At 71.7% G+C, this 55,188-nt stretch carries 51 protein-coding genes (1 of these 51 only partly in view); 29 read left to right on the top strand and 22 right to left on the bottom strand.

Annotated elements, in window-relative coordinates; genetic code table 11:
* From NJ376_RS12920 to NJ376_RS12900, 5 genes are all read left to right on the top strand, one after another.
* Nucleotides 1-551, top strand: partial view of an amidohydrolase family protein gene (locus tag NJ376_RS12920; protein WP_252953681.1) — the final stretch only. Its footprint begins 553 nt before the window's first position; 551 of the gene's 1,104 nt are visible here — the last part of the coding sequence; its start codon lies beyond the left edge, outside the window; it ends in the stop codon at nucleotides 549-551.
* Nucleotides 551-1,534: an ABC transporter ATP-binding protein gene (locus NJ376_RS12915; protein WP_252953680.1), complete on the top strand. Its 984-nt coding sequence runs from the start codon at nucleotides 551-553 to the stop codon at nucleotides 1,532-1,534. Before NJ376_RS12920 ends, NJ376_RS12915 begins: the two co-directional genes overlap by 1 nt.
* Entirely contained in the window at nucleotides 1,531-2,679 is a 1,149-nt protein-coding gene (locus NJ376_RS12910) for an ABC transporter ATP-binding protein (RefSeq protein ID WP_252953679.1), read from the top strand. Before NJ376_RS12915 ends, NJ376_RS12910 begins: the two co-directional genes overlap by 4 nt.
* Nucleotides 2,680-2,879: 200 nt before the next feature.
* Nucleotides 2,880-3,722 (top strand): calcium-binding protein, encoded by an 843-nt coding sequence (locus NJ376_RS12905; protein ID WP_252953678.1) that lies wholly within the window; start codon nucleotides 2,880-2,882, stop codon nucleotides 3,720-3,722.
* A gap of 242 nt (nucleotides 3,723-3,964) precedes the next feature.
* Nucleotides 3,965-5,131, top strand: coding sequence for an iron-containing alcohol dehydrogenase (locus tag NJ376_RS12900; protein ID WP_252953677.1), 1,167 nt, complete (start codon nucleotides 3,965-3,967; stop codon nucleotides 5,129-5,131).
* A gap of 132 nt (nucleotides 5,132-5,263) precedes the next feature.
* Here the strand turns inward: NJ376_RS12900 and NJ376_RS12895 are convergent, their stop codons facing one another.
* From NJ376_RS12895 to NJ376_RS12885, 3 genes are all read right to left on the bottom strand, one after another.
* On the bottom strand, nucleotides 5,264-5,917 hold the full coding sequence (locus NJ376_RS12895) for a glutathione S-transferase family protein (RefSeq protein ID WP_252953676.1): 654 nt from the start codon (nucleotides 5,915-5,917) through the stop codon (nucleotides 5,264-5,266).
* Between the two features lie 123 nt (nucleotides 5,918-6,040).
* The gene (locus NJ376_RS12890) at nucleotides 6,041-7,084 is read right to left on the bottom strand and encodes an EAL domain-containing protein (RefSeq protein ID WP_252953675.1); all 1,044 of its coding nucleotides are present in this window, start codon (nucleotides 7,082-7,084) and stop codon (nucleotides 6,041-6,043) included.
* Nucleotides 7,085-7,579: 495 nt separating this feature from the next.
* On the bottom strand, nucleotides 7,580-8,299 hold the full coding sequence (locus tag NJ376_RS12885; protein WP_252953674.1) for a DUF1028 domain-containing protein: 720 nt from the start codon (nucleotides 8,297-8,299) through the stop codon (nucleotides 7,580-7,582).
* A gap of 117 nt (nucleotides 8,300-8,416) precedes the next feature.
* Here NJ376_RS12885 and NJ376_RS12880 point away from each other — a divergent pair, with 117 nt between their 5' ends.
* Both NJ376_RS12880 and NJ376_RS12875 read left to right on the top strand, forming a co-directional pair.
* Nucleotides 8,417-9,433: a Bug family tripartite tricarboxylate transporter substrate binding protein gene (locus NJ376_RS12880; RefSeq protein ID WP_252953673.1), complete on the top strand. Its 1,017-nt coding sequence runs from the start codon at nucleotides 8,417-8,419 to the stop codon at nucleotides 9,431-9,433.
* A gap of 5 nt (nucleotides 9,434-9,438) precedes the next feature.
* Nucleotides 9,439-10,215: an NUDIX hydrolase gene (locus tag NJ376_RS12875; protein ID WP_252953672.1), complete on the top strand. Its 777-nt coding sequence runs from the start codon at nucleotides 9,439-9,441 to the stop codon at nucleotides 10,213-10,215.
* Nucleotides 10,216-10,269: 54 nt separating this feature from the next.
* Here NJ376_RS12875 and NJ376_RS12870 read toward each other — a convergent pair whose 3' ends face one another.
* The 3 genes from NJ376_RS12870 to NJ376_RS12860 all read right to left on the bottom strand — a co-directional run bounded on the left by NJ376_RS12870 (nucleotide 10,270) and on the right by NJ376_RS12860 (nucleotide 13,114).
* A complete protein-coding gene (locus NJ376_RS12870; protein ID WP_252953671.1) occupies nucleotides 10,270-10,998 on the bottom strand; it encodes a haloacid dehalogenase type II in 729 nt (242 codons plus the stop codon).
* A gap of 279 nt (nucleotides 10,999-11,277) precedes the next feature.
* The gene (locus tag NJ376_RS12865) at nucleotides 11,278-12,138 is read right to left on the bottom strand and encodes an isocitrate lyase/PEP mutase family protein (protein ID WP_252953670.1); all 861 of its coding nucleotides are present in this window, start codon (nucleotides 12,136-12,138) and stop codon (nucleotides 11,278-11,280) included.
* Nucleotides 12,139-12,151: 13 nt separating this feature from the next.
* On the bottom strand, nucleotides 12,152-13,114 hold the full coding sequence (locus NJ376_RS12860) for a Bug family tripartite tricarboxylate transporter substrate binding protein (protein ID WP_252953669.1): 963 nt from the start codon (nucleotides 13,112-13,114) through the stop codon (nucleotides 12,152-12,154).
* Nucleotides 13,115-13,218: 104 nt separating this feature from the next.
* Between NJ376_RS12860 and NJ376_RS12855 the strand changes: the two genes are divergently transcribed.
* The gene (locus tag NJ376_RS12855) at nucleotides 13,219-13,620 is read left to right on the top strand and encodes a nuclear transport factor 2 family protein (RefSeq protein ID WP_252953668.1); all 402 of its coding nucleotides are present in this window, start codon (nucleotides 13,219-13,221) and stop codon (nucleotides 13,618-13,620) included.
* 178 nt (nucleotides 13,621-13,798) lie between these two features.
* Here the strand turns inward: NJ376_RS12855 and NJ376_RS12850 are convergent, their stop codons facing one another.
* From NJ376_RS12850 to NJ376_RS12835, 4 genes are all read right to left on the bottom strand, one after another.
* A complete protein-coding gene (locus NJ376_RS12850; RefSeq protein ID WP_252953667.1) occupies nucleotides 13,799-14,914 on the bottom strand; it encodes an Ldh family oxidoreductase in 1,116 nt (371 codons plus the stop codon).
* Nucleotides 14,915-15,117: 203 nt separating this feature from the next.
* A complete protein-coding gene (locus NJ376_RS12845) occupies nucleotides 15,118-16,098 on the bottom strand; it encodes a Bug family tripartite tricarboxylate transporter substrate binding protein (protein ID WP_252953666.1) in 981 nt (326 codons plus the stop codon).
* Nucleotides 16,095-17,006 carry a fumarylacetoacetate hydrolase family protein gene (locus tag NJ376_RS12840; protein ID WP_252953665.1) on the bottom strand — a complete coding sequence of 304 codons (912 nt, stop codon included), beginning with the start codon at nucleotides 17,004-17,006 and terminating at the stop codon, nucleotides 16,095-16,097. Before NJ376_RS12840 ends, NJ376_RS12845 begins: the two co-directional genes overlap by 4 nt.
* 3 nt (nucleotides 17,007-17,009) lie before the next feature.
* Complete coding sequence (locus NJ376_RS12835; RefSeq protein ID WP_252953664.1) at nucleotides 17,010-17,891, bottom strand: TauD/TfdA dioxygenase family protein; 882 nt, start codon at nucleotides 17,889-17,891, stop codon at nucleotides 17,010-17,012.
* Between the two features lie 131 nt (nucleotides 17,892-18,022).
* On the opposite strand from NJ376_RS12835, the gene NJ376_RS12830 reads away from it, so the two are divergent.
* The 3 genes from NJ376_RS12830 to NJ376_RS12820 are packed head-to-tail and all read left to right on the top strand — an operon-like array spanning nucleotide 18,023 to nucleotide 20,989.
* Nucleotides 18,023-18,994, top strand: coding sequence for a Bug family tripartite tricarboxylate transporter substrate binding protein (locus NJ376_RS12830; RefSeq protein ID WP_252953663.1), 972 nt, complete (start codon nucleotides 18,023-18,025; stop codon nucleotides 18,992-18,994).
* Nucleotides 18,995-18,997: 3 nt separating this feature from the next.
* Nucleotides 18,998-20,287, top strand: a complete 1,290-nt coding sequence (locus NJ376_RS12825) for an NAD(P)/FAD-dependent oxidoreductase (RefSeq protein ID WP_252953662.1) — start codon at nucleotides 18,998-19,000, stop codon at nucleotides 20,285-20,287.
* Between the two features lie 33 nt (nucleotides 20,288-20,320).
* Nucleotides 20,321-20,989 carry a DsbA family oxidoreductase gene (locus NJ376_RS12820; RefSeq protein ID WP_252953661.1) on the top strand — a complete coding sequence of 223 codons (669 nt, stop codon included), beginning with the start codon at nucleotides 20,321-20,323 and terminating at the stop codon, nucleotides 20,987-20,989.
* A 655-nt stretch (nucleotides 20,990-21,644) separates the two neighbouring features.
* Here the strand turns inward: NJ376_RS12820 and NJ376_RS12815 are convergent.
* The 3 genes from NJ376_RS12815 to NJ376_RS12805 all read right to left on the bottom strand — a co-directional run bounded on the left by NJ376_RS12815 (nucleotide 21,645) and on the right by NJ376_RS12805 (nucleotide 26,760).
* Entirely contained in the window at nucleotides 21,645-22,820 is a 1,176-nt protein-coding gene (locus NJ376_RS12815) for an acyltransferase family protein (RefSeq protein ID WP_252953660.1), read from the bottom strand.
* A 161-nt stretch (nucleotides 22,821-22,981) separates the two neighbouring features.
* Nucleotides 22,982-24,697 (bottom strand): glycosyltransferase family 4 protein, encoded by a 1,716-nt coding sequence (locus NJ376_RS12810; RefSeq protein WP_252953659.1) that lies wholly within the window; start codon nucleotides 24,695-24,697, stop codon nucleotides 22,982-22,984.
* Nucleotides 24,694-26,760 (bottom strand): hypothetical protein, encoded by a 2,067-nt coding sequence (locus tag NJ376_RS12805; protein WP_252953658.1) that lies wholly within the window; start codon nucleotides 26,758-26,760, stop codon nucleotides 24,694-24,696. Before NJ376_RS12805 ends, NJ376_RS12810 begins: the two co-directional genes overlap by 4 nt.
* Nucleotides 26,761-27,093: 333 nt before the next feature.
* Between NJ376_RS12805 and NJ376_RS12800 the strand changes: the two genes are divergently transcribed.
* Together NJ376_RS12800 and NJ376_RS12795 are read left to right on the top strand one after the other, a co-directional pair.
* Nucleotides 27,094-27,774, top strand: coding sequence for an NIPSNAP family protein (locus tag NJ376_RS12800; RefSeq protein ID WP_252953657.1), 681 nt, complete (start codon nucleotides 27,094-27,096; stop codon nucleotides 27,772-27,774).
* Between the two features lie 7 nt (nucleotides 27,775-27,781).
* Nucleotides 27,782-28,795: an amino acid ABC transporter substrate-binding protein gene (locus NJ376_RS12795; RefSeq protein WP_252953656.1), complete on the top strand. Its 1,014-nt coding sequence runs from the start codon at nucleotides 27,782-27,784 to the stop codon at nucleotides 28,793-28,795.
* Nucleotides 28,796-28,906: 111 nt separating this feature from the next.
* On the opposite strand, the gene NJ376_RS12790 is transcribed toward NJ376_RS12795, so the two are convergent.
* The 5 genes from NJ376_RS12790 to NJ376_RS12770 form a co-directional block, all read right to left on the bottom strand.
* Nucleotides 28,907-29,665, bottom strand: a complete 759-nt coding sequence (locus NJ376_RS12790; protein ID WP_252953655.1) for a transglycosylase SLT domain-containing protein — start codon at nucleotides 29,663-29,665, stop codon at nucleotides 28,907-28,909.
* A gap of 213 nt (nucleotides 29,666-29,878) precedes the next feature.
* A complete protein-coding gene (locus NJ376_RS12785) occupies nucleotides 29,879-30,340 on the bottom strand; it encodes a nitroreductase family deazaflavin-dependent oxidoreductase (protein ID WP_252953654.1) in 462 nt (153 codons plus the stop codon).
* Nucleotides 30,341-30,576: 236 nt separating this feature from the next.
* Nucleotides 30,577-31,497 carry a 2-hydroxyacid dehydrogenase gene (locus NJ376_RS12780; protein WP_252953653.1) on the bottom strand — a complete coding sequence of 307 codons (921 nt, stop codon included), beginning with the start codon at nucleotides 31,495-31,497 and terminating at the stop codon, nucleotides 30,577-30,579.
* Nucleotides 31,497-31,946, bottom strand: a complete 450-nt coding sequence (locus NJ376_RS12775) for a type II 3-dehydroquinate dehydratase (protein WP_256476315.1) — start codon at nucleotides 31,944-31,946, stop codon at nucleotides 31,497-31,499. Before NJ376_RS12775 ends, NJ376_RS12780 begins: the two co-directional genes overlap by 1 nt.
* 25 nt (nucleotides 31,947-31,971) lie before the next feature.
* Nucleotides 31,972-33,729 carry an ABC transporter transmembrane domain-containing protein gene (locus NJ376_RS12770; RefSeq protein ID WP_252953652.1) on the bottom strand — a complete coding sequence of 586 codons (1,758 nt, stop codon included), beginning with the start codon at nucleotides 33,727-33,729 and terminating at the stop codon, nucleotides 31,972-31,974.
* 152 nt (nucleotides 33,730-33,881) lie between these two features.
* On the opposite strand from NJ376_RS12770, the gene NJ376_RS12765 reads away from it, so the two are divergent.
* Complete coding sequence (locus NJ376_RS12765) at nucleotides 33,882-35,150, top strand: MmgE/PrpD family protein (RefSeq protein ID WP_252953651.1); 1,269 nt, start codon at nucleotides 33,882-33,884, stop codon at nucleotides 35,148-35,150.
* Between the two features lie 113 nt (nucleotides 35,151-35,263).
* On the opposite strand, the gene NJ376_RS12760 is transcribed toward NJ376_RS12765, so the two are convergent.
* Nucleotides 35,264-36,271, bottom strand: a complete 1,008-nt coding sequence (locus NJ376_RS12760; RefSeq protein WP_252953650.1) for a Bug family tripartite tricarboxylate transporter substrate binding protein — start codon at nucleotides 36,269-36,271, stop codon at nucleotides 35,264-35,266.
* A gap of 73 nt (nucleotides 36,272-36,344) precedes the next feature.
* A complete protein-coding gene (locus NJ376_RS12755; protein WP_252953649.1) occupies nucleotides 36,345-37,343 on the bottom strand; it encodes an isopenicillin N synthase family dioxygenase in 999 nt (332 codons plus the stop codon).
* Between the two features lie 180 nt (nucleotides 37,344-37,523).
* On the opposite strand from NJ376_RS12755, the gene NJ376_RS12750 reads away from it, so the two are divergent.
* From NJ376_RS12750 to NJ376_RS12680, 15 genes are all read left to right on the top strand, one after another.
* Nucleotides 37,524-39,092: an ABC transporter substrate-binding protein gene (locus NJ376_RS12750; RefSeq protein ID WP_252953648.1), complete on the top strand. Its 1,569-nt coding sequence runs from the start codon at nucleotides 37,524-37,526 to the stop codon at nucleotides 39,090-39,092.
* A 6-nt stretch (nucleotides 39,093-39,098) separates the two neighbouring features.
* Nucleotides 39,099-40,112, top strand: a complete 1,014-nt coding sequence (locus tag NJ376_RS12745) for an ABC transporter permease (protein ID WP_252953647.1) — start codon at nucleotides 39,099-39,101, stop codon at nucleotides 40,110-40,112.
* Nucleotides 40,109-40,951, top strand: coding sequence for an ABC transporter permease (locus NJ376_RS12740; RefSeq protein WP_252953646.1), 843 nt, complete (start codon nucleotides 40,109-40,111; stop codon nucleotides 40,949-40,951). Before NJ376_RS12745 ends, NJ376_RS12740 begins: the two co-directional genes overlap by 4 nt.
* Nucleotides 40,952-41,069: 118 nt before the next feature.
* A complete protein-coding gene (locus tag NJ376_RS12735; protein ID WP_252953645.1) occupies nucleotides 41,070-42,041 on the top strand; it encodes an ABC transporter ATP-binding protein in 972 nt (323 codons plus the stop codon).
* Nucleotides 42,034-42,975 (top strand): oligopeptide/dipeptide ABC transporter ATP-binding protein, encoded by a 942-nt coding sequence (locus NJ376_RS12730; protein ID WP_252953644.1) that lies wholly within the window; start codon nucleotides 42,034-42,036, stop codon nucleotides 42,973-42,975. The genes NJ376_RS12735 and NJ376_RS12730 overlap by 8 nt, the downstream gene beginning before the upstream one ends.
* A gap of 79 nt (nucleotides 42,976-43,054) precedes the next feature.
* The gene (locus NJ376_RS12725) at nucleotides 43,055-44,812 is read left to right on the top strand and encodes a hydantoinase B/oxoprolinase family protein (protein ID WP_252953643.1); all 1,758 of its coding nucleotides are present in this window, start codon (nucleotides 43,055-43,057) and stop codon (nucleotides 44,810-44,812) included.
* The gene (locus NJ376_RS12720; protein ID WP_252953642.1) at nucleotides 44,799-46,847 is read left to right on the top strand and encodes a hydantoinase/oxoprolinase family protein; all 2,049 of its coding nucleotides are present in this window, start codon (nucleotides 44,799-44,801) and stop codon (nucleotides 46,845-46,847) included. The genes NJ376_RS12725 and NJ376_RS12720 overlap by 14 nt, the downstream gene beginning before the upstream one ends.
* A 132-nt stretch (nucleotides 46,848-46,979) precedes the next feature.
* The gene (gene ribD / locus NJ376_RS12715) at nucleotides 46,980-48,113 is read left to right on the top strand and encodes a bifunctional diaminohydroxyphosphoribosylaminopyrimidine deaminase/5-amino-6-(5-phosphoribosylamino)uracil reductase RibD (protein WP_252953641.1); all 1,134 of its coding nucleotides are present in this window, start codon (nucleotides 46,980-46,982) and stop codon (nucleotides 48,111-48,113) included.
* A complete protein-coding gene (locus NJ376_RS12710; protein WP_252953640.1) occupies nucleotides 48,095-48,733 on the top strand; it encodes a riboflavin synthase in 639 nt (212 codons plus the stop codon). Before ribD ends, NJ376_RS12710 begins: the two co-directional genes overlap by 19 nt.
* 11 nt (nucleotides 48,734-48,744) lie before the next feature.
* Nucleotides 48,745-49,878 (top strand): 3,4-dihydroxy-2-butanone-4-phosphate synthase, encoded by a 1,134-nt coding sequence (gene ribB / locus NJ376_RS12705; protein ID WP_252953639.1) that lies wholly within the window; start codon nucleotides 48,745-48,747, stop codon nucleotides 49,876-49,878.
* Nucleotides 49,875-50,357 carry a 6,7-dimethyl-8-ribityllumazine synthase gene (gene ribH / locus NJ376_RS12700; RefSeq protein ID WP_252953638.1) on the top strand — a complete coding sequence of 161 codons (483 nt, stop codon included), beginning with the start codon at nucleotides 49,875-49,877 and terminating at the stop codon, nucleotides 50,355-50,357. Before ribB ends, ribH begins: the two co-directional genes overlap by 4 nt.
* Nucleotides 50,357-50,986: a transcription antitermination factor NusB gene (nusB, locus tag NJ376_RS12695; protein ID WP_256476314.1), complete on the top strand. Its 630-nt coding sequence runs from the start codon at nucleotides 50,357-50,359 to the stop codon at nucleotides 50,984-50,986. Before ribH ends, nusB begins: the two co-directional genes overlap by 1 nt.
* Nucleotides 50,987-50,999: 13 nt before the next feature.
* The gene (gene thiL, locus NJ376_RS12690) at nucleotides 51,000-51,968 is read left to right on the top strand and encodes a thiamine-phosphate kinase (RefSeq protein WP_252953637.1); all 969 of its coding nucleotides are present in this window, start codon (nucleotides 51,000-51,002) and stop codon (nucleotides 51,966-51,968) included.
* 271 nt (nucleotides 51,969-52,239) lie between these two features.
* The gene (locus NJ376_RS12685; protein WP_252953636.1) at nucleotides 52,240-53,103 is read left to right on the top strand and encodes an isocitrate lyase/PEP mutase family protein; all 864 of its coding nucleotides are present in this window, start codon (nucleotides 52,240-52,242) and stop codon (nucleotides 53,101-53,103) included.
* A 1-nt stretch (nucleotide 53,104) separates the two neighbouring features.
* Complete coding sequence (locus NJ376_RS12680) at nucleotides 53,105-53,857, top strand: SDR family NAD(P)-dependent oxidoreductase (RefSeq protein ID WP_252953635.1); 753 nt, start codon at nucleotides 53,105-53,107, stop codon at nucleotides 53,855-53,857.
* 183 nt (nucleotides 53,858-54,040) lie between these two features.
* On the opposite strand, the gene NJ376_RS12675 is transcribed toward NJ376_RS12680, so the two are convergent.
* A complete protein-coding gene (locus NJ376_RS12675) occupies nucleotides 54,041-54,364 on the bottom strand; it encodes a YnfA family protein (RefSeq protein ID WP_252953634.1) in 324 nt (107 codons plus the stop codon).
* A 103-nt stretch (nucleotides 54,365-54,467) separates the two neighbouring features.
* Nucleotides 54,468-55,188 (bottom strand): pirin family protein (locus tag NJ376_RS12670; protein WP_252953633.1); only part of this gene is annotated, 721 nt, incomplete at its 5' end.

Below are 55,188 nucleotides of genomic sequence, written 5' to 3'. Positions count from 1 at the left end.
CCGTGGCGCATTGCCCCACTGTCTTCGCCCGGCGCGGCATCACCCTGAAGCATCTCGGCCGCTACAAGCGGCATGGGGTCAATATGGGCCTCGGCACGGACACCTATCCGCACAACATGCTGGATGAGATGCGGCTCGCCGCCTATCTCGCCCGCACCCAGGCGACCGACCCGCGCAGCCTGACGACGACGGAGCTGTTCGAGGCAGCGACCATCGGCGGCGCGAAGGCGCTGGGCCGCGACGATATCGGCCGGCTTGCCGCCGGCTGCCGGGCCGATTTCGTGCTGGTGGACATCACCCACCCGATGATGCGCCCGGCCCGCGACCCGCTGCGCAGCCTGATCTACGCCGCGGGCGACCGGGCGCTGAAGGCCGTCTATGTGGATGGCACCAAGGTGGTCGAGCATGGCGAGGTGCTGACCATGGATTACCGCGCCGCCGCCGCGCATCTGCATGAAGCGCAGCAGCGCGTCGCAGACCGCGTGCCGGAGCGGGACTGGAACCACCGCACGGCGGAGCAGATCTCCCCCTCCACCTTCCGCTGGGCCTGATGCAAGCGCCACTCCTCGCCATCGACGGCCTTCGCACCGTCTTCCGCACCCCCTCGGGCGAGGTGGCGGCGGTGGATGGCGTCTCCCTCGCCGTGCCGCGCGGCCGCACCCTCGGCATCGTAGGGGAGAGCGGCTGCGGCAAATCCATGCTCTCACTCTCCGTCATGCGGCTGGTGCCGCGGCCGGGGCGCATCGCGGCCGGCAGCGTGAAGCTGGAGGGACGGAACCTGCTCACCCTCTCGCCGGCCGAGATGCGCGACGTGCGCGGCGGCCAGGTGGCGATGATCTTCCAGGAACCGATGACGAGCCTCAACCCGGTGCACGCCATCGGCGACCAGATCATCGAGGCGATGCAGGCGCATGAGCCGGGCGCGCGCGACCTGCGCGACCGCGCCATCGAGGCGCTGCGCCGCGTCCGCATCCCGGCGCCGGAGCGGCGGCTGGACGAGTATCCGCACCAGCTCTCCGGCGGCATGCGACAGCGGGTGATGATCGCCATGGCGCTGGCCTGCCGGCCGAAGCTGCTGATCGCGGACGAGCCCACCACCGCGCTGGACGTGACGGTGCAGGCGCAGATCCTGGACCTGCTGCGGGAGCTGCAGGCGGAGACGGGGATGAGCATCATCCTCATCACCCATGATCTCGGCGTGGTGGCCGAGATGGCCGATGAGGTGGCGGTGATGTATGCCGGCCGCGTGGTGGAACAGGCGCCGGCGCGGGCGATCTTCGAGGACCCGCAGCACCCCTATACCCTTGGCCTGCTCGGCTCCATCCCGCGGCTGGATGAGGAGCGGGAGAAGCTGCTGGCCATCGAGGGTACGGTGCCGCCGCCCTTCGCCCTGCCGCCAGGCTGCCGCTTCGCGCCGCGCTGTCCTTTCGCGGTGAAGGCCTGCGAGGCGGCGATGCCGCCGCTGCATGAACTGGCGGAAGGTCACTACGCGGCCTGCATCCGGGCGCCGGTAGAGCAGGCGGTGGCGGCATGAGCAATGCTGGAACCTCCATCCCAGAGCTTTCCCGCCAGGCAGGGGAGGGCGGAGCCCAGGCGGCAGCACCCAAGCCTGTAGGCGAGGCCCCGCTCCTGGCCGTGCAGGACCTCGCCAAGCACTACCCCGTCCGCCGCGGCCTGATCCTCGCCCGGCAGGTCGGCACGGTGCGCGCCGTCGATGGCGTCTCCTTCACTCTCAACCGTGGCGAGACCCTGGCGCTGGTCGGCGAATCCGGCTGCGGCAAATCCACCACGGCGCGCCTCGTCCTGCGCCTCATCGAGCCCAGCGCGGGCCATATCGCGATCGAGGGCGAGGACATCACTCGCCTCTCCGGCGCCGCGCTGCGCCGCCTGCGCCGCCGAGCCCAGATCATCTTCCAGGACCCCTATGCCTCGCTGAACCCGCGCCTCTCGGTGGGCGACGCCATTGCCGAGCCGATGGTGGTGCACGGCATCGGCAATGCCGCCACCCGTGCCGCGCGCGTGCGCGAATTGCTCGGCCTGGTCGGCCTCGCCGCCTATCACGCCGACCGCTACCCGCATGAGTTCAGTGGCGGCCAGCGCCAGCGCATCGGCATCGCCCGGGCGCTGGCGGTGCAGCCGGAGCTGGTGGTGTGCGACGAGCCGGTCTCCGCCCTCGACGTCTCCATCCAGGCCCAGGTGGTGAACCTGCTGAAGGAGCTGCAGGCGCGCTTCGGCCTCGCCTATCTCTTCATCGCGCATGACCTCGCCGTGGTGAAGCACATGGCGGATCGCGTCGCCGTCATGTATCTCGGCCGGATCGTGGAGATCGCGGAGAAGCGCGCCCTCTTCGCCGCGCCGCGCCACCCCTATACGCGGGCGCTGCTCGCCGCCATTCCGCACCCCGATCCCGGCCGGCGCGGCAAGGTGACGCCGCTCGGCGGCGACGTGCCCAGCCCCATGGCCATCCCGCCCGGCTGCCGCTTCCACACCCGCTGCCCGCATGCGGCGGAGATCTGCCGGCAGCAGGAGCCGCCGGCGCTGGAGGTGGCGCCCGGCCATCTGGCCGCCTGCCACTTCGCCGCCACCCTGCCGCCGGCGGATATGGCGGTGGGCGGGGGGCTCAGCCCGCGTGCGGCGCAACGCCTGGCGCTCTTTGCCGCTGGCCGGCGCGGCGGCTGACCCCAGGCGGCAGCCGGTTCCGTCAGAGGTGCCGTAGCTGCTGCCCTTCCGAGGGGGCGTCGTGGCAGTCGGTGCGGAGTTCCAGCGATCCGGGGCCTGCACGAAGCCGCGCAGCGCTCTTGCGGGAATGCCTTTAGCCGCGCCTTCATCCGGCCGGGTCCATCCTGGCGCCGTCCAAGGCCCTCCAGAATGGTGAAGAGATGGTGTCCAGCGTCTCCGGCAGTGGCGCCGCCGCCTATGTCGGCGTCCTGCTCTCCTCGCTGCGCGGCAATGGCAGCAGCGGCGGCTCGGGCGGCGGCACCGGCACCGACAGCAGCGCTGGGCAGGACACGCTCTACCTCTCCTCCCAGGCCCAGCTCCTGCTCTCCCTGACCGCCGCGCTGGATGCCGCCAAGGGCACCGCCACCTCCGCCGACCAGATCATGAGCCTCGCCGCTCAGCTCGGCCCGGTGGTGGTCAGCGGCGATGGCTCCGGCCCGACCATCGAGGTCACCCGGCGTGGGCCGGATATGGCGGACGCCACCCTCAACCGTCTCGCCGCGATCCTGCAGGGCGGGGCCGATCCCGGCCCAGGCGTTTCCTCCGGCTACTTCGGCTCGGTCCGCACGGGGGAGGGGAATGATGCGGTGCTGGCCGGGGACCCGACCGCCCCGGCCGATCCCGCGGGCGGCCTTGCCGCCCTGGTCAGCACCGGGGAGGGGGATGACACCATCACCGTCAACGGCAATGCCCTGGTCCGCGGCGGCACCGGGAATGACAGCATCACCTCCACCGGCGGCAGCCTGCTGGTCAATTTCGGCTTTGACGACGGCAATGACACGGTGGAGACCGCCGACGGCCCGCTCGGCCTGCTGATGGCCGGGGTGGAGGAATCGCGGCTGCTGGTCGCGCAGGAGGGCAACGACCTCGTGCTGCGGATCCATGACACGAATGACAGCCTGACCATCCGCAACTACCGCGCGGCACAGGAGGGCTATATCCGCCTCGCCGACGGCACCAAGACCCTTGCCGAGCTCACTGCCGGGCTGAACTTCACCGCCTGATCCCGGCGTCCGGCGCATCGCGCCTGCCGGCAATTCGCATTGCACGATGCGGGCGCGGGATGGCTCCCGCGCCGCGGGTACCCTGGCGGAACCGACGCGGCCCGCCTATCCTCCGGCGAAACGCCTGCCGGACGCCGAGCCTGCCTGGCGCCGATGCGGAACTGCCGGGCGGGATGCCGGGCCTGCAAGGCCCGCAAGGCGGCGCAGCCTTTCGGCAGGACGCGCACGGGGAAGGAGCAGCCATGATCGCCACCATCGTCTCGCCGCGGCTGATGCGCATCGGCGGCGGCAGCACCGCCCAGATCGCGGAGGTGCTCGGCCTCTTCGGTCTTTCCCGTCCGCTGCTCGTCACCGATCCCTGGATGGTCTCCTCCGGCACCGTGAACCGGGTGCTGGAGCCGCTGGCCAAGGCCGGGATCACGCCCACGGTGTTCAGCGACACCGTGCCGGACCCGACCGACACGGTCATCGAGGCCGGCGTCGCCGCCTTCCGCGCCGGCGACTATGATTGCCTGATCGGCTTCGGCGGCGGCAGCCCGATGGACACGGCGAAGGCCATGGCCATCCTCGCCGCGGCGGAGCCGGGCGCCAAGATGCGCGCCTTCAAGGTGCCGGCGAGCGCGGACAAGGCGGCGGTGCCGGTCATCTGCATCCCCACCACCGCCGGCACGGGCAGCGAGGCGACGCGCTTCACCGTCATCACCGACACCGAGACGGATGAGAAGATGCTGATCGCCGGCCTCGGCGCCCTGCCGCTGGCGGCGATCGTCGATTACGAGCTGACCTACAGCGTACCGGCGCGCACCACGGCGGATACCGGCATCGACAGCCTGACCCATGCCCTGGAGGCCTTCGTCTCCAAGCGCGCCAACCCGCATGCGGACAGCCTGGCGCTTTCCGCCATGCGCCTCATCGGCCGCCATCTCCGCATCGCCTATCGCCAGCCGCACAATGCCGCGGCGCGGGAGGCGATGATGCTCGGCGCCATGCAGGCGGGGCTCGCCTTCTCCAACTCCTCCGTCGCCCTGGTGCATGGGATGAGCCGGCCGATCGGCGCGCATTTCCATGTGCCGCACGGCCTTTCCAACGCCATGCTGCTGCCCGCCGTCACCGAATACGGGCTGAACCATGCGCTGCCGCGCTATGCGGAGGCGGCGCGCGCCATGGGCGTCGCCACAAGGGACGATGCGGACCAGGTCGCCGGCAGCAAGCTGCTGGAGGAGCTGCGCGAGCTGAATCAGGAGCTCGGCGTGCCGACCCCGGCGCAATACGGCATCGGCGCGGCGAAGTGGGAGGGGCTGCTGCCGCTGATGGCGCAGCAGGCGCTCGCCTCCGGCAGCCCGGCCAACAATCCGCGGGTGCCGGAAGCCAGCGAGATCATCGCCCTCTACCGCCGGGTCTATGGCTGACGGGGCCTTTGCCTCGGACTTTGTGTGTGGTCCAGCCCCAGCGGTTGAACCCGCTGACTCAGGGCGGGGTCCGGGGCCAAGCCTTGGCCCCGGCGGGGGCATGGGGGCAGAGCCCCCATATCGCCCCCACCCTCAGCCGCGACCCGCGACCTCCGTATCCTTCTTCGGGATCAGCTCATAGGGCGGCGCATAGCCCGGCAGGGCCTGGATCCGCCCGGCCCAGGCCGCCAGCCGCGGCCAGCGGGCGATCTCGAAGCCGCCCTCCGCCATGAACACCATGCGCCCCCAGCAGCCGAGATCGGCGATGCTCGGCGCCTCGCCCATCAGCCAGTCGCGGCCTTCCAGCGCCTGGTCCACCGTGGTCAGCGCCGCCTCTGCCAAGGGGCGGAAATACGCCATCACCGCCGGGTCCACCGCGCGGAAGCGGCTGTAATGCCGCACCTTGGCGACATTGGTGATGGCGTCCGATTCCCAGGAGAGCCATTCCCGCGCCTGCCAGCGATCCTGCTCGCGCGCCGGCTCGAAATGCCCGGTCGTCCGGGCGAGGTAGTCCAGGATGACATTGGACTGGACGATGGTGAGGCCGCGGTGCCGCAGCGCCGGGACCTGCCCGTAGCGGTTCACCGCCAGGTAGTCCGGCAGCTTCTGCGCCCCGGTCTTCAGGTTCACCGTGCGGAAGCTGAAGGGCAGCCCGGCGAGCGTCAGGAACAGCATGGGCTTGAAGCTGGAACTGGAGGTGAAGCTGCCGAACAGCGTCAGCCTCTCCCGGTCCGGCGGGTCCTGCATGGCATCGTCCTCCCGGGCCGGCACCCTGCACCCGGCCACCGCCGAAGATGACGGCACACGGGCTGATTTGGGCAGGCGCTTCGGTCCGGGCCGGAGCATCGCCCCGGCCCGGCGGCCTGTCCATCAGCCGCGGCGATAGCCCCGCCAGCCGGCCAGCCAGGTGGGAAGCGCGCTGGCCGGCAGCGGCCGGCCGATGCCGAAGCCCTGGGCGCTGTCGAGGCCCAGGCCGCGCAGCAGGGACCAGTGGCCGAGTTCGCCGACGCCTTCCGCGATCACCATCTGGCCCCGCCGCCGGGCGAGCCCGATCAGGCGGCGCACGGCGTGCCGCACCGCGGCCTCCCTCGGCAGGCGCTCCACCAGGCTGCGGTCCAGCTTGAAGCCGGCGAAGGGCAGGGCGAGCAGCCCCTCCCGCCCATCGCCCAGCGCCAGATCATCAAGCAGCACGCGGTAGCCGGCCGCGTTCAGCCGCTGCAGGGCCCGCAGCAGCAGGCGGCGGTCGCGCACCTCGGTGGTCTCGGTCAGCTCCAGGAAGAGCCGCCCCGGGCCGAAGCCGGTGCCGGCCATGGCGCGGCCAAGCCAAGCGACGAGGTCCGGCTGCAGCAGCAGGGCCAGCGGCAGGTTCAGCGAGAGGCCGAGGGCGGGAAAGCCCGGCGCCAGCCTGGCCAGCTCGGCCCCGGCGCGGGAGGCGACAGCGATGGAGAGCTTGCGCGCCAGCCCGGCACGCTCGGCCAGGGCGACGAAGGCATCCGGCCGCACCGGCGCGTCCGGCAGGTGCCAGCGCGCCAGCGCCTCCACCAGGATCGGCCGGCGGTCGCGCAGGCTGACCACGGGCTGGAAGCGCACCGCGATCTCGCCGCGGGCCAGGCTGGCTTCCAGCGCCGCGGCGGCGGCATCCGGCAGGGCGCTGGCGGAGGCGGGCCGGGCCAGCAGGGCGGCGGCGAGGCGCAGCGGGTCGGCTGGCAGGACCACGACATCCCCCGGCAGGTTGCCGCGATCGGGGCTGGAGGAAACGACGACGAGGCCGGTGGGGGCGCCGGGATCGCGCAGCAGGGCCAGCAGATTGGGCCAATCCGCGCCCGCCGCCAGGGGGTCGCAGACCAGGTGGCGTGGCGCCACACCCGGGGCGGCGATCCTCGCCAACGCCTCCCGCCCGCTTTCGACCACCATGGCAGGCGGCCGCCCCAGGCTGTGGGTCGCGGCATGTGCCGCAGCGATCACGGCCGGGTCGCGCGCGAGCACGACCAGACGGTCACGGCCAGGATCAGAGCGGACCGAGCAGGACAATCCTAGTCCCCGAAAAACGTGTCAGGGAGCTTAGCGCCCTGCCTGTGCCAAGTCATGCATGGAGTGCAGGGAATCGTCTTTTTTCTGCGCATCATCTACATGGGAGGAGGCGATGGCCAAAGCTTGAGCCTTGTGGTGCCGCCGATTGCCCCTGGACGTGCGCCATGGAGCACAAATCCAGCTCATTTCCCTGGATTGACCTATACGACGTGGAGCGTATGCAACTCATGCGTGTTATTTCGTCGCGATGTTGCGATTTTCTGCGCCGGCATGCACGTCCGGATTGATGCTGCGGCGCTGGTCTCCCTCCTGGGTGCAGCCCCGGCCATAAGACTCATGCGATAATTGCGGCACTACGCGCCGCGATGCTCGGTTGATTCAGCGCCGGAACCGGAGATCGAGCCCGCGGGCGCGCCAGCCTGCCTCGATGCGGTCCAGGTCGATCCGCCCTGCCGGGTTGGCCTTGCGGGGCGAATCGGGCAGCCCTGGCTTGCGGTCCCGCGTCCAGATGCCGAGCAGCCGGCGCAGCTCCGCCAGCGGGTCGGGGTGGTCGTCCACCCTGATGTCGAGATCCGGGAAATCCTCCGTCGTCACCATCACCATGGCGGCGGATTGTCGGCCCCGGCGGTCGCCCCCCGCCCGCTCCCCGGCCTCCATCGCCGCCATCAGCCGCTCCGGCAGCTCGAGCGTCGCGCCGGTGGCGAAGCTGGCGAAGCATTCCGCCACCACCGCCTCCCCGGCCAGCATGTTGCCGGCGACGGAGAAGCCCTCCGCGGTCATGTGGCCACACCATTCCACGCAATTCTCCCCGGTCCAGGCGGCGCTGCTTCCATGCCGGTCCACCGCATGCACCTGGCGGATGCCACGGCCGGGGTCGCTCGCCAGCGCGCCCTCGATCGCCGCAGCCGGTGTCAGCCCGCGCGCCATGCCGTCCAGGATGGCGGGGCCGAGATAGCGGTTGGTCATGGACTGGGTCGAGACGGCGCCCACCCCGGCACGGACGAAGGGGCAGCTTGCCCCCACCGCGAAATTGCAGGTGGCGACCGCCACGGCGAAGGCGCCGGTCTCAGGGTCATGGGCGGTGATGGACCAGGTCATGAGCGAACTCCCCAGCGACGGGCGGCAGCACGGGCGGGGCACGGCCCAGGCCGGCCCGCACCCGCTTGCGCAACGGCCGCCATGGCGGCAGCCTGCCGGCAACCGGGAGGAACGCCAATGCCCCATGCCATGAGCCGCCGCGCCGCCCTGGCCCTGCCGGGCCTTGCCCTGCCCACCCTGGCCCAGGCCCAGGCCCAGGCCCAGGCCCAGGCCCAGGCCCAGGCCCAGGCCCAGGCCGCCTGGCCGGAACGGCCGGTGCGGCTTGTCGTCCCCTTCGGGGCGGGTGGTGCCATCGACACCCTGTCCCGCACCGTCGCTACCGCCTTCCCGCCACTCGCCAATGGCCAGGGGCTGGTGGTGGAGAATCGCGGCGGGGCCGGCGGCACCATCGCCGGCGCTGCCGTCGCCCAGTCCCGCCCCGATGGCTACACGCTGATGATGGGGGACCTCGGCGCCAACGCCATCGGCAAGGAGCTGCAGCCGAGCCTCGGCTATGACCCGATGTCCGCCTTCACCGCGGTCTGCCACCTGGTGAACCTGCCGCTCGCCCTCGTCGTCCCCGCGGCCTCGCCCCATCGCAGCCTCGCGGAGTTCATCGCCGGGGCGAAGGCCCCGGATCAGGTCTATGCCCATCCCGGCATCGGCTATGTCGGCCATCTGGCGCAGGAGCTGCTGCTGCGCCGCATCGGGGCGCGGATGACGCCGGTGCCCTATCGCAGCGGCGCCGAGGTGCTGCGCAGCCTGCTGTCGAACGAGACGGGCAGCGCCATCATCACCGTCTCCACCTCCCTGCCGCAGATCCGCGAGGGCAAGCTGCGCGCCCTCGCCGTCGCCTCCGCGAAGCGCGTCGCGCTGCTGCCGGAGGTGCCGGCCATTGCGGAGACGGTGCCGGGCTTCGAGGCGACGGTCTGGCATGGCATCCTGGCCCCCGCCGGCCTGCCGCCGGAACTGGCCGAGGCGATCAACCGTGTCTTCAACGCGGCCATCCGCCAGCCGGAGGTGCGGCAGGTGGTGGAACAGACCCAGGCGGGCGAGGTGGTGGGCGGCACGCCCGCCGAATTCGCCGCCTTCATCGCCGCCGAGCACGCCCGCTGGGCGCCGCTGATCCGCTCGGCCGGCATTCGCACGGAGTGAGTTGCATGGCCGAACCCGCCCCCGCCCGACCCGCCGCGACGGTGCTGCTGCTACGCGACGGGCCGGCCGGGCCCGAGGTGTTCATGGTGGTGCGCCACCGGCAGATCGAGTTCGCCGCCGGCGCGCTGGTCTTCCCCGGCGGGCGGGTGGAGCCGGCGGATGCCGAGATCGCCGCCGGCCTCGGCACCGACGACCCCTTCGCCGCGCTGCGCGTCGCCGCAATCCGCGAGGCTTTCGAGGAGAGCGGGCTGCTGCTCGCCCGCACCGCGGGCGGCGTGGCGCTGACGCCGGAGCAGGGCGCGGCCGTCGCTGCCGCGCACCGGGATGCGCTGAATGCCGGCAGCCGGGGCTTCGCCGCGCTGCTGCAGGCGGAAGGGCTGGTGCCGGATATCGGCGCGCTGGTGCGCTTCGCCCATTGGGTGACGCCGGACGACCTGCCCAAGCGCTTCGACACGCATTTCTTCCTTGCCCCCGCCCCGGGTGGCCACGCCGCGGCGCATGACGGGCGCGAGGCGGTGGACAGCGTCTGGATCACCCCCGAGGCGGCGCTGGCCGCGGCGGAGGCGGGGACCCGCACCGTGCTCTTCCCGACGCGGCTCAATCTCGGCCGCCTCGCCGGCGCCGCCTCCCTGGAAGCGGCCATGGCGGCGGCGCGGGCGCGGGAGGTGGTGCGGGTGCAGCCGGTGCTGGAGACGGATGCAAGCGGCGCCCGCTTCCTCCGCATCCCGGTGGAGGCGGGCTATGGCGGCCCGCTGTTTCCGGCCGGCGCGCGGGCGATGTAGCCGGCCGGCTGCACCGAGGAGGGGCGCGGCCGGCGGCCGCGCCCACCCCGCGATTCAGCAGCCCAGCTTATGGGCCAGGTCCTGGAAGTCCTTCGCCACTACGTTCCAGCTCCCCGTGGGCTCCAGATCCGTGGTCTGGTTCGGGCCATGCTCCGTCGGGCGGGGGACGAAGGCGGTGGCCAGGCCGCATTGCTTCGCCGCGGCCAGGTCGTTGTTGTGGGCCGCGACCAGGCAGAGCTCGGCCGGCTGGATGCCGAGCACCTCGGCAGTGCGCAGATAGGCTTCCGGCTGCGGCTTGAAGGCCTGCGCCACTTCCGAGCCGAGGATGCCGTCCCAGGGGATGCCGGCGCGCTTCGCCATGTTCAGCATCAGCGCGATATTGCCGTTGGAGAGCGGCGCGATGATGAATTTCCGCTTCAGCCGGGTGAGGCCGGCGACGGCTTCCGGCCAGGGGTCGAGGCGGTGCCAGGCGCGGTTGAACTCGTCCAGCTCCTCCCCGCTCATGCTGCCGGGGCTCAGGCCGTAATCCATCAGCACGGCTTCCAGGTTCTCCCGGTGCAGCACGTCCAGCCGGGTGAAGGGGCGGCGGCCGCTGCGGACCTGCTCCATCGCCGGCTGGTAGCGGCGGCGCCAGGCATCGGCGAAGCCGCGCGGGTCGATATCGCCGCGGCCGTGCCGGGCGAGGAACACCGCGGCGTCCCGCGCGATGCCCTCGCGCCAGTCCACCACCGTGCCGAAGACGTCGAAGACCAGCGCCTTCACACTGTCGAACCGCGATGCCATGGCTCTCTTCCTCCTGTGTCGGCCCGCGGCATGTCCTCGGCCGAAGGCGCCTCTGTGCGCCTTCGACACCGTCGAAGGCGGCCACTCACGAGCGCCATGGGCCGGTTTCCAGGTCAAGGCCGTAGCCGTGCCACACCGGAGGCGCGCTATTCGCGCGGCGCGCGGTGCCGCTACGCGGCATCCATGCCTTGGAAGCCGCCCCATGGCAGGGGCTTGAGGTGCGCCCGACGCCGTCGAGCGCGCATGAGCGCGCCCGGACGCGGCGGCGCCTGTGCTCCGCTACTCCCGCGCCCAGCGCTTCTCGAATTCCCACACCTCCGGAAAGCCCATCAGCTCCGTCATGCGCTTGAAGCCGTAGCTCTCGCCGATCGCGTTGCTGTCGCCCGCCGCCTTCAGATGGGCATAGGCCTTTTCCAGCGCCGCCGCCGCGGCAAGGAAGCCGATCGCCGGATAGATCGCCATGGCATAGCCGAGCTCCGCCAGCTTCGCCGCCGGCAGGATGGGGGTGCGCCCGCCTTCCACCATGTTCGCCAGCAGCGGCTTGTCGATGGCCTGGCCGATCGCCCGCATCTCCGCCTCGCTCTCCGGGCTTTCGATGAAGATGATGTCGGCGCCCGCCTCGGCATAGAGCTTCCCGCGGCGGATCGCCTCCTCCAGCCCCAGCGTGGTCCGCGCATCGGTCCGCGCGACGATCAGGAAGTTCGGATCCTGCCGCGCCTCCACCGCCACCTGGATCTTCAGCGCCATCTCCTCGGCCGGGATGACGCGGCGGCCGGGCGTATGGCCGCATTTCTTCGGCATCTCCTGGTCCTCGAGCTGGATGCCCGAGACGCCGGCCGCCTCATAGCCCATGACGGTGTGGCGGACATTCAGCAGCCCGCCATAGCCGGTATCCGCATCTGCGATCACCGGCGTCGCCACCCCCCGCGCCATCTGGCCGACCCGGGAGACCATGTCCGAATAGGTGGCGATGCCGGCATCGGCGACCCCCAGATGGGAGGCCACGGTGCCGAAGCCGGTGACGTAGAGGCATTCGAATCCGAGGCCGTCCGCCACCTTGGCGCTGATCATGTCGAAGATGCCGGGTGCCACGACGAATTGCTTCGCGGCGAAGGCGGCCTTCAGCGCGGGGTTGGCCATGGGTCTCTCCTAGTTATTGCTGCTTCTGGATATGGCCGGCGGCGGCGGCCGCGGCCCAGAGCTTGTCCTCCCGCTCCGCCGCCGCGGCGAGCGCAGTGCCGGGGCCGAGGGCGGGCTCGATGCCCATGGTAGCGAAGCGCTGCCGCAGCGTCGCATCCTCGAAGGCGCGGGTAAGGGCCTGGTACAGCCGCTCCACCACCGGCGCCGCCAGGCCTGAGGGGCCGTAGAGCCCGACCCAGCCGGGGAGGTCGAAATCCGGAATGCCCTGCTCCTGCACCGTTGGCGTCTCCGGGAAGAAGGGGGTGCGCGTCGCGGTGGAGACGGCCAGCAGGTGGACCCGGCCGGTCTGCATATGCGGCATGGCGCTGGCCGTGCTGGTCCAGCCCACCGGCAGATGGCCGGCGACGATGTCGTTCATCAACTGCCCGCCGGAGCGGTATTGCACATCCGGCATCTCCACCTTGGCGCGCCGCGCCAGCTCCTGCCCGATGAAGGACGACAGGCTCTCCGTGCTGCCGGTGCCGATGCGCCCCGGCTGCGCCTTGGCGCGCTCCAGCAGCGCGGGCAGGTCGGCGAAAGGCTGGCCGGTACCGGCGGCGAGCACCATGGTGTTCCGCGTCAGCAGCGCGACCGGGGTGAAGTCGCGGAGCGGGTCATAGGGCAGGGCAGGCAGGAAGTAGCGGTTGGCCACATGCGTCGAGACCACCGCCATCAGCGTATGGCCATCCGGCTCCGCCCGTGCCACCAGCTCGGTCCCGATCACGCCGGCGCCGCCGGCGCGGTTCTCCACCACCACCGGCTGGGGCAGGGCGGGGCGGAGCGCCTCGGCCAGGGCGCGGGCCAGCAGATCCGTGCCGCCGCCCGTGGCATAGGGCACCAGCAGGCGGATGGGCCGGGTAGGCCAGCCCTGGGCGAAAGCGGGATGCGCCAGGGCGGGCAAGGTCAGGGCCAGCAGGGCACGGCGGCCGAAATTCATGCTCGTTCTCCCCCTTCGCGCCCGAGTATCCGGCGCCTCGCCGGGGATGCAAGGGGCGCGGTTTCCGTGCCAGGATGGCGGGAGGCAAGGAGAGGAGAGGTCCAATGCCCGATGCCAGCGGCAAGCCGATGGCGGCGAGCACCGTCGCCGAGATCGAGCAGGTGATCCAGACCTATTTCGACGGGCTGTACGAGGGCGATGCGGAGAAGCTGGCCGCTGCCTTCCACCCCTGCAGCCACCTCTACTGGGCCAAGGATGGCGGCGTCGGCGACCTGCCGCGGGAGGAATGGCTGGCCGCCGTCCGCAGCCGCCCCTCCGCCAAATCCAAGGGGTTGGCGCGGGACGACCGGATCCTGCTGATGGATATCAGCGGGCCGGAGACCGCCTTCGTGAAGGTCGCCTGCCAGCTGCCGCCCCGCTACTTCACCGACTATCTGGTGCTGAACCGCACCGAGGCGGGGTGGAAGATCGTCAGCAAGGTCTATCGCTTCGAGACGCGGGATTGAGGAAGGGCTCTGGTTGCGGCAGTGCCGCAACTCCTCAAACCCCATCCCGCCAAGGGCCGAAGGCCCTTGGAGCCCTTGACTCTCGCGCTTCGACCGATGGGTCCGAGACTCATGGTTTCCAGAGGCCTTTCGGCCTTTGGCAGGGGGTGGTCGAGGGGGACAGCGTCCCCCTCGAATGTCAGGTATTGGGCCGCAGCAGGTAAGGCGCCCCGCTCCGCTCGCAGATGCCGCGGATCAGCGTATCCAGGCTGTCCGGCACCGGCACGCCGAGGCGGAGCCGTTCCTCCCGCATCCGGTCCTCCGGCTCCCCCGCCACCAGCACCGGCTCCGCCGGGTCGGCGGGCGGGGTGGCGTGCAGGATGTCGATGACGTCGTCCAGGTCGTTCTCGAACTCGCCCTCGGCACGGAAGGCGCGCGGGTCCAGCGCCAGGCAGAAATGCCCGATATTGTGCGGCAGGCTGGGGTCCGGGTTGCGGTTGCGGATGGGCGAGAAGCTGGCGCCGACCAGCGCGCCGCCCAGGATGTGCACCATCATCGCCAACCCGTAGCCCTTGGCGCTGCCGCGCTCCTCCACCCCGCCAAGGGGCGTGATGCCGCCTTCCTTGCGCTGGAAGACGAAGGCATTGCCCTCATGCGGGTCGGTCACGCTCTTGCCCTTGCCGTCCAGCACCCAGCCTTCCGGCAGTGGGGCGTCGTTCAGGTGGTGCACCTTCACCTTACCGGCGGCGACGGTGGTGGTGGCCATGTCCAGCACGAAGGGCTTGTTGCGCTTGGCCGGCGCGGCGAAGGCCAGCGGGTTGGTGCCCAGCACCGGCATGGCGCCGCGGGTCGGCACCATGGTGACGCCGCGGGTCGAGGAGGTGACCAGGCCGATGACGCCGCGCGCGGCGGCGATGCGGGCATAGGCGCCGGCGGCGCCGAAATGATGGCTGTTCACCACCCCGACCACGCCGATACCTTGCGCCAGCGCCTTGTCCACCGCCATGTTCATCGCCATGGCGGCGACCGGGTGGCCGAGCCCGTCCCCGGCATCGAGCAGGGCGGTGGGGCCGGTGTCCCGCACGACGCGGGGCAGGGCGCCCACCTTGATGCGGCCCTGCTGCACGCCTTCCTCATAGGTCATCAGCATCGACAGGCCATGGCTGTCCACGCCGAGCAGGTCGGTTTCCACCATGATCTGCGCGGTGGTCCGGGCCTGCTCCTCCGGCATGCCCCAGCGCGTCAGGATGGCATGGATCTGGGCACGGATGGCCTCCGCCGGCACGCGGCGCCCGGTGGTGACGTTCTTTGCCATGGGTCTGGACTTCCCTTCCTGCATGCGCCCCGGGCGCATGGCTGCAACCTGCCCCCCACCGTTGCCCCGGCACGGCTTGGCCGCGACGGGGTATGCGAGGAATGTTTCACTCGGGCCGAATGGACCCCAGGCGGCGCGCAGCGCCCCGCCTGGGCCGTCGGACGGGGCCCCACGCGAAGGCACGAAGCGACGTCGTGGAGGACTCAGTCCACGCTCGCGCCGGAGGCGCGGACGATCGGCACCCAGCGTTCGATCTCGCTGGCGATGAAGGCGCGGGTGCGCTCCGGCGTCATTCCCTCCGGGATGGTGTTGCCGAGCTGCACCAGCCGGTCCCGCACCGAAGGCACGCGCAGCGCCTCGCTGATCTGCTCATAGAGGAACTGCCGGATCACCATCGGCGTCCCCAGCGTCGCGCTCCAGGGCGTCCAGGTGGTCGCCTGGTATTGCGGCAGCCCGGCCTCCGCGCTGGTCGGGACATCGGGGGCCATGGGCGAGCGCTCCGGCGTCGCGATGACGATGCCGCGGACCGCGCCGCTGCGGAAATGCTCCGAGAGGAAGGAGATGGTGTCGGCCTGGAAATCCGTCCGCCCCGCGGCGAGATCGGTGAAGGCCGCAGCCGAGCCGCGATAGGGAATGTGCTGCGCCTCCACCCCCAGCATCTGCACCAGCATGGCGCCGGCGATATGCCCGGTGGTGCCGTTGCCGGAGGAGCCGTAGGTGTACTTGCCGGGATTGGCCCGCAGCAGGTCCCGGAACTCCGTCAGCGTCTGCACGCCGAGCGAGGGGCGCACCGCCACCGCGATGGCGGAATGGCTGCTGATGGTGATGTGATCCACGCCAGTCAGCGGATGGACCTTCAGCCGGTCCCCGTATAGCCCGACATTCAGGGTGTGGGAGCCGAGCGCGCCGACCAGCAGGGTGTAGCCATCGGGCGGCGTCGCCGCCACCGTCTCAAAGGCCACGGTTCCGCCGCCGGAGGGGCGGTTCTCCACCAGGAATTGCTGGCCGGTCTGCTGCGAGAGCTGCTGCGCCACCAGCCGGGCGTTGAGGTCCGCATTGCCGCCGGGGGCGAGCGCCACGACGATGCGCACCGGCCTGTTCGGATAATCCGTCCCCGGCGCCCGCGGCTGCGCCGCCGCGGTGCCGGCCAGCAGCGCCAGCGCCGCGGCAAGAATGGCCTTCATGCTTCTCCCCCGATCCCGTGCTCCAGCACGCCGACGCGATCCACTTCCAGCCGCAGCTTGTCGCCCGGCTTCAGGTAGCGCGGCGGGCTGCGGAAATGCCCGACCCCGGCCGGCGTGCCGGTGGCGATCACGTCGCCCGGCTGCAGGGTGACGAAGCGGCTGAGCCAGGCGACCAGCGCGGCCACGCTGAAGATCAGGTCGTGGGTGTTCCCCTCCTGCACCTTCTCCCCGTTCAGGAAGCAGCGCAGGCCGAGCTGCCAGGGCTCGCCCACCTCGTCGGCGGTCGTCAGGTAGGGCCCCATCGGGCAGAACCCGTCCAGCCCCTTGCCGAAGCTGGTCATGCCGATCGGATGGTCGAATTGCAGGGCGCGGTCGGTCAGGTCGTTCAGCACGGTGTAGCCGGCGACGTAGTCGAGCGCCGTCCCCTCCGGCACGTGGCGCGCCGGGCGGCCGATGACGACGCCGAGCTCCACCTCCCAATCCGGCTTCAGCGCCGCCTTCGGGATGGTGACGATGCTGCCCGGCCCGCAGACGGAGGAGGTGGGCTTCAGGAAGATGCGCGGCGCCTCCAGCTTCGGCCCGCCCACCTCCTTCGCATGGTCGGCATAGTTGCGTCCCACGCCGAGGATTTTTCCGGGTTGCAGCGGCGCCAGTAGCGTCACGGCGCTCAGCGGCCGCCGCAGCGTCACGCTTTCCGGTCGCGCCGCGAAGGCCAGCGCCCGGGCGGCCGCCACCAGCCCGGCTTCGCCCGCTTCCAGCAGCCCGCGCATGTCATCCGGCAGGCGCTGCGGCGCTTCGCCTGCGGCGGCGCAGGCCGCCTCCAGCGCCGGCTGCAGCGCCACCACCGCCTCGCCCAGCACGGCGCCGATGCGCGTCGTGCCATCGGCCTCGAACGTGATCAGCTTCATCGTTCAGGCCGCCATGGCTGCGTAGTCGAGCGTCGCCATGACCTGCACCCGCAGGATGTAGCGGTGCTCCGTCGGCCCGTAATCCGCGACGGCGTTGTGCACCGTGCCGATATTGTCCCACATCAGCAGGTCGCCCGGCGCCCAGTCATGGCTGTAGAGGTATTTCTCCTGCGCTTGGTGGCGGAACAGGAATTCCAGCACCGCGTCGCTTTCCGTGCGGTCCATGCCGGGGATGTACATGGCATAGCCGGGGTTGCAGTAGAGCACGCGGCGGCCGGTGATCGGGTGGACGCGAAAGATCGGCTGCTCCACCGGCGGCTTCTTCGCCCGCTGCTCCGGCGTCAACGCCTTGCGGATGCTGCCGGGGCGCTGGCGCATCACGTCCCAGAATTTCTCGAAATCGTGCACCGCCACGCGGCCTTCCAGCCGCGCCACCAGCTCCGCCGGCAGGTCGTCATAGGCGGCGTGCATGTTGCGGAACTGCGTGGCGCCCAGCGGACGGCCGTCGCGCAGCGGCACCAGCTTGGCGTGCAGCGCATTGGCCAGGGCGATGTCCTTCGAATAGGACATGTCGGTGTGCCAGCCCTGGCCGGCATCGTTCAGCCCCAGCGGCTTCCCCGCCGCGTCCCGCATGTTGGACAGGATCATCACCTCGGGATGCCCCGGGGCGTGGAACATGTTCGCCACATTCACTTCCAGCTCGCCGAAGCGGCTGCCGAAATCAGAGAGGTGCGGCGCTTCCAGATCCTGTCCCGGAAAGCACAGCACGCCGTACTGGCCGAGCGCCCGCAGCACGGTGCGGTGATCGGCGGGCGAGAGCGGGCGGGCGAGGTCGATATCCTCGACCCGGGCCCCGAGCCCGGCATTGTTCGGTATGATACGCATCGGCGAACCTCCGGCGGCAAAATCGGTCGGGCGACCGATGAGGTCAAGCTTGCGCCCAACGTTGGGGCGACCGAGCATGGCACCGGATGGCGGCCGGACTCCAAGGCCCGCCCGGAACGGGAGGAACCCCCATGCGAATCACCCGCCGGGCGCTGGCCGCCCTGGCGCTCGCCACCCCTGGCGTCCTCCCGGCTTGGGCCCAGGGCGAATATCCCAACCGCAGCGTCCGCCTCGTCGTCGGCTATCCGCCCGGTGGCAGCACGGATCTGGTGGCAAGGCTGCTGGCGGAACGCCTGGCGAAGCGCTGGGGCCAGCCGGTGGTGGTGGAGAACCGCGCGGGCGCCAGCGGCGCCCTCGGCGCCGACCAGGTGGCGAAGGCGCCGCCGGACGGCCACACCCTGCTGCTCGGCGCCTCGGCCGAGATGGCCATCCTCCAGGCCACCATGCGCAACATGCCGGTGGATGTGGCGAAGGACCTCGCCGGCATCACTTGGCTGACCCTGCAGCCCTTCCTGGTGCTGGCACATGCCGGGCTGCCGGTGGACAGCCTGGCGGATGTCGCCGCCTATGCCCGCACCCGGCCCGGCGCGCTGAATTACGGCAGCTTCGGCAACGGCACCTCCACCCATCTGGTGGGGGAGATGCTGCGCCTCGGCGCCGGCATCGACCTGACGCATGTGCCCTATCGCGGCAGCGGGCCGCTGATGGTCGATCTCATCGCCGGCCAGGTGCAGCTCTCCTTCGACACCATCCCCTCCGCCCTGCCGCATCTGCGGGAGAAGCGGCTGAAGGCGCTGGCGCTGTGCCATGACCAGCGTCTGCCCAGCGTGGCGGCGGTGCCGACGGTGGCGGAGGCGGGCTTCCCCTACCTCACCGGCGCCACCTGGGCGGTGCTGGCCGGCCCGGCGCGTCTGCCGGAGCCGATCCAGGCGAAGCTCTCGGCCGATGCAAGGGCGGTGATGGCGGAAGGGCTGGGCGCCCTGCTGCAGGAGCGGGGGCTGGAGCCGATGGGTGCAACGCGGGAGGAAACCGCCGCCTTCCTTGCCACCGAGCGGGAGAAATGGGCGGCCATCGCCGCCCGGGCGGAGGTGCGCATAGAATAGGGCATGGACTCGCCCGTTTCTCCCGCCGGCCCCCGCGTCATCGTCATCGGCGCCGGCATCGTCGGCCTCTGCACCGCCTGGCACCTGGCGCATGGCGGCGCCCGGGTGCTGGTGCTGGACGGCGAGGCGCCGGGCAGCGGCGCCTCCTCCGGCAATGCCGGGGCGATCAGCGCCGGCTCCGTCGCGCCGCTGGCCATGCCCGGCGTGCTGAAGCAGGTGCCGCAGATGCTGCTGGACCCCGCCGGGGCGCTGCACATCCCGCCGCGCTACTGGCCGCGCGCCGCGCCCTGGCTGTGGCGCTTCGTCGCCAGCGCCCGCCCGGCCCGCGTTGCCAGCATTGCCGAGGCGCTGGCCGCCCTCCTCTACGGCGCCATGGAGCAGCACCGTCTGATCCTTGCCGAGGAAGGCGCGCTGGATCTGATCAGCGAGACCGGCCAGCTCTACCTCTACCGCGACCGGGCGCATTTCCAGAAGGATGCCGGTGGCTGGGCGCTCAGGCAGCAGCACGGCATGCGGGTGGAATTCCTCGAGGGCAAAGCCGCGATCCAGGCGCTGGAGCCCGACATGCAGGGCGATTACCAGCTCGGCCTCTTCATCCCGGACCAGGGCAGCAGCGTGAACCCGCTGCGCCAGGCCCAGGTGGTGGCGCGGGGGGTGGAGCGGCTGGGGGGCGAGATCCGGCGCGCCCGTGTCACCGCCATCGCCACGGAGGGCGGCCGGGTGATTGGCGCCATGACCGAGGCGGGGCTGGAACGGGCCGATCAGGTGGTGCTGGCCGCCGGTGCCTGGTCCGCAAGGCTGCTGGCGCCGCTCGGGATCAAGGTGCCGCTCGAGACCCAGCGCGGCTACCACGTGATGCTGCCGGAGGCCGGTATCGCGCTGCGGCGCCCGGTGGTGCCGGCCGATCGCAAGGCCTTCATCTCCCCCATGGAGCATGGCTTGCGCATCGCCGGCACGGTGGAGTTCGGCGGGCTGGAGCACCCGCCGACGCCGCGCCGGGCGGCGCTGCTGCTGGAGGATCTGCGCAACGCCTTCCCCCAGGCCCGCACCGAGGGGGCGGAGGGCTTCTGGATGGGCCACCGCCCCTGCCTGCCGGACAGCCTGCCGGTGCTGGGCCCGGTCCAGGCCTGGCCGGGCCTCTGGTGCGCCTTCGGTCACGGTCATTTGGGGCTGACCGGCTCCGCCCCCACCGGGGCGGCGCTGGCCCGGGCCATGCTGGGCCCCGCGCCCAACCTGGACTTCGCGCCCTTCGCGGTGGAACGTTTCGGCTCGCGGGCCCGTCATGCGAGTTGATGCAGTTTCCGCCAGCCCTGCTACGGTTGTGCCGTGAACCTGCTCGCCCCGCCACGCGCGCGTCTGCCGATCGAGGTCGTCTTCGACCTCGTCTGCCCCTGGTGTTTCCTCGGCATCAGGCGGCTGCGGCGTACCCTGCGGGCGCGGCCGGACATCGCGGCGGAGCTGGTCTGGCGGCCCTTCCTGCTGAACCCGGACCTCTCCCCCCAGGGCGTGCCGCGGCAGGAATATCTGGTGCGGAAATTCGGCGGCGAGGAACGCGCCCGCCGCCTGCACGGCACCATCGCGGAGCTGGGCCGGGCGGAGGGGGTGGATTTCCATTTCGAGCGCATCCGCCGCGTGCCGCATTCCCTGGACGCCCACCGCCTGGTCCGCTGGGCCGCCCGCTACGGCGCGGCGGACCCGATCGTGGAGGCGATCTTCGAGGCCTATTTCCTGCACGGGCTGGATATCGGCGAGACCAGCGTGCTGGCCGGCATCGCCCAGCGCCAGGGGCTGGACGGCCAGGCGGCGCGCCGCTTCCTCGGCACGGTGGCGGAGGTGGAAGCGGTGCATGCGGACAATCTCCGCGCGCATCGCCTGGGCATCAACGGCGTGCCCTGCTTCGTCATCGCCGGCCGCCACGCCATCGCCGGCGCGCAGGAGCCGGAGGTGCTGGAGCGCCTGCTGGACGTGGCGCTGGTGGAGGGGATGGGCGCCTGAGCGCCGCACCGCCTTGCATCCCCGGGCGCCTGCCTTGGCCGCGACCGCTCGCTGTCCTGTCGCAGGCCAGGTCGCGCCCGCCCTTCCATGGCGCCCACGGCCTTCCCGCAGGCGCTGGCCGCCGCGGCTGGAGCAGATCGCCGTAGGGCGGCGTCGCCTGAAGGCATGAATCTGCTCTGCAAACAAGGGCGTGGAGCGTTTTTGGTGAACGCATGTGCTCCGGAAATGCTCTAGTGTCTTTCTTTCGAAGTCCTGCGGACTTCGTTCTCGGGCCGCCAGCCATTGTTTTCCGTGGCCTGCCGATCCGCTGCGTTCGTGGGAACTCCCACGAACTTCACGGACAGGCCACTCGCGGCTGGCGCGGTTCCAGGCGGGCAGACCCGCGCCATCCCGATGGTTCGGCAGGTGTCATGCCGGCGGCCGTTGATCCTGGAGCATGCTGCGTTCGCTTGCGCTCACGCAGCATGCTCTAGGCCGTTGTTTCGCGAGCAGCTTCACGCGTTCAGATGATTCCAGCTGAACGCGATCTGCTCTAGCCGATCGACCGCCCCTCCATCGCCGGGCGGGCCGCCTCCGCGGCCCATGGCCACGGGGCACGGGCCGCATGCGCGGCCTCGGCATTGGTCAAGGATCAATGCCGCTGCCATCAGGCTCGTCAGGCGACTCCGTCCGGCCTGAAAATGCCTCCGCCCAGGCCGGGGGCGGTCTTCGGGGGCTGCGGCGCCGGGCCCATCCCCACCAGCCGCCGCGGCCAGGCGAAGGGCTGCACCAGCAGCCGGTAGGCGGCCAGGGAGAGCAGCGTGGCCAGCGGCCAGGCGAAGAGCACGGTCGCCATCGGCCCCCAGCCCCAGCCCAGGGCCAGCACGCCGAGCGCCAGCACCGGCACATGGTGCAGCACATAGACCGGCATGGTCGCCTCCCCCAGCCAGGCCAGCAGGGGGGAGGGGGAAGGGGGGTGCCGCCCGGCATAGCCCAGCGCCGCGCCGATGGAGCCCCAGGCGCAGAGCCCGACCCCGATCCGCCCCACCACGCCTTCGCCGGCCAGCAGCACGATGGCGAGCCCCGCCAGCGCCATGGCCAGCAGCCAGGGTGCCTCGGCGCGCAGCCGCGCCTCCCAGCCCGGCCAGGCGGCAAAGACCCCGCCCGCCAGGAAGCAGGCGGTGAAGTAGAGCAGGTTGCCCCAATCCTGGGTCAGGTTGGGCAGAAAGGGCCAGTAGGCGCCCGTCGTCAGGATCAGCAAGGCAAAGCCCGCGGCCGGCAGGAAGGCCAGCACCCGCCCCGGCATCCATTCCCTCCGCGGCACCCGGGCGAGGCGCAGCAGCACCGGCAGCAGGGCCAGGGAGATGACGAAGAGATAGGCCAGGAACCAGAGATGCGACCAGGTGAGCAACTGCACCCGGCCGAAATAGCGCGAGAGGAACTCCACGAAGCCGTAATCCGGCGGCGTCACCAGGCGGAAGCCGTTGATGCGCAGATCCCGCCCCTGGCCCAGCTCGATCCATTTGATGACGGGGCCGAGCAGCACCACCCCGGCGACAAGCGGCAGCAGCACCCGCTCCGCCCGGTCCCGCAGGTAGCGCTGCCAGGGGCGCCGGCGCAGGGAGGCGACGGCGGACCAGCCCGCCAGGACGAAGAAGATCGCCAGGGTGGAGATGCGGAAGGCCTCGTAGAAGATCGTGGCCGGCAGCCAGGGGGCGGCGCTCTTCACATGGTAGCGCGGCTCCGCCGCGAAGATCAGCAGCGCATGCGCCAGGATGACGCCGCCGCAGACGATGATGCGCAGCAGGTCGAGATCGGTGCGGCGGGTGGCCGCGGGCCGGTATGTTGCCATGGCGGCGTGATGCGGCAGGCGGGGCCGTTGCGCAAGCGGTGCGGTGGAGGCCGTGCCGCGGCCCGTCGGCGGCGTGGCAGCCGCCCCGCGGCGGAAGCCCCCGCGGGGCGGCGGTTGGGGGAGGGGCGCCGACGACGCCCCCGGCGGCAGGACCACCTGGCTCAGGCCGAGGCGAGCTGCCGCTGCCCCCATTCCACATGCCGTCGCGCTTCGGCATTGGTGTGGTCCAGCGCCAAGGCCATCTCGTAATGGGCCAGGGCCTGTGCCGCCTGGTTCGCCAGCTTGAACAGGTGGCCAAGCTGGAGATGCAGGTCCGCATCCCGCGGCATCAGGCTCAGCGCCTGGTTATAGGCCTCATGGGCGGCCTTGAGGTTGCCTGCCTCCTTCAGCATGTGGCCGTACTGCACCCAGATCCCGGCCTCGCCCGGCTGCTGATGGAGCGCCTGGCGATAGGCCCGCGCGGCCGCGATCCAGTCCTTCCGGCCGCGGGCCGCGTCCCCGGCCGCGACGGCCTGGGAGAAGTCGTCCAGCTCCGGGTCCGGGTCTTCCGCGATCGCCACGCTGCCGGCCGGCAGCTCCGCCAGCTTCCGCCCGGCCAAGGGCGGCACGGTGCCGGCGCCGCGCATGGCGTCGTGCAGCGCGTCGCGCACCCCGGTCAGGTGGGTGTCCCAGGCCGGCGGGGTGAAGCGGGCCAGCGCGGCGCGGCGCGCCGCCCGGGCCTCAGCCGATTCGGCCGCATAGGTCAGGATCCGCTCGCGCCAGCTCCGCGCATCAAGCGGGTCGACCGGGTCGGCCAGGCCCTGGCTCGCCTCCCGCAGCACCGGGATGTCGGAGCAGATGACCGGCACCCGGAGGGCCAGCGCCTCGACCACCGGAATGCCCCAGCCCTCCGTGAAGGTGGGGAACAGCACGGCGCGGGCGTTCTGCAGCCAGGCCCGCATCTGCGCGTCGCTCAGCCCGCTCAGCTCGATGACATGCGGCCGCAGCGCCTCGCAGCGGTCGAGCATGGCGAGGACATGCTGGCACTCCCAGCCGCGACGGCCGATGAGCACCAGCTTCGGCACCTGCTCCGCCGGCAGCTCCTGTGCCATGGCGCGCCAGAGATGCAGCAGGGTGATGTGGTTCTTGCGTGGCTCGATGGTGCCGACGCAGACGAAATAGGGCCGGTCGATCGGCGGTGGCGCCGCCGGCGCCTCTGCCTCGAAGCCCTTCTCGATGCCGATCCTCGCCACATGGATGGGCGGGCAGCGGAAGCCATTCGCCGCCGCCCAGGCCTCGACGCTCCGCTGCGTCGCGGCCGAATTCACGATGAGGGCGCTGCCGAGGGAAAGGGCGGTACGCATCCTCTCCTCATGCACCGCCTTGTCCCCAGGGGCGACGTATTCCGGGAACTCGATCGGGATGAGGTCGTGGATGAAGAACACGCCGCCGCCGCCGACATGGTGCAGCAGCCGGCCGAGCGCCTCCTGCTCTGAGAGGCCGTGATGCGAGGCGTTCAGATAGATGCAGCGCGGGTAGCGCATGGCGAATTGCCGCGGCCCGGCGGCTGCGGCGGCCAGCGCCGCGCCCTCGGACGCCGGGCCGAGCAGCCCTGCCTGCTGCAGCACCGGCTCGATCTCCGTGCCGGGCCCGCCCTCGATCCAGCGTTCCGCGAGATGCGCGAGCAGCCGCCGGGCGACCGAGCGTGGCACCTCCACGATGGCGCCGCCGCGCTGGGCGACCGGCATCGCCGGCCCCCACTCCCCGCCCGCGGCGCAGAGGGCGTAGCGCAGATCCACCCGGTCGATCCCGGTGGGGGTGCGGTTGGCGTGCCGGGCGATCAGCCGGCTGATGTCGTAGAGGATGCCGCCCCCCGGCGGCAGGGCCGGGGCGCTCATCGGCCCCACTTCATGTTGAGCGTCGTCCTGAGGGCGTCGCGGGTGACGTCGAAATGCTGCAGCGGCGGCGGGGCCTCGCTATGGCCGAGGATGTAGGCCCAGTAGGGCGCCTCGAAGATCGCCGGCGGCGCGGCGACGTACTGCCCCTTCTCGAACACCTCTTCGTGCGTCGCGCCGGTGACGTCCACGGCCAGGGGTCGGTCGATGTAGCGCTGGATCGGCCGCTGGAAGAACGGCGCTTCCATCAGCGTGCCGGAGGACAGGCTGGCCACCACCTCGATCTCCGGCCGCGCCAGCAGATCGTAGATATTCGCGTCGATCCACTCGCAGCGCGGCAGTGAGGCGACGAACCCCTTCAGCTCGGCGGCGTCCCGCCGGTGGGGGTGCACCTTGTAGTACACCTTCGGATAGCGCGAGGAGAGCTCGAACAGCGCGGCCTCGACATCCTCGGTCTCATACATCCGGCCGCGATGGATCAGTGAGGAATCGTGGTTCATCTGGCCGATGAAGAGGGCGGCGCCCGGTTCCAGATCCGTCCTGCGGAAGACGCGGACGGTGCGGGCGGCGGAGAGGCGGGCGAAATCGGCGAAGACCCTGGGCGGCACCTGCAGCGCGTGCAGGCGCCGGCTGACGGCCGGGACGTTGCTGCGGATGCCGAACACGTAGTCCGGCAGGTAGCGGATGGGATGGATGGTCAGGTCGATGAAGCCGATCCCGTGCCGGTCGAAGATCTGCCGCAGATAGGGCGGCATCTCGTAGGTGATGACGAGGTTGCCGGCGAAGCGGCTGGCGATCTCCTCCTCCAGCGCCGCGTCATCGAGTTCGGCATAGAGCGAGGCCCAGCCGGCGGAGCTGAACTCCCGTTGCAGCCGCCGGTAGACGGAGAGCCGGGCGAGCGGGTTCGGATAATCCTCCGCGACGAAGGCCCGGCTGGCCCGCCCGGTGATCTCCCGTAGCAGCGGGCCGAACAGCGCGTGAATCCAGGCGATGTTGGTCGCCTGCGGATTCGCTAGGCGCTTTGGCTCATGGTCGTCCACCCGCAGCAGGTCGCCGGTGAAGACGATGCCGCCGGCGCTGCTGACCAGCGCTGGCTCTGCCGCCTGCTGCGGCTTCAGGACGGTCATTTGGACGGTTTTCCGTATCTGGGTGAGCAGGGATTTGCGGTGGCGCGCGTCGGGGGCGGGACCTTCGATGGCAGCAGGTTCCGAGGCTGCGGGGCTTGGCTCCGCAGGGACAGGCGTGGGGGTGGGGTTGGCCTCGCCCGGCTCCGCCGTGGCGCAGGCGCCGGGCACCGCCTCCCCGGCTGCCAGCCGGGCGAGCCAGCGGGACAGGGGCTCGGCCGGCAGGCGAGGATGCGGCTGCGCCCCCGCCGCCGCGCCGACGGTGAGGAAATGCACCAGCGGGTTGCCGGCCGGCTGGTAGCACTCGGCGTACCAGGCGGGGTCGAAGAGCGGGTTGGGCGAGATCCCCTCGGCCGCGCCGAGCTGGACGAAATGGGTCAGCGGGTTCACCCCTGCCGCCCGCAGCCCGGGGATCTGCGCGCCGTAATAGGCCGGGTCGAAGGCCGGGTGAGGCGAGAGGCCGGCGGCGAAGCCTTCCGTCAGGTAATGGCGGAAGAGCTGCGCGGCCGGCACGCCCGGCACCTGGGCGGCGTACCAGGCAGGGTCGAAGAGCGGGTGCGGGCTGGCCCCCGTGGCCGCGCCGCAGCGCAGGTAGTGGCCGAGCGGGGTGACGGCGGCAAGGCGCCAATCCGGCTGCGTCACTATGTAATGCGCCACGTCGAAGAGCGGATGGGGCGCCGCCAGCGGCGCTTCCCGCACCTGCCAGGCGATGGCATCGCGGGCCTTGGCGGCCTCCGGATGCTGCTCCACGAACCAGAGCGCGTCGAACAGGCCGGAGGCGGCGATGCGGGCGATTTCCACCGCCACCGGGTCGGTGGGCGGCGCTTCCGGCTCCGCCTCCGCCGGGGCGGGCAGCAGCCGGCCGAGATATTCCAGCAGCCCGCGCCCGGAGAGGGGCCGGGCGCCGCCACCCGGCTTCGGCGGCAGCAGGGTGAGGCTCATGGCGCCACCCCCTGCCCGGACACGGTTCCCGATCCGGCAGCTCGGCCGGGACCGGCGTCACCGGCAGGGGGAGGGCACCTGGCTGCTTCTGCAACCCGGATTTGGCGCGCATTTTGCGGCATTGCGGAGGATCCGTTGCGGTGGGCGAGAACGGACTTACGGCCCGGCTCCTGAAGAGGCCGTTAAGGCGGCGGCCCCCCGCTGCAGTTACCCGGCGTTGACGAACCGGCTGCCGCCTCGCCGCCCTGCCGGCCAGTGCCGATTGACCGCGCGGCGGCGCTGTGCCGCACTCCGACCAACCGGGGAGGGCCCGGTCAAGGAAGGAGCAACGCCATGTTTCTCGAACAACGGATCTACACCGCCCATGCCGGCAAGCTGCCGCTGTGGCTCAAGGCCTATGGCGAGATCGGCGGCGCCGCCTCCGGCCGCACCCTGACGCCGCTGATCGGCATGTTCACGGTGGAATTCGGCCAGATCAACCGCGTGCTCTTCGTCCGCGGCTTCGACGACATCGACACCCGCGAGGAGAACATGCCGAAGCGGGATGCCGACCCCGATTGGCAGCGCTTCCTGGCGACGACCCGGGAGACCGGCGCGCTCTTCGCGCAGGAAGCCAAGCTGCTGAAGACCCTGCCCTTCTCCCCGCTGCAGAAGGTGGGCCAGCCCTTCGAGCGGAAGATCGAGGGCACCGGCATGTTCGTCGATCACCGCACCTACGACTTCCACCCAGGCAAGATGCAGGCCTGGATCGACGCCTATCGCGATCTCGGCCTGCCGGTGCAGCAGCGGCTGCTCGGCCAGCTTCTCTGGTTCGCGGTGACCGAGGTGGGGCCGATCAACCAGGTGGTCTTCGCCTGGGCCTATTCCTCGCTGGGCGACCGTGACCGCCGGCGCACGGCGATGGCGGCCGATCCGGGCTGGGCGGAGTTCCAGAAGGCCACCGCCCCGCTCGGCGCGCTGAAGCAGCAGACGAACCTGATCCTGAAGCCGGTGCCCTGGTCGCCGATTCGCTAGGATTCGAATGATGCGGTTTTTCCTCGCCGCCCTCCTTGCCCTCGGCCTTACGGCCGGGGGCGCCCGGGCGGGACAGACCTTCGACAACGTCAAGGCCCGCGGCACGCTGAATTGCGGCGTCAATGTCGGCGTCGCCGGCTTCTCCCTGCCGGACAGCCAGGGCGTCTGGCGCGGCATGGATGCGGATCTCTGCCGCGGCCTCGCCGCGGTGATGTTCGGCGACCCTGCCAAGGTGCGCTTCGTGCCGCTGACCGCGGTGCAGCGCTTCACCGCCCTGCAATCCGGCGAGATCGACGTGCTGATCCGCCAGACCACCCTCACCATGACGCGGGACACCACCCTCGGCCTGCGCATGGTCGTGGTGAACCTCTATGACGGCCATGGCTTCATGGTGCGGAAGGACGCCAACATCTCCGACCCGAAGGAGATGGACGGGATGACCATCTGCCTCTCCCCCGGCACGACGAACGAGCTGGTGACGACGGACTGGTTCCGCGCCAACAACCTGCGCTTCACCCCGCTGCTGCAGGAGCGGATGCAGGACAATGCCGCGGCGCTGCAGGCCGGGCGGTGCGACGCCATCGGCACGGATGCGACGCAGCTTGCCGCGCTCCGCAGCCAGTTCACCCGGCCGGGCGATTTCGTCATCCTGCCGCAGCGCTTCTCCAAGGAGCCCTATGGCCCGGTGGTACGGCGCGACGACCAGGAGTGGTTCGACGTGGTCCGCTGGACCGTCTCCGCCCTGATCCAGGCGGAGGAGCTGGGCGTGACCAGCGCCAATGCCGAGCAGCTGCGGCAGAGCCCCAACCCGGATATCCGCCGGCTGCTGGGGACGGATCCGGTGCTGGGCCAGGCGCTGAAGCTGGACCCGGCCTGGGCCTACAACCTGATCCGCGCCATCGGCAATTACGGGGAGCTGTTCGACCGCACCATCGGCCCGAAGACCCCGATCGGACTGGAGCGCGGCCTCAACCGGCTCTGGACCGATGGCGGGCTGATGTATTCCTGGCCCATGCGGTAACGCCCCGCGACGCTGCTGCGCGGCTTCCTGGAGGCTGAAGTCGCTGGGCGCCTTCGGCCTCGCCCAGCCTGCCGCAGCCAAGCTGCGGCAGGCACCCTCTGGCGTCGGATGTCATAGCCTCCGTGCGCCGGCGATCGGGGTGCGGCCGGCCAGCGGAATGGGCAGGGCGCGATAGGCATCCAGCCCCCGCCCCACCGTGCCGGGCGCCGCCGGCATCACCGCCGCCCGATCCGCGCCATTGGAGAGCATGAAGCCGCCCCCGCCCGAGACCGGTGGCGCAGCCTGCGGCGGCTGCGGGCGCAGTGCCGCCATGGCCGCCGTCGGGGCTTCCGGCGTGCCCTGCTCCGCCAGCAGCGCCGCTGTCACCCTGGTACGGTAGGCGCTGGCGAATTCCGGCGTCTGGGAATGGTAGTGGCTGGCCGTCACCATCCAATCCCCCCGCGTCGCCTGCAGCTCGTTCAGGAAGCGGGCGGCGTAGCGGGCATTGGCCAGCGGGTCGAAGGCCTCCTCCAGGCTGGCGAAGGCGTTGGGGTGATGCCGCAGGTTGATCTGCAGGCAGCCCACATCGATGGAGCGCACCCCCTGGGCCTGGAGCTGCCGCACCGCGGCAATCGCTGCCGCCTTATCCGGGAAGAAACTGCCGCGCCCCTCGGCATTGATGGTCCAGGGCCACGGGTGGAAGGCGCCGCTCCCCGGGTCCCGCCGTCCGCTCTCGACGCGCCCGATCGCCGCCAGCAGCCGCGGCGGCAGGCTCGCCTCGCGCTCCACCGTGGCGATGGCGGCGCGGCAGAGTTGGCCCTGTTCCAGGGCCTGCGCCGCAGCTTGCCGCGGCAGGGCCAGGGCGAGCAGCAGCAGGAGCAGGGCGGGCATGGCAGCGGTCTCCTCCCCGGCCGGCGGCAGGGGCGGAGAGGGCAGCGCAACCGGTGTGCCAAAGGGGAAGGTTGGGGGCGGCTGCCTATTGGCGGCAGTGCCGCCAACCCCCTGCCGGGGGGTGGACTCCCCCCCGGACCCCGGTCCGAGTTCACGGCCTGACGGTGCAGCCTGCCGACCCGGGAGGCAGAGCCGAAGCCCCCGTCCAGGGCCTCAGTTCACCGGGTCGAGCAGCACCACCGGGATCTCGCGCTCCGTCTTCTTCGCGTAGTCCGCGTAGGGCGGCCAGAATTTCAGCGCCTTCTCCCACAGCCCGGCGCGCTCCGGCCCGGTGACGGTGCGGGCGCGGACGGGGATCCTGCGGGTGCCGACCTGGATCTCCGCCAGCGGGTTCGCCAGCAGGTTCTTGTACCAGCCGGGATGGTCCGGCGCCCCGCCCTTGGAGGCGACGATGATGAAGCTGTTGCCTTCCGTGCCGTAATAGAGCGGGAAGAGGTATTTCTCCCCGGATTTGCGCCCGGTGGTGATCAGCAGCAGGGCGGGAACGGTGATCGGCTGCCCGTCCGGCAGCTTCGCATCGTACATGTGGCCATCCGTGCCGCCGCTGGAGAGGTAGCGGTGCACATGATCCAGCATCCATTGCGGCAGGTTCGGGGCGATCTTGGCGTCGGACATGGACGGCTCTCCTTCCTGTTGGAGGCTAGCATGTGGGTCGCCCGCGCCCCACGGGAAGGCGGCCCCGCGTCTTTGATGGGGAGCCCCGCGGCGGCAGGCCGCGCGAGGCCTTGGTCACTCCCGCGTCCCGGCAGAACCTGCCCCCACCCGTTGCCCTGCCGCGGCTGTGCGAGGCTCGGTCACCGAGCGCCTTCGGGGCCCCCCATGACGCCGCGCCAGCGGTGTCATGGGGATCGTTAGTACCCGCGCCCCGGATCGACCCGATGCAGCGGCTTCTCGCCGCGGAGGACGCGGCGGATGCTCTCCGCCACGTCGCGCGCCGCGCTCTCCGGCACGGTGATGCTGGCGAGGTGCGGGGTGATGAGCACATTCTCCATCCGCCACAGCGGGTGCCCCTCCGGCAGTGGCTCCTGGTTGAAGACGTCGAGTGTCGCCGCTTCCAGCGTGCCGTCGCTGAGCGCGACCAGCAGCGCCGCCTCATCCACCACCGGCCCGCGGCAGGCATTCACCAGCTTGGCGCCCCGCGGCAGCAGGCCAAGTTCCCGCGCGCCGATCAGCCCGCGCGTCTCCGGCGTCAACGGCACCAGCGCCACCAGGATCTCGCTCTCCGCCAGCACCGCGTCCAGCGAGCCCTCCCAGCGCACGCCCGGGATATGCTTCGGGCTGCGGGACCAGCCGGTGACGCTATAGCCCATGCCCGCCAGCGCCGCCGCCGCCGGCCCGCCCAACTCCCCGAGCCCCAGCACGCCCACCTTGATCCGGTCCAACGCCCGCGGGTGGCGGTACTCCCACACGCCGCGCCGCTGCGCCCGCTCGAAATGGTGGATGTCCCGGGCATAGCGGGTGACGGCGAAGACCACGTAGCTGGTCATCAGCTGCACCATGCCGGGGTCGTTCAGCCGGGCGATGGGCACGGGCGGCAGATCGTCCCGCCCCACCAGGCTATCCACCCCGGCGCCCAGGTTGACCACCAGCTTCAGCCTGCGCATCGGCGCGAAGAAGTCGGCCGGCGGCTTCCAGACCAGCGCCGCCTCGATCTCCGCTGGGTCGCCGAGCTCCGGCGCCACGCGGAACTCCGCCTCCGGCAGGGCGGCGCGGAGAGCGCGGTGCCAATCCTCCGGATCGTCCACCTCGCTGAAGAAGCCGACGGCCACCATCAGCGCGACACCCCGGCGGCGATGAGGTCCGCCATGGCGCCGATCGCCAGCTCATAGCCCAGCGGGCCGAGCCCGCAGATGGAGGCGGTCGCCGCCTTGCTGGTGAAGGTCTTGTGCCGGAAGGCCTCGCGGCGGTGGATGTTGCTCATATGCACCTCGATCACGGGGCCCTCGATCATCAGCAGCGCATCCAGCACGGCGATCGAGGTGTAGGACAGGCCGGCGGCGTTGATCAGCAGCCCATCGGCGCGCTCGCGGGCTTCCTGGATCCAGTCGATGAGCTGGCCTTCGTCATTGGTCTGGCGAAACTCCAGCTCCAGCCCATGGCGCTCGGCCGCCGCCAGGCAGCGGGCCTCGATCGCCGGGAAGCTTTCCGTCCCGTAGGTGCCCCTGGCGTCCAGCCCGTACATGTTCGCATTCGGGCCGTTGAGGAAATAGGCGGTCGGCATGGATCACTCCCCCGCTCGCATGGTTTCACGCGCCGGGGGCGGGCGCCATGCCGAATTGCAGCGCCGCCAGCCGCGCATAGAGCCCGCCCTGCCGCACCAGCGCCCCATGCGTGCCGCTCTCCGCGATGCGCCCGCCCTCCAGCACCAGAATGCGGTCAGCGCGGCGAACCGTTGCCAGGCGGTGCGCCACCACCAGCGTGGTGCGGCCCCGTGCCAGCCCTTCCAGCGCCTGCTGCACCGCCTGCTCGCTCTCGGCATCCAGGGCGCTCGTCGCCTCGTCCAGCAGCAGCACGGCCGGGTCGCGCAAAATGGCGCGGGCGATGGCCAGGCGCTGCCGCTGCCCGCCGGAGAGCATCACCCCCTTGGTGCCGAGGAAGCTGGCATAGCCCTGCGGCAGGGCCCGCAGGAAGCCGTCCGCCGCGGCCGCCTGCGCGGCTGCCACGACCTCGGCTTCCGTCGCCTCCTGCCGGCCGAATCGGATATTGTCCGCAGCGCTGGCGGAGAAGATCACCGGCTCCTGCGAGACCAGCCCGAGCCGGGACCGCAGGGCGGCGGGATCGACCCGGGTGATGTCCACGCCATCCAGCATGATGCGCCCCGCCTGCGGGTCGTAGAAGCGCAGCAGCAATTGCAGCACCGTGGTCTTGCCGGCGCCCGAGGGGCCGACCAGCGCCACATGCTCGCCCGGTTCGATGGTGAAGGAGATGCGATCCAGCGCCGAGTGCTCCGGCCGAGAGGGGTAGCGGAAGGAGACGTCCTCGAAGGCGATGCGGCCGCGCGTCGGGCTCGGCAGCAGGGCAGGGTGGGCGGGCGCGGTGATGGCGGGCGGCACCTCCAGCAGTTCCACCAGCCGCTCCGCCGCCCCGGCGGCGCGCTGCACCTCGCCCCAGACCTCGCTGATCTGCGCCCCGGCGCTGGCCATCAGCACGGCGTAGAGGACGAAAGCCGAAAGCTCCCCGCCCGTCATCCGCCCCGCCAGCACATCCCGCCCGCCGACCCAGAGGGCGAAGGTGATGGCCCCGAAGCCGAGCAGGATGACGGCGAGCACCTGCATCGACCGCGTGGCGATCCGCCGCTGCGCCGCGGCCACGGAGGCTTCCGCCTGGGCGGCGTAGCGGGCGCTCTCCGCCGCTTCCCGCGTGAAGGCCTGCACCGTGCGGAGGCCATAGATCGCCTCCTCCGCCGCCACGCCGAGATCGGCCACCCGCTCCTGCGCCACGCGGCTCAGCCGCTTCTCCCGCCGCCCGAAGGTCACCAGCGGCAGCACCACCAGCGGCACGACGATGGCCACGAGGCCGGCCAGCTTCAGGCTGGTGACCAGCAGCATGGCGAAGGCGCCGGCCGCCATCAGCGCATTGCGCAACCCCTGGGACACGGCGGAGCCGATCAGCGTCTGCAGCAGCGCCACATCGGCGGAGAGGCGGGAGAGGATGTCGCCGGTCCGGGCCGTCTCGAACCAGGCGGGGGAGAGGCGAAGCAGATGGTCGAAGACCTGCCGGCGCAGATCGGCCGCGACCCGCTCTCCGAGCCAGGTGACGAGCCAGTAGCGGCCCGCCGTGGCGATGCCGAGCGCCGCCACCAGGCCGAACATGCCCAGCGCCGCGACGTCCAGCCCGGAGGTGCTGCGATTGGCGAAACCGGCATCGATGAGGTGGCGGAGGCCCTGGCCGAGCGAGAGGACCAGGCCAGAGGACAGCAGCAGGGCGAGGGCTGCAAGGCATACCCGGCCACGATAGGGACGCAGGTAAGGCAGCAACAGGCCGAGGGAGGCGATGCGGGACATGCGGCAGGGTAGCAGGATGAGAGGGGCTCTGCCCCTCTCATCCTCTCCCCGCCAAAGGCCGGAGGGGTTTTGGAAACCACGAGTCTGGCACCCGACGGTCGGACCGCTGCACTGATCTGGCATCAATGCGCCGGCCCCGGCACACTCCCGCCATGCCCGACACCCTCCGCAACCACGCCGCCCTGATCCTGGCCGATACGCTCGGCGCCATCCTCGCCGGCCACCGCGAGAGGAGCGTGGCCGCCATCACCGCGCGGCATGCGACGGGCGGCGTGCCGCTGCTGGGCTGCGCCGCCGCCGCGCCGCCGCCCATGGCCGCCTTCCTCACCGGCCATGCCGGCACGGCGGTGGAGCTGGATGAGGGCAACTACGCCGCCGGCGGCCACCCCGCCATCCACGCCATCGCCCCGGCCCTGGCCGAGGCCGCCGCCAGCAACCCGAGCGGCGAGGCGCTGCTCTCCGCCATCATCGCCGGCTATCACGCAGGCTCCCGCATCGGCCATGCCATGCGCTTGCGCCCGGCCGCGCATCCGCATGGCACCTGGGGCGTGGTGGGTGCCGCGGCGGCGGTGGCGACGCTGCGGGGCTACCCGCCGGCACGGCTTCAGGCGGCGCTGGAACTTGCCGCGAGCCTCGGCCTCGCCACCAGCGTCACCGCCTCCCTCCGCGGCGGCTCCGTGCGCAACATCTATGCCGGCGCGGCGGCGCAGAACGGGCTGCTGGCGGTGGATCTCCTGGAGGCCGGCGTCACCGGCGAGCCCGGCGGCATCCCCGTGGTCTTTGGCCAGGTGATCGGCGAGGGGTTCGACGCGGCCGCCTACGAGGAAGCCGCCACCCGGCCCTTCATCCTGGAAGCTTTCCTCAAGACCAGTGCCTGCTGCCGCGAGACTCAGGGGGCGCTGGAAGCCATCGAGCTGCTGTTGGCGGAGGCGCCGCTGGACCCCGCGCAGGTGACGGCGATCGAGGTCGCCACCTTCGCCTCCGCCGCGACGCTCGCGGAACGCGCGCCGGTCTCCCCCATCGCCGGCCGCTTCAGCATCCCCTTCACCGTGGCGACGCGCATCCTGCACGGCCATGCCTGGGTGGAGGCCTTTGCCGAGGCGGCCATCGCCGACCCCGCCACCCGCGCCCTGGCGGCCAAGGTGAGCGTGCGCGAGGAGCCCGCCTACACCGCCCGCCAGCCGGCCGAGCGCGTCTGCACCCTGGTGCTGCGCCTGGCGGATGGCACGGTGCGGGAGCGCACCGTCATCGGCACCCCCGGCGACCCCGACCGCCCGCTGCCCGAAGCCGCGATGCGCGAGAAGTTCCGCCGCATGGTCGAGCCCGGCTTCGGCCCACGCTGGACGGCGATGTGGGAGATGGCGCGCGGCGTTGATGGCCTGCCGCGCTGCGCCGAGCTGATCGCCGCCTTCCGGCCATAGCGGAGGCGCCCGCTTCCACCCGCGAGGCCCAGACTCAAGTTTTCAAAGGCCCTTCGGCCTCTGGCGGGGGCTGGACCCAATGTGTCCAACCGGGCGGGGCAGCACCCCTCCGATCACCCCTCCAGCCTAACCCCCGTCCTTGCCACCACCGCGCGGTATTTCTCCTGTTCCCGCACCATGAAGCCCCGCGCCTCGTCCAGCCCGTTCGGCGCCCGCCAGGCGTCGTGCCCCGCTGCCAGCAGCCGGTCCCGCAGCGCATCCTCGTGCAGCGAGGTCACCAGCGCGCGGTTGATGGCGCTGGCCGCCGGCAGGGGCATGTTCGGCGGCCCCACCAGGATGAACCAGGTGTCGAATTCGAAGCCCGGCACGCCCGCCTCCACCAGCGTCGGCATGTCCGGATAGGTGGGGAAGCGCTGCCGGCCGGTGACGGCGATGCCGCGTACCATGCCGTCCCTGATCATCTGGTTGGCGGAGGCCAGGGCGGCGATGCCGAATTGCGCCTCCCCCGTATGGATGGACTGCATCATCTGCGCTCCGCTGCGATAGGGCACATGGACGAAGCGGGTCTTCAGGCTTTGCGCCAGCATCTCGCTGGCCAGGTGCAGCACGCCGCCGACGCCGGAGGTGGCGTAGGTGATGCTCTCCGGTGGCGCGCTGCGCAGCCTTTCCACCACCTCCGCCGCGCTGTTGGCGGCGAAGCGGTTGTTCACCACCAGCACCAGGGGCGGCGCGCCGATGATGCCCAGATGGGTGAAGTCGTTCACCGGGTCGTAGCGGTTCCAATTGGTGATGGCGTTGGGGGCAATGGCGTGGGAGCCGGTTTCCGCCACCATGAAGGTGAAGCCATCCGCCGGCTGGCGTTTCAGCCATTCGCTGCAAACCGCGCCGGAGGCGCCCGGTCGGTTCTCCACGACGATGCGGGTGCCGGCGCCGAGATGCGCCGCCATCCGGTCCGCCAGGAGGCGCGCGGCGATGTCGGTGGAACCGCCCGGCGAATAGCCGGTGACCAGGGTGACCGGCCGCTCGGCGAAATTCTGCGCCCGCGCTGCCCCAGGGGCAATCCAAGGGGCGGCTAGCGACGGCGCAAGTGCAAGGCCGGAAAGCAGGCTACGGCGGCGCATGACGTGAGTCCTCCCGATTTTCGGGAAGTAGGCAATGCGCCGGCCGGAATGAAAAGAGGGAAAACGCGGGGGCTCAGGCCCCCTGCAATTCCACCCCGGCGGCGGAGCGGCCCCGTTCCCCGTAATTCGCCCCGGAATACTCGCTCATGAAATCCAGGTAGGTGAAGGGCTGGAACCGCGCCGGGTTCGTCTTGCTGACGCAGGTCGGGATCGGCGCCATCACCGCGTCGTAGGAGCAATCCATGAAGAAGGGGATGGCGTAGCGTTCCTGCCCGCTGCGGTTGGTCACGCGATGCGGCGTGGCGAGGAAGAGCTGGTTGGTCCAGCGCCGCAGCATCATGCCGCCATTCACCAGGAAGCAGCCCTCCAGCGCCGGGGCGTCGATCCAGGTGCCGTCCGGCAGGCGGATGGACAGGCCCGGCACCTTGTTCTGCGCCAGGATGGTCATGAAGCTGGTATCGGCATGCGGCGCCAGGCCCCATTCATCCTCGGCCGAGGTCGGCTCCTGCTGCGGGTAGTGGGTCATGCGCAGGGTGAACATCGGCTCGCGGAACTTGTCGTCGAACCAGTCATGCGGCAGGCCGAGCGCAGCGGCGTAGATCGGCACCAGCGTCTTGCCGAGCTTCTCCATCGCCCCGGCGTATTCCAGCGCCGTCTCGCGGAAGCCGGGCAGGTTCGCCGGCCACTGGTTCACCGCGCGGAAGCGCTTGCCGGCCAGCACGTCCGGATGGTCCAGCGGCAGCTCGCGCTTGAAGAACACCGCCTCGTTCATGTTGGGCTTCTTGATGCCGTCCACCGCATTCATGCGCGTGGTGTTGCCGCGCATCGGCAGGTAGCCCTGGTTGTGCTCGTTGAACGGCATGGCGAGCTTCGCCTCGAGCGGCTGCGCATGGTAGCGCGCGGCGGCATCGAAGGCGGCGTCGATCAATGGCTGGGGCACGCCGTGGTTGCGGACGAAGTAGAAGCCCACCTCGGTGAAGGCGCGGCGCAGCTCGGCTCCCAGCGCTTCCAGGGCGCCGGGGCGGCCTTCCAGCAGCGGCCCGAGGTCGAGGATGGGAATGGTGGCGGGCATGGCAAGCCTCCTGCGCTGTCGCCTCAACCCTAGGACCATGCGCGCCAAGCGGGCAAGCCGGCGGAGGCTGCTGCCGTGCTGGGCAGAAAGCGGTGCATTGTCCTGGCGATGTGCGCTTTGCCCCCTTGCCCAGGGGGTGCCCCTGGCCTTCACTCACGCCGGTTCTGCCGGAGACCCGCGATGCGCCGCCTTGCCCTGCTGCTGACCGCCCTGCTCCTCGCCGTGCCCGCAGCGCAGGCAGAGGCCCCGCGGCCCATGGTCTGGGGCGACAGCCTGGCCGCGACGCTCGACCCGCACGCCATCTTCGACGTGCCGAGCCAGTTCATTCTGCTGAACGCCTATGACGGGCTCTACCGCTACCAGGGCAATCCGCCGCGGCTCGAGCCCTGGCTCGCCACCGGCACCACCACCAGCGAGGATGGTCTCACCTGGGAATTCACCCTGCGCGATGGAGTGAAATTCCATGACGGCACGGTGATGACCGCGGAGGATGTGGTCTATTCCTTCCGCCGTCTGCTGGCGATGAACCGCGCCCCGGCCGCCGCCTTCAGCCCGGTGCTGAAGGCCGAGAACGTGACGGCGCCGGCGCCGAACAAGGTGCGCTTCGTGCTCAGCCAGCCCTATGCGCCCTTCCTTTCCGCCATGCCGCTGGTCGCCATCGTGAACAGCAAGCTGGTGCAGGCGAACACGGTGAACGACGACTGGGGCGCCACCTGGCTGGCGGCGCATGATGCCGGCTCCGGCGCCTATATGGTGGACCCGGACACCTACCGGGCGCGCACCTCGCTGGATTTCAACCGCTTCCGCGACCACTTCCTCGGCTGGTCGCACAACCGCAACCCCTTCGACCAGGTGCGTGCGCGCCCGATCCTCGAGACCAGCACACGTGTTCTGGCGCTGCAGCGCGGCGAGATCGACGCCAGCGACAGCTACCTGCCGACCGACCAGGTGGAGCGGGTGGAGCGGAACAACCGCACGCGCGTCCAGAAGGACGAATCCATGCGGGTCTTCATCATCCGCATGAACAACCGCAAGCCGCCCTTCGACAACCTCGATGCCCGGCTCTGCTTCGCCCATGCCTTCAACTACGAAGGCTTCAACAACATCATCCTGCGCGGCTTCGTCATCCGGAATGCGGGCCCCAACCCGAACAGCCTCTGGGGCAACCCGCCGGATCTCGCGCCCTATGCCTTCGACCTCGCCAAGGCGAAGGAGCATTGCGACCGGGCCCGCGCTGCGGGCGCGCCGCTGAACCGGGAGATCGAGATCCACCTGCAGACCGAGCTGGAGCAGACCACCCAGGCGGCGCAGATGTTCCAGGCCGATCTGAGGCGGCTCGGCATCAACCTGAAGATCGTGCCGAACACCTGGGCGAACATCACCGCCTCCACCTCCCGGCCCGAGACGACGCCGGATAGCTGGATCCACTGGGTCAGCGCCTATTTCATCGACCCGGAGAATTGGATCGGCCAGATGTATGACAGCCGCTTCCACGGCACCTGGAAGGCGTCCAGCTGGTACCGCAACCCGCGCGTCGATGAGCTGCTGACCCGCGCCCGCACCAGCCTGGATCAGGCGGAGCGCGAGAAGCTGTACCAGGAGGCGACGCGGCTGGTGGTGGCGGACAGCCCGGATATCTGGGTGTACAACACGGTCAATCTCCGCGGCGTCTCCCGCCGGGTGCAGGGCTGGAACTTCTCCCCGGTCGGCTCGGGCGGCGAGCTCCGTACCCTCTGGGCGCAGCAGTAGCGGGCAGTGGCACGCTATGTCCTGCGCCGGGTGCTGCTGGCGCTGCCGGCGCTGTTCGGGCTGGTGCTGCTGACCTTCGTGCTGACGCGGGTGATCCCCGGCGACCCGGCGGCGGCGCTGGCCGGGGACAGCGCGACGCCGGCGCAGATCGCCGAGATCCGGGTGAAGTACGGGCTGGACCGGCCAATCCTGGAACAGGCGCTGGTGCATATCCGTCAGGTCCTCACCGGGGATTTCGGCCGCTCCATCTTCTCCGGTCGGCCGGTGACGGAGGAGATCGCCCAGCGCCTGCCCGCCACGCTGGAGCTGACCTTCGCCGCGCTCTTCCTGGCCACCGTCATCGGCATCCCGCTCGGGCTGGTGGCGGCGCTGAACCATAACGGGCCGGTGGACCAGCTCGTCCGGCTGCTTTCGGTGGGCGGGCTCGCCATCGCCTCCTTTTGGCTGGCGCTGATGCTGCAGCTCGTCTTCGCCATGGATCTCGACATCCTGCCGCTGCGCGGGCGGGTCGATGTGGATCTCGGCCTGCCGCCGACCGTCACCGGGCTCGCCACCATCGACAGCCTGCTGGCCGGGCGCTTCGACCAGTTCCGCGACGCCATCTGGCATCTGGTGCTGCCGGCGGTGACGCTCTGCCTGCCCGGCCTTGCCAGCATCGCCCGCTTCACCCGCTCCGGCATGCTGGAGGCGCTGCAGAAGGATTTCGTGCTCTATGCGCGGGCGGCCGGCTACGGCAGTTTCCGCCTCTACACCATCTACGTGCTGCGCAACGCGGTGACGGCGACGGTGACGCAGATCGGCCTGCTCTTCGGCGCGCTCATCTCGGGCGCCGTGGCGGTGGAGGCCATTTATGACTGGCCGGGCCTCGGCACCTATGCGGTGCAGGCCATCGTGACGGCCGACTACAAGGCGCTGCTGGCGGTGACGCTGGTGGTCGGCGTGGTCTATGCGGTGGTGAATGTACTGGTGGACCTGGCCCAGGCGCTGATCGACCCGCGCGTGGCGGAGGACGTAAGATGATCGCGCTGAAGCGGCTGCTGCGCGACCGGGTCGCCAGCTTCGGCCTGGCGCTGGTGCTGTTCGCGGTCCTCGTCGCGCTCTTCGCCCCCTGGCTGGCGCCCTATCCGGAAGACGCCTTCGAAAGCCATATCCTGCAGCGGCTGCGGCCGCCCTCCGCCGAATTCCCCTTCGGCACCGACAATCTCGGGCGGGACATCCTCTCCCGCGTCATCCTCGGCACGCGCAGCGCGCTGGTTGTCGCGGTGGCGGTGGTGGGGGCGTCGCTCGCCATCGGCGTGCCGGTGGGGCTGGTGGCGGGGTGGCGGGATGGCTGGCTCTCCGACCTGCTGATGCGCGTCACCGACGTCTTCCTCGCCGTGCCGCAGCTTATCCTGGCGCTGGCGCTGGGGCAGTTGCTGGCGCCGGGGCTGACCACCGCCATGCTGGCGCTGGCCCTGACCTACTGGCCCTTCTTCGCCCGCACCGTCTATGCCGAGACGCGGCGGCTGCGCGGCGCGCTCTTCGTCGATGCGCTGGCCGGCATCGGCGCTTCCACCCCGCGTATCCTGCTGCTGCATGTGCTGCCCAACGCGGCGCCGGCCATCCTCATCCGGGCGACGATCGGCATGGGCTTCACCATCCTCACCGCGGCGCTGCTCGGCTTCCTCGGCGTCGGCGCGGCGCCGCCGGACCCGGATTGGGGGCTGGCCGTGGCCGAGGCCCGGCAGCACCTGCCGGAGGCCTGGTGGTTTCCGACCTTCCCGGGCCTTGCCATCCTGCTGCTGGTGCTGGGCTTCAACCTGCTGGGCGACGGGCTGCGCGACATCGCCGACCCGCGGCTGCGGAGGAGCCGGCATTGATGCCTCCCCACGAAGCCGCTGCGCGGTTCCGCGGCGGCCCCGGCCTCCCCCTGCGGCCAGTGCTTCGGCACAGCCTGCCTCGGCAAAGCCGCGGCAGGGCAGCACGAGGCGCCGCATGATGGGCGCGACCCTTGCGCGGCCGCTGCTCTCGGTCGAGAACCTTGCCGTGCATATCCGCACCGATGCCGGGCCGGCGCGCATCCTGGACGATGTGACGCTCGCCGTGCCGAAGGGCGGCTCGCTCGGCGTGGTGGGCGAGAGCGGCTGCGGCAAATCCACGCTGCTGCGCGCCATCCTCGGCATCCTGCCCGGCGGCGCCACCGTGCCGAAGGGCGCGGTGCTGTTCGAGGGGCGGGACATCCTGGCCGATCGCGGCGCCTCGGCCCGCGGGCGGATCGGCTTCATCCCGCAGGACCCCTATCTGTCGCTGAACCCGGTGTTCCGCGCCGGCGACCAGATCCTGGAGGTGATGCGGCGGCACGCGCCCGGCAGCCGGCGGGACCACAAGGAGAAGCTGGTGGAGCTGTTCCGCGCGGTGCAGCTGCCCGATCCGGGCGGGGCGCTGGCGAAATACCCGCACCAGTTCAGCGGCGGGCAGCGGCAGCGGCTGCTGATCGCGGCGGCGCTCTCCTGCGAGCCCTCCCTGGTCGTCGCCGATGAGCCGACCACGGCGCTGGACGTGACGACGCAGCGGGAGATCCTGGCGGTGCTACGCCAGCTCATCGCGGAGCGCGGCCTGTCGCTGCTCTTCGTGACGCATGATTTTGGCGTGCTGGCGACGGTGTGCGACCAGGTGGCGGTGCTCTATTCCGGGCGGGTGGCGGAGACCGGGCCGACCCGGGCGGTGCTCGATGCGCCGCTGCACCCCTATGCGCGCATGCTGCTGGCCTGCCATCCGGACCGCGCCACGGATCTCCTTGGCATTCCCGGGACGGTGCCGGCAGCGACAGCGCAGCCGCCCGGCTGCCGCTTCCATCCGCGCTGCCCGCAGATCCATTCCGGCTGCCCGATCGAGGTGCCGCCGATGCTGCCGGTCGGCGAGGCGCGCGCGGTCGCCTGCCCCTGGCATGGGGAGGCGGCCCGTGGCTGAGCTGGTCGGAGCCAGCGGGCTCGTCGTCGAGCTTGGCGCGCGGCGCGGGCTGTTCCGCCGGCGGCCCGGCGTCCGGGCGGTGGATGGCGTCGATCTCTCCGTCGCCGCCGGCGAGACCTTCGGCGTGGTCGGCGAGAGCGGCTGCGGCAAGACGACCCTGGCGCGCACCCTGCTCGGCCTGCAGCGCGAGGCGGCGGGGGAGATCCGGCTGGAAGGCCGCCAGGTGGGCGGCGAGGGCCCGGCCGCCGCGCGCCGCACCCGCGCCGCCGTGCAGTATGTGCATCAGGACCCCGGCGCGGCACTCGATCCCTGGTGGCAGGTGGGTGCCACCCTGGCGGAAGGGCTGCGCATCCATGGCGTTGCGGATGCGGCGGAGCGCGAGGCGCGCATCGCCGAGATGCTCAAGGCGGTGGGGCTCGATCCCGCCTTCGCCGCCCGCTACCCGCATGAGCTCTCCGGCGGGCAGCAGCGGCGCATCGGCCTGGCGCGCATCCTGCTGCTGCGGCCGAAGCTGGTGATCCTGGACGAGCCGACGGCCGGGCTGGACCTCTCCGTCCAGGCCGCGGTGCTGCGGCTGTTGCAGGAGCTGCGGGAGCGCTTCGGCCTCACCTACCTCTTCATCAGCCACGATCTTTCCGTGGTGCGCCGCGTCTGCGACCGGGTGGCGGTGATGTATCTCGGCCGGGTGGTGGAGGAAGGCGCGGCGGCGCGGCTGTTCGCCGCGCCGCGCCACCCCTATACCCGCGCCCTGCTGGCCGCCGCGCCGCGGCTGGACGGCGCCGCCGCAGGCCCGGGCCTGCCCGGCGACCCGCCCAGCCTGCGCGCCGTACCAACCGGGTGCCGCTTCCACCCACGGTGCGGCGCCGCCGAGTCCCGCTGCGCCACCGAGGCGCCAGTACTGAAGGACGGAGTCGCATGCCATCTCGCGGCCTGAACTCATGGTTTCCAAAGGCCCCTCGGCCTTTGGCGGGAGGGAGCCCGAGGGAGGGCAGGGCCCTTCCTCGGGAATGCTGATGTCCTGCGATCCCGTCACGCTCGAGATCATCCGCGGCGCCGCCCGCGCCGCCCAGGCGGAGATGGAGGCGCTGCTGGAGCGCACCGCCATGTCCGCCTTCATCCGCGAGAAGAAGGATTTCTACACCGCGCTCTTCGATGCCTCCGGCGCCATGGCGGTGGGCAGCGATTTGCCGATCTTCGGCGACATCGTCGGCCCGGTGCTGCAGCATTATCCGCTGGAGAGCATGCGGCCGGGCGACCTCTACTGGTACAATGACTGCTACGGCAGCCGCGGCGCCGTCTCCCATTCCAACGACCAGGTCTTCCTGGCGCCGGTCTTCCTGGGCGAGACCCGCGTCGGCTTCGTCATGGGCTGGGCGCATTTCTCCGATATCGGCGGGCTGCGCCCCGGCTCGCTGAGCCCCGACGCGACCGACCATTTCCAGGAGGGCATCATCATCCCGCCGGTGCGGCTGATGCGGGATGGCGTGGCGAATGAGGATCTGCTCCGCACCTTCTGGCGCAACAGCCGCTTCCCGCTGCAATCCCAGGGCGACACCCGCGCGCTGATGGCGGCGGTGCGGCTGGGCGAGGCGCGGGTTGCCGAGCTCGCCGCGCGCTTCGGGGCGGAGGTGCTGGCGGACGCCTTCGCGCAATTGCTGCGGCGGACGGAAACCCTGGTCCGCGCCAAGCTGCGGGCGGCCTTCCCGGTCGGCACCACCCGCTTCGCCGATGCGATCGACAGCGACGGCCAGGGCAACGGCCCCTTCGTGCTGCGCCTCGCACTGACGCGCACCGAGGATGACCGCTTCATCCTCGACGCCACGGCGACGGACGACCAGGCACAGGGCCCGGTGAACCTGCTGATGCACCCGGATGTGCCGGGCATGGCACTCGGCCTCTACTTCCTCCAGGGCGAGGCGGGGCAGGTGCTGAATGCCGGCGGACCCCGCGCCATCGACGAGGTGCGGCTGCGGGAGGGCTCGCTGCTCTGGCCGCGCTCCCCGGCGCCGCTCGGCCTCCGCGGGCTGACCATGATGCGGCTGCTGGCGGCGATGCATGGGCTGGTGGCGGTGGCGCGGCGGGGCGAGGCGCCGGCGGCGCATTCCGCCTATGTCATCCTGGCGCTGCGCGGCGCGCATGCTGGCCGCCGCTTCCTGATGAGCGACGGCGTCGCCGTCGGCTATGGCGCGCGGCCCTTCGCCGATGGGGTGGATGCCGTCTATTTCGTCGCGCAGGAGAATTACCCGGCGGAGTTCATGGAGCTGACCTATCCGGTGCGGCTGCGCGAATACGGGCTGCACCGCGACAGCGGCGGGGCAGGGCAGTTCCGCGGCGGCTGCGGTGTGGTGCGGGAGTACGAGGTGCTGTGCGAGGAGGCGCAGCTCGCCATCCGCATCGACAGCGTGAAGAACCCGCCCTGGGGCGTGGCCGGCGGCATGAATGGCGGCAGCGGCCGCGCCGTGGTCAATCTTGGCCGGGCGGATGAGCGGGTGCTGCCGCCGCTCTCGGACGGCACGGTGCTGAAGCGCGGCGACGTGCTACGGCTGGAGACCGGCGGCGGTGGCGGCTGGGGGCACCCCTTCGCACGGGACCCGGCGCTGGTGCTGGCGGATGTGCAGGGGGGCGCGGTGAGCATGGCGGCGGCCGAGCGCGACTACGGCGTGGTGATCCGCGACGGCAAGGTGGATGTGGCGGCGACGGCCGCGCGGCGCGAGGCGCGCGGCGAGGTGAAGCTGTTCCACCGCAAGGGCTATGCCGATGCCGTCGCCTAAGCCGGGGGAGCGCGACCTGCTGGTCGCCGTCGATATCGGCGGCACCTTCACCGACATCACCCTGCAGGATGCCGCGACCGGCGAGGCCTGGACGGCGAAGACGCCCTCCACCCCGCGCGATCCCTCCGAGGCCTTCCTCACCGGCGTCGGGCTGGCGCTGGCGGAGGCGGGGCGAAGCGCGGGCGAGATCGGCCGGGTGCTGCATGGCACCACCGTCGCCACCAACCTGATCCTCGAGGGCAAGACGGCACCGACCGCGCTGCTCACCACAAAGGGTTTCCGGCATGTGCTGGAAATCGGCCGGGCCGATCTGCCGCGGCGGGACAATCTCTGGGCCTGGCGCAAGCCGAAGCGCCCGGTTCCGCCCGCCCTGGTCTTCGAGATCCCCGGCCGCATCGGCGCCGATGGTGCGGAGCTGGCGCCGCTGGACGAAGCGGCCGTCCGCGCCGCCGTCACCGCCGCGCAGGCGGGCGGCGCCCAGGCCATCGCCATCTGCTTCCTGCACAGCTTCGCCAACCCGGCCCAGGAACGCCGCGCGCTGGCGATCGCCCGCGAGGTGGCGCCGGGCCTGGCCCTCACCGCCTCCTGCGACGTGCTGCCGGTGGTGCGGGAGTATGAGCGCAGCATGGCGACGGTGCTGAACGCCGCCGTCATGCCCGCTGTCGCCACCTATGTCGGGCGGCTGGAGGAGAGGCTGGCCAGGGGCGGCATCGCCGCGCCGCTGCTGCTCATGCGCTCCAATGGCGGCGTTGCCGGCGCCGCCGCCATCCGCCGCGCGCCGGTGCAGACGGCGCTTTCCGGCCCGGCCGCGGGCGTGGTCGGCGCCGCCGCCATGGCGCGGGCGGCGGGCATTCCGGACATCATCACCGTCGATATCGGCGGGACCTCGGCGGATATCTGCCTTATCAAGGGCGGCCAGGCGGGGCTGACGCAATCCGGGCGGGTTGGGCCCTGGCCGCTGCCCCTGCCGATGGTGGACATGGTGACGATCGGCGCCGGCGGCGGTTCGCTGGCGCGGGTTGCCGGCGGGGCGCTGACGGTGGGGCCGGAGAGCGCGGGCGCCGATCCCGGCCCCGCCTGCTATGGCCGCGGCTGCACCCGCCCGACGGTGACGGATGCGCATCTCGTCCTCGGCCACCTGCCGCCTTCCCTGCTGGGCGGGCGGATGGCGCTGGACCTGGCGCGGGCAGAGGCGGCCATCGCCGAGCATGTGGCGCAGCCGCTGGGCCTCACGCCGGAGGCAGCGGCGCGCGGCATCCTGGCCATCGCCGACAACACCATGGTCGGCGCCATCCGCATCGTCTCGGTGGAGCGGGGGCATGATCCGCGCGGCTTCGCCCTCGTCCCCTTCGGCGGCGCCGGGCCGCTGCACGGCACGGCGCTGGCGGAGCTGCTGGGGATGAACCGCGTGCTGGTGCCGCCCTCGCCTGGGGTGCTCTGCGCCCAGGGGCTACTGGCCGCCGATCTGAAGGCGGAGTTCAGCCGCAGCGTGGCGCAGCCCCTGGCCGGGGCCGACCCCGTCGGACTGGAGGCGGGCTTCGCCGCGCTGGAGGGAGAGGCCGCCGCCTGGTTCGCCCAGGAGGCGGTGGCGGAGGCGGACCGCAGCACCCGCCGCATCGCCCTGCTGCGCTATGAGGAGCAGGGCTTCGAGCTGGCGGTGCCCTGGCCGGCCGCGGCCGATCCCCGCCCTGCCCTGGCCGAGGGCTTCGCCGCCGCGCATCGCGGCCTCTATGGGTTCGACCTGCCCGGCATCGCCATCGAGATCGTCACGCTGCGGGTGGAGGCGGCGGGGCGCCTGCCGGCCCCTGCCATGCCCGCCCCGCGTGGCGGCCAGGGCGCGGAGATCGGCACCCAGCCCCTCCGCCGGCCGGAAGGCGCGGTGCAGGCGCGGATCCTGGACCGCGCCCGGCTGGCCGCCGGGAAGGGGTTCGCCGGCCCCGCCATCCTGACCCAGCTCGACGCCACCACCCTGGTCCCGCCCGGCTGGCACGGCCGGGTACTACCTGCCGGGGCGGTGCTGCTGGAGCGCGGCTAGACTCAAGGTTTCCAAAGGCCTTTCGGCCTTTGGCGGGTGGAGCTCGAGGAGGGCAGCGCCCTCCTCGCCCCCCCCTTCCGCTCATCTCCCCGCCACGCCACTTTCCCCGGATGATGCTGCAAGCCTTCCCCCATGGCCGAGTCTGACGCCGACCGGGCACATATGCGCGCCGCCCTGGCCCTGGCGCGGCGCGGCCTGGGCAATACCTGGCCCAACCCGGCCGTCGGCTGCGTGCTGGTGAAGGACGACCGGGTGGTGGGCCGCGGCTGGACCCAGCCCGGCGGCCGTCCCCATGCCGAGACCCAGGCCCTGGACCGGGCCGGCGAGGCCGCCCGGGGCGCCACCGCCTATGTCACCCTGGAGCCCTGTTCCCATTGGGGCCGCACGCCCCCCTGCTGCGACGCGCTGATCCGCGCCGGGGTGCGGCGCGTGGTCGTCGCCGCCGGCGACCCCGACCCGCGCGTCGACGGCCGCGGCCTCGCCCGGCTGCGGGAGGCCGGCGTGACCGTCGAGACCGGCCTCTTCCGGGCGGAGGCGGAGGCGCTGAATGCCGGCTTCGCCCGCCGCATCACAAGCGGCCTGCCGCTCGTCACCCTGAAGCTCGCCACCACGCTGGATGGCCGCATCGCCACCGCCACGGGCGAGAGCCAGTGGATCACCGGCCCGGAAGCCCGCCGTGCCGCCCACGCCATCCGCGGCCGGCACGATGCCATCCTGGTCGGCAGCGGCACGGTGCTGGCCGATGATCCGGAGCTGACCTGCCGTCTGCCCGGCATGGCCCGCGTGCCGCTCGCCCGGGTGGTGGCGGATTCCCGGCTGCGCACGCCGCTCGGGGCGAAACTCGTTGCCACGGCGCGGCAGGTGCCGACCTGGATCGCCACCCGCACTGGCCAGAAGCCCGCCGCCCTGGCGCCCTACCAGGAGGCGGGGGTGGAGATCCTGACGGTGCGGCGGGAGCGGCGGGGGCTCGACCTCGCCGCCCTGCTCGGCGCGCTGGCCCAGCGGGGCATCACCCGGGTCATGGCCGAGGGCGGCGCCGGGCTGGCCGCCGCCCTGCTCCGGGCCCGGCTGGTCCAGCACCTCGCCTGGTTCCACGCGCCCGGGATCATGGGCGGGGATGGGCTTCCGGCGGTGCAGCCCTTGCCGCTGGACCTGCTTTCCGCCATGCCCAGATTCCGGCGTGTTTCCAGCCGGCCCGTCGGGGCGGACTGGCTCAGCGAATTCGTCAACGAGGAGGCCGAGGGGCCATGTTCACCGGAATCGTGACCGACCTCGGAACGGTCAGGGAGGTGCAGCCGATCGGGGAGGGGCAGGATATGCGCCTCGTCATCGGCACCTCCCCGGCTTTCCTGGCGGAGCCGCAGAAGGCGGTGATCGGCGCCTCCATCGCCTGCTCCGGCTGCTGCCTCACGGCGGTCCAGCTCGGCGGCGACTGGTTCGCGGTGGATGCCTCGGCCGAGACCCTGTCGAAGACCACCCTGGGCGGCTTCCGCCCGGGCAGCCGCGTCAACCTCGAACGCTCGCTCCGCATGGGCGACGAGCTGGGCGGGCACCTCGTCTCCGGCCATGTGGACGGGGTGGCGGAGGTGCTCTCGGCGACGCCGGAGAATGGTTCGGTACGCTGGCGGTTCAGGCTGCCGACCGGATTGTCGCGCTTCGTCGCCGTGAAGGGCTCCATCGCCATCGATGGCGTCTCGCTGACGGTCAACGAGGTTGACGGGGACGTGTTCGGGGTCAACATCATTCCCCACACCGCCGCCGTGACCACCTTCGGGACGCTGCAGCCCGGCGCGCGGGCGAATATCGAGATCGATACTCTGGCCCGCTATGTCGCGCGGCTGGTGGCGGCCGATCCGGGGGCCCTGTCCCCGCCGGCCGCGAGGTGAAGGACCCCAGGATGACCGCCGCCCTGCCACACAAGGCGAGTTTCGCCGAATTCATCTCCCCGACCGAGGAGCTGATCGAGGAAGCCCGACGCGGCCGCATGTTCATCCTGGTGGATGACGAGGATCGCGAGAACGAGGGCGACCTCGTCATCCCGGCGCAATTCGCCACGCCGGACGCGATCAACTTCATGGCCAAGCATGCGCGCGGGCTGATCTGCCTGGCGCTCGCCCGCCACCGGGTGGAACAGCTCGGCCTGCCGCTGATGGCCGCCGCCAACGGCACGCGGCACTCCACCGCCTTCACCGTCTCGATCGAGGCGAAGGAGGGCGTGACCACCGGCATCTCCGCCGCCGACCGGGCGCACACCATCGCCGTCGCCATCAATCCGGAAATGGGGCGGGAGGATCTGGTGACCCCAGGCCATGTCTTCCCGCTGATGGCGCGGGATGGCGGCACCCTGGTCCGCGCCGGGCATACCGAGGCCTCGGTCGATCTCGCCCGCCTCGCCGGGCTGAACCCGTCCGGCGTGATCTGCGAGATCATGAACGATGACGGGACGATGGCCCGGATGCCGGACCTCGTCTCCTTCGCCCAGCACCATGGCCTGAAGCTCGGCACCATCGCCGACCTCATCGCGCATCGCCGGCGCACGGAACGCCTGGTGCGGCGGATCCAGGAAGGGACGATCGACCATCCGGTCGGCGGCGAGTGGCAGCTCGTCGTCTATGCCAACACGCTGGAGCGTGGCGAGCACCTGGCGCTGGTGAAGGGCGACGTTACCGCCCCCGGTCCCGTCCATGTGCGCATGCACGCCGCCAACCTGCTGCACGACACCATCATGGGCGCCGGCACCCGCGACCTGCACGACGCGATGCGGATGATCTCCCAGGCCGGGCGCGGCGTGGTGGTGGTCATCCGCGACTGGCGGCCGACGAATATGAGCGAGCAGGTGAAGCGGAACAAGGATCGCCGCGTTGCACCGCCGGAGATCCGCGACTATGGGATCGGCGCCCAGATCCTCGCCGATCTCGGCGTACGCGACATGGTGCGGCTGTCCAACAACCCGAGGCCGATTGTCGGCCTGGAAGGCTACGGCCTGAGGGTTGTCGAGACGCGGCCGCTCCTCCGGAAGGACGTGGAATGAGTACGATCGACGCGCCGGAGCGCGTGGCAGAGCCCGTTCCGGGCCCCGCGCCGCGGCTGCTGGTGATTGAGGCGCCCTATTACGAGGCGGTGGTAAGCGGCATGCGCCGCGGCGCGGAGCAGGTCTTCGCCGCCGCCGGCGCCACCCACCGGACGGTGGCCGTGGCCGGCGGCTATGAGCTGCCGGCGGCGCTGCGCATGGCGCTCAGCCAGACGCAGGAGCAGTATGACGGCTTCCTCCTGCTCGGCTGCGTGGTGAAGGGCGAGACGGACCACTACGACTTCATCTGCACCGCCATCTGCCAGGGGGTGATGGACATCTCCAGCGAGACCGGCGCCGCCATCGGCTTCGGCCTGCTGACCGTGGACACCCTGGCCCAGGCGATCGCCCGCTCGGGCGATGACAAGCACAATAAGGGGGCCGAGGCGGCGCATGCGCTGCTCGGGCAGCTCAGGCTGCGCCGGCACTGGGGTCTCTGATGCCGAAGGAAGCATCGGAGACGCCGGAGCTCGACCGGCTGCGCGCCGAAATGGCGGCGGAGGCAAGGCCCGAGGCGCCGAAGCCGCAGGCGAAGCCCGCTGCCAGCGCGCCGAAGCCGGCGGGTAAGGGCAAGCGCGCGGCGGCGGCGGCGCCCGGCTCGCGCGGCCGGCCGCGCACCGGCGCCAGGCTGGCGGCGGTGCAGGCGCTCTACCAGAGCGAGCAGACGGGCGAGGCCGCCGAGCCCATCATCTCCCAATTCCTCCGCCATCGCCTCGGCACCGGCGCCTTCGAGGACGGCCAGGTGCCGGAGGCGGATGCGCCGCTGTTCAGCGCCATCGTCCGCCGCGCGGCGAAGAACGGGGAGGTGCTGGACGGGCTGATCGCCCGACACCTGGATGCGGATTGGCCGCTGGCCAAGCTGGACCCGGTGCTGCGCGCCCTGCTGCGCGCCGCGGCGGCCGAGTTGTGGGAGCAGAAGGCGCCGCCGGCGCGCGTGGTGATCAACGAGTATCTCGACATCGCGCATGGCTTCTTCGGCGGCGAGGAGCCGCGCTTCGCCAATGGCGTGCTGGACGCCATGGCGCGGGCGCTGCGCGCCGAGGAATTCGCCGCGCCGCACCGGCGCTGAGGCGCGGCGGCCGATGACCCTGCCGGGCGAATTCGCCCTTATCGCCCGGCATTTCCGCAAGCTGGCCGGGCCCGGCGCGCTGGATCTGGCCGATGACGCCGCGCTGCTGGACCCGCCGCCGGGCCGGCAGCTCGTGCTGGCGGCCGATGCCATGGTGGCGGGGGTGCATTTCCTGCCGGAGGATCCGCCGGAGGAGATCGGCCGCAAGCTGCTGCGGGTGAATCTCTCGGACCTTGCCGCCATGGGCGCGGTGCCGCTCGGCTATCTGATGACGACGGCGCTGCCGCCGGGCACGCCGGAGGCATGGCTGGCCGGCTTCGTCGCCGGGCTGGCGGCGGACCAGGCGGAGTACGGGCTGAGCGTGCTGGGCGGCGATACCGTCTCCATCCCGGGGCCGACCAGCCTCTCCCTCACCATCCTCGGCCATGTCGCGCCCGGGGCGGCGCTGCGCCGGGCCGGGGCGCGGCCGGGGGATGAGATCTGGGTCTCCGGCAGCATCGGCGATGGCGCGCTCGGCCTGCGGGTGTTGCAGGGCAAGCTCCCGGCGGATGCAGGGGGCCATCTGGCGCGGCGCTACCGGCTGCCGCAGCCGCGGTTGGCGCTGGGCCAGGCGCTCTCCGGCCTGGCGCGGGCGGCGATGGATGTCTCGGACGGCCTCGTCCAGGACCTTGGCCATCTCTGCCGCGCCGGCGGCTGCGGCGCGGTGCTGCGGGCAGATGCCGTGCCGCTTTCCCCCGCCGCTGCGGCGCTGCTGGCCGGCGACCCGGCGCTGCTGCCGCTGGTGCTGGGGGGCGGCGACGATTACGAGCTGCTCTTCGCGGCGCCGTCCGGCGAGGCGGCGGAGGTTGCGGCGCGCGCCGCCAGGGCTGGCGTGCCCGTCACCCGCATCGGCGCCTTCGTCGAAGGTGCGCCAGAGGTGCAGGTGCTGGATGCGGCCGGCGCACCGCTGACCCTGCCACGCCTCGGCTGGAGCCACTTCTAGAGCATGCTGCGTTCGCTTGCGCTCACGCAGCATGCTCTGGGTTGTTGTTTTGCAAGCATTTTCACGCGCTCAGATGAGTCCATCTGAACGCGATCTGCTCTAGCACCCTGGCCCGAACCGCCGGGTCTCAAGCTCATGGTTTCCAAAGGCCTTTCGGCCTTTGGCCGGGGAGAGCCCGAGAGGGGGCAGCGCCCCCTCTCGGCCCGCCCTATTTCCACTCGCCCCGAATCGCGCTCAACATCCCCCTCCAACCGACTCCCGAGGATACGCCATGACCCCGCCCGAACGCCTGCGCGCCCTGCTGGCCGAGCCCGGCCTCGTCGCCATGCCGGCGGTGTGGGATGGCATCTCGGCCAAGCTCACCGCCCAGGCCGGGTTCAAGACCGCCTTCCTCTCCGGCTCCTGCGTCGCCGCCAGCCGGCTCGGCGGGCCGGATCTCGACCTCATCTCCTTCGGCGAGATGTTCGACAGCTTCACCATGGTCCGCCGCGCCGCGCCGGAGCTGCTCATCCTGGCGGATGGCGACCATGGCTACGGCAATGCCATGAACGTGCAGCGCACGGTGCGCGCCTATGGCCAGGCCGGCGCCGCCGCCATCCTCATCGAGGACAAGATCACCCCGCGCGGCCTGACCTCCGCCGGCAAGCCCTGCATCCCGCGGGAGGAGGCGCGGATGAAGATCCGCGCCGCCGTCGCCGCGGCGAAGGAGAGCGGCATCCTCATCCTCGCCCGCACCGATTGCCGCCCGACCGCCGGCATCGAGGAGGCGGTGGCGCGGATCGAGATGTATGTGGAGGAGGGCGCCGACATCCTCTTCCTCGATAGCCCGGCGGATGAGGGCGAGGTGCGGCGCGCTGTCGCCGCGGCCAAGGGCAGGCCCTCCTTCGCCGTGCTGTCCCCGGGCGGCGGGCGGATCACGCCCAGCCAGCAGCTTGCGGCGGAGCTCGGCCTGAAGATCGGCACCTTCCCGACGGGCATGATCTCGCCCGCCATGGCCGGCATCCTGGCCGGGCTGGAGGCGGTGAAATCGGGCGGGCAGGAAGCGCCGGGCGCGCTGCCGGCGGCGCAGTTTCGTGAGCTGCTGGGCTATGGCGCCTATGAGGCGGCGGCCAAGCCCTATGTGACGGAGGGCTGAGATGGCCGGGGTGCTGGCCGGCAAGGTCGCCCTCGTCACCGGCGCGGGCAGGAATATCGGCCGTGCCATCGCGCTGAGCCTGGCGCGGGACGGCGCGGCGGTGGTGGTAAATGGCCGCCACGACCAGGCGGCGATCGAGGGCGTGGCGGCGGAAATCCGCGCCGCCGGCGGCACCGCCATCGCGCATCTGGCGGACATCACCCAGCCCGAGGCCGTGGCCGCCATGGCGGCGCGGGCGGAGGCGGAGCTGGGCGGGATCGACATCGCGGTGGCCAATGCCGGGCTGCGGCGGCAGACGCCCTTCCTGGAGATGTCGCTGACGGAGTGGCGGGAGATCCTCTCCGTCGCGCTGGACGGCGCCTTCATCCTCACCCAGGCGGTGGTGCCGCAGATGATCCGCCGCGGCGGCGGCTCGATCATCGGGCTGTCGGGGATTTCCACGCATATCGGCACGCCGAACCGGGTGCATGTCTCGGCCAGCAAATCCGGGCTGGAAGGGCTGATGCGGGCGCTGGCGGTGGAGCTGGCGCCGCATGGCATCCGCTGCAACGCCGTGGCGCCGGGCAGCATCGACACGGTGCGTGGTGCCTCGGCGGGCGCGCGGCCGAGCACGCTGCAGGAGAGCGGGGTGCCGCTGCGGCGGAAGGGCACGGTGGAGGAGATCGCCGCCATGGTCCGGCTGCTGGCAGGGCCGGAAGGCGGCTACGTCACCGGGCAGACCATTCATGTGAATGGGGGGGCTTTTCTTACCTGAGGGTCGACGGAGGGCGCTGGTTGCGGCAGCGCCGCAACCCCTCGAGCTCCCACCTGCCAGGGGCCGAAAGGCCCCTGGGCCCCTTTGAGTCGGCAGGTTGAACCTGCGCGCGCCAAGCTCATGGTTTCCAAAGGCCCTTCGGCCTTTGGCGTGGGGGAGCTTGAGGGGGAGCAGAGCTCCCCCTCAACCCCGCGCCCCGAACAGGATCACCCCCGCCCCGCCCAGGCACAGCCCCGCCCCGGCCAGGTCCCACCGGTCCGGCGGCCGCCCCTCCACCGCCCACATCCAGACCAGGCTCGCCACGATATAGACCCCGCCATAGGCGGCGAAGGCGCGCCCCGCCAGCTCGGCCGGGCTCAGCGTCAGCAGTCCGGCGAAGGCGGCGAGGCTGAGGCCCCCCGGCAGCAGCCAGAGCGGCGAGGCGCCCAGCCGCCACCAGGCCCAGGCGGCGAAGCAGCCGGCGATCTCGGCCAGCGCCGCCAGCGCGTAGATCAGCGCGGTCCGCATCTAGGGCAGATCGCCGTAGGGCGGCATCGCCCGAAGGCGTGAATCTGCTCTGCGAACAAAGGCGCAGAGCGTTTTCGGTGCACGCATGTGAACCGAAAACGCTCTAGCTGGTCGGCGATCCCTCGCTCGGCCTCGTCGCCGCCCCGGCCTTCACCCGCGCCTCGGGCAGCGGGATGAACTCCTCCGCATCGCCCGGCACCTTGGGGAAGCTCTGCGCCCGCCACGCCTCCTTCGCCTGCTCGATCCGTTCCCGGCTGGAGGCGACGAAATTCCAGAACAGGTAGCGCGGCCCATCCATGGCGGCGCCGCCCAGCAGCAGCAGCCGCGCGCCCTGCGGCCCGGCGATCAGCGCCAGCTTGTCCCCGGCGCGGAACACCAGCATCCGCCCCGCCTCGAACACATCGCCCGAGACGCTGACGCTGCCCTCCAGCACATAGGCGGCGCGCTCCTCCTGCTGCTCCGGCAGCGGCACCGCGGCGCCGGGCGCCAGCACGGCATCCGCGTAGAAGAGCGGCGAGGCGGTGGCGACCGGGGAGCGCAGCCCCCAGCCCTCGCCGGCGATCAGCCGCAGCGAGAGGCCGCCATCGGTGACGGCCGGCAGGCTCTCGGCCGGGTGGTGGACGAAGCCGGGCTCGGTCTCCTCCAGCGCCTTCGGCAGCGCCACCCAGAGCTGGATGCCGTAGAGCGGGTTGGCATGATCCCGCTCCGCCGCATCGGTCCGCTCGGAATGGACGATGCCGCGCCCGGCCGTCATCCAGTTCACCGCCCCCGGCAGGATGGGCTGGCTTGTCCCCAGGCTGTCCCGGTGCAGGATGGCGCCCTGG

The organism is Siccirubricoccus soli (genome assembly GCF_024178315.1).
In the GTDB taxonomy this organism is placed as follows: Bacteria; Pseudomonadota; Alphaproteobacteria; order Acetobacterales; family Acetobacteraceae; genus Siccirubricoccus; species Siccirubricoccus soli.
Note: the sequence above shows the minus strand (reverse complement) of the source record. Positions and strands in the feature narration are given on the sequence as shown.

Bases quoted from the DNA above. Each gene is read 5' to 3' on its own strand.
- NJ376_RS12915 (WP_252953680.1), top strand. From the start codon at position 551: ATGCAAGCGCCACTCCTCGCCATCGACGGCCTTCGCACCGTCTTCCGC.
- NJ376_RS12910 (WP_252953679.1), top strand. From the start codon at position 1,531: ATGAGCAATGCTGGAACCTCCATCCCAGAGCTTTCCCGCCAGGCAGGG.
- NJ376_RS12905 (WP_252953678.1), top strand. From the start codon at position 2,880: ATGGTGTCCAGCGTCTCCGGCAGTGGCGCCGCCGCCTATGTCGGCGTC.
- NJ376_RS12900 (WP_252953677.1), top strand. From the start codon at position 3,965: ATGATCGCCACCATCGTCTCGCCGCGGCTGATGCGCATCGGCGGCGGC.
- NJ376_RS12895 (WP_252953676.1), bottom strand. From the start codon at position 5,917: ATGCAGGACCCGCCGGACCGGGAGAGGCTGACGCTGTTCGGCAGCTTC.
- NJ376_RS12890 (WP_252953675.1), bottom strand. From the start codon at position 7,084: ATGGTGGTCGAAAGCGGGCGGGAGGCGTTGGCGAGGATCGCCGCCCCG.
- NJ376_RS12885 (WP_252953674.1), bottom strand. From the start codon at position 8,299: ATGACCTGGTCCATCACCGCCCATGACCCTGAGACCGGCGCCTTCGCC.
- NJ376_RS12880 (WP_252953673.1), top strand. From the start codon at position 8,417: ATGCCCCATGCCATGAGCCGCCGCGCCGCCCTGGCCCTGCCGGGCCTT.
- NJ376_RS12875 (WP_252953672.1), top strand. From the start codon at position 9,439: ATGGCCGAACCCGCCCCCGCCCGACCCGCCGCGACGGTGCTGCTGCTA.
- NJ376_RS12870 (WP_252953671.1), bottom strand. From the start codon at position 10,998: ATGGCATCGCGGTTCGACAGTGTGAAGGCGCTGGTCTTCGACGTCTTC.
- NJ376_RS12865 (WP_252953670.1), bottom strand. From the start codon at position 12,138: ATGGCCAACCCCGCGCTGAAGGCCGCCTTCGCCGCGAAGCAATTCGTC.
- NJ376_RS12860 (WP_252953669.1), bottom strand. From the start codon at position 13,114: ATGAATTTCGGCCGCCGTGCCCTGCTGGCCCTGACCTTGCCCGCCCTG.
- NJ376_RS12855 (WP_252953668.1), top strand. From the start codon at position 13,219: ATGCCCGATGCCAGCGGCAAGCCGATGGCGGCGAGCACCGTCGCCGAG.
- NJ376_RS12850 (WP_252953667.1), bottom strand. From the start codon at position 14,914: ATGGCAAAGAACGTCACCACCGGGCGCCGCGTGCCGGCGGAGGCCATC.
- NJ376_RS12845 (WP_252953666.1), bottom strand. From the start codon at position 16,098: ATGAAGGCCATTCTTGCCGCGGCGCTGGCGCTGCTGGCCGGCACCGCG.
- NJ376_RS12840 (WP_252953665.1), bottom strand. From the start codon at position 17,006: ATGAAGCTGATCACGTTCGAGGCCGATGGCACGACGCGCATCGGCGCC.
- NJ376_RS12835 (WP_252953664.1), bottom strand. From the start codon at position 17,891: ATGCGTATCATACCGAACAATGCCGGGCTCGGGGCCCGGGTCGAGGAT.
- NJ376_RS12830 (WP_252953663.1), top strand. From the start codon at position 18,023: ATGCGAATCACCCGCCGGGCGCTGGCCGCCCTGGCGCTCGCCACCCCT.
- NJ376_RS12825 (WP_252953662.1), top strand. From the start codon at position 18,998: ATGGACTCGCCCGTTTCTCCCGCCGGCCCCCGCGTCATCGTCATCGGC.
- NJ376_RS12815 (WP_252953660.1), bottom strand. From the start codon at position 22,820: ATGGCAACATACCGGCCCGCGGCCACCCGCCGCACCGATCTCGACCTG.
- NJ376_RS12810 (WP_252953659.1), bottom strand. From the start codon at position 24,697: ATGAGCGCCCCGGCCCTGCCGCCGGGGGGCGGCATCCTCTACGACATC.
- NJ376_RS12805 (WP_252953658.1), bottom strand. From the start codon at position 26,760: ATGAGCCTCACCCTGCTGCCGCCGAAGCCGGGTGGCGGCGCCCGGCCC.
- NJ376_RS12800 (WP_252953657.1), top strand. From the start codon at position 27,094: ATGTTTCTCGAACAACGGATCTACACCGCCCATGCCGGCAAGCTGCCG.
- NJ376_RS12795 (WP_252953656.1), top strand. From the start codon at position 27,782: ATGATGCGGTTTTTCCTCGCCGCCCTCCTTGCCCTCGGCCTTACGGCC.
- NJ376_RS12790 (WP_252953655.1), bottom strand. From the start codon at position 29,665: ATGCCCGCCCTGCTCCTGCTGCTGCTCGCCCTGGCCCTGCCGCGGCAA.
- NJ376_RS12785 (WP_252953654.1), bottom strand. From the start codon at position 30,340: ATGTCCGACGCCAAGATCGCCCCGAACCTGCCGCAATGGATGCTGGAT.
- NJ376_RS12780 (WP_252953653.1), bottom strand. From the start codon at position 31,497: ATGGTGGCCGTCGGCTTCTTCAGCGAGGTGGACGATCCGGAGGATTGG.
- NJ376_RS12775 (WP_256476315.1), bottom strand. From the start codon at position 31,946: ATGCCGACCGCCTATTTCCTCAACGGCCCGAATGCGAACATGTACGGG.
- NJ376_RS12770 (WP_252953652.1), bottom strand. From the start codon at position 33,729: ATGTCCCGCATCGCCTCCCTCGGCCTGTTGCTGCCTTACCTGCGTCCC.
- NJ376_RS12765 (WP_252953651.1), top strand. From the start codon at position 33,882: ATGCCCGACACCCTCCGCAACCACGCCGCCCTGATCCTGGCCGATACG.
- NJ376_RS12760 (WP_252953650.1), bottom strand. From the start codon at position 36,271: ATGCGCCGCCGTAGCCTGCTTTCCGGCCTTGCACTTGCGCCGTCGCTA.
- NJ376_RS12755 (WP_252953649.1), bottom strand. From the start codon at position 37,343: ATGCCCGCCACCATTCCCATCCTCGACCTCGGGCCGCTGCTGGAAGGC.
- NJ376_RS12750 (WP_252953648.1), top strand. From the start codon at position 37,524: ATGCGCCGCCTTGCCCTGCTGCTGACCGCCCTGCTCCTCGCCGTGCCC.
- NJ376_RS12740 (WP_252953646.1), top strand. From the start codon at position 40,109: ATGATCGCGCTGAAGCGGCTGCTGCGCGACCGGGTCGCCAGCTTCGGC.
- NJ376_RS12735 (WP_252953645.1), top strand. From the start codon at position 41,070: ATGGGCGCGACCCTTGCGCGGCCGCTGCTCTCGGTCGAGAACCTTGCC.
- NJ376_RS12725 (WP_252953643.1), top strand. From the start codon at position 43,055: ATGTCCTGCGATCCCGTCACGCTCGAGATCATCCGCGGCGCCGCCCGC.
- NJ376_RS12720 (WP_252953642.1), top strand. From the start codon at position 44,799: ATGCCGTCGCCTAAGCCGGGGGAGCGCGACCTGCTGGTCGCCGTCGAT.
- ribD (WP_252953641.1), top strand. From the start codon at position 46,980: ATGGCCGAGTCTGACGCCGACCGGGCACATATGCGCGCCGCCCTGGCC.
- NJ376_RS12710 (WP_252953640.1), top strand. From the start codon at position 48,095: ATGTTCACCGGAATCGTGACCGACCTCGGAACGGTCAGGGAGGTGCAG.
- ribB (WP_252953639.1), top strand. From the start codon at position 48,745: ATGACCGCCGCCCTGCCACACAAGGCGAGTTTCGCCGAATTCATCTCC.
- ribH (WP_252953638.1), top strand. From the start codon at position 49,875: ATGAGTACGATCGACGCGCCGGAGCGCGTGGCAGAGCCCGTTCCGGGC.
- nusB (WP_256476314.1), top strand. From the start codon at position 50,357: ATGCCGAAGGAAGCATCGGAGACGCCGGAGCTCGACCGGCTGCGCGCC.
- thiL (WP_252953637.1), top strand. From the start codon at position 51,000: ATGACCCTGCCGGGCGAATTCGCCCTTATCGCCCGGCATTTCCGCAAG.
- NJ376_RS12685 (WP_252953636.1), top strand. From the start codon at position 52,240: ATGACCCCGCCCGAACGCCTGCGCGCCCTGCTGGCCGAGCCCGGCCTC.
- NJ376_RS12680 (WP_252953635.1), top strand. From the start codon at position 53,105: ATGGCCGGGGTGCTGGCCGGCAAGGTCGCCCTCGTCACCGGCGCGGGC.
- NJ376_RS12675 (WP_252953634.1), bottom strand. From the start codon at position 54,364: ATGCGGACCGCGCTGATCTACGCGCTGGCGGCGCTGGCCGAGATCGCC.